The organism is Zobellia uliginosa (assembly GCF_018860745.1).
GTDB lineage: Bacteria > Bacteroidota > Bacteroidia > Flavobacteriales > Flavobacteriaceae > Zobellia > Zobellia uliginosa_B.
On the sequence record NZ_JAHKPY010000003.1, the window covers coordinates 1,035,762 to 1,093,432 of the forward strand.

General features: G+C 35.8%; 49 protein-coding genes and 1 tRNA gene (1 of these 50 only partly in view). 23 read left to right on the forward strand and 27 right to left on the reverse strand.

All coding sequences use genetic code 11. From position 1 onward, the window contains the following. Window positions 1-867, reverse strand: the 5' portion of a protein-coding gene (gene ychF, locus KO521_RS08275; RefSeq protein WP_215939587.1) for a redox-regulated ATPase YchF. The gene continues 228 nt to the left of window position 1, outside the view; only the first 867 of its 1,095 coding nucleotides appear in the window; its start codon is at window positions 865-867; its stop codon lies off the left edge, out of view. A 283-nt stretch (window positions 868-1,150) separates the two neighbouring features. Here ychF and KO521_RS08280 point away from each other — a divergent pair, with 283 nt between their 5' ends. The 3 genes from KO521_RS08280 to KO521_RS08290 are packed head-to-tail and all read left to right on the forward strand — an operon-like array spanning window position 1,151 to window position 5,921. Continuing rightward, window positions 1,151-1,729, forward strand: a complete 579-nt coding sequence (locus tag KO521_RS08280) for an RNA polymerase sigma factor (protein ID WP_215939421.1) — start codon at window positions 1,151-1,153, stop codon at window positions 1,727-1,729. Window positions 1,730-1,785: 56 nt separating this feature from the next. After that, window positions 1,786-2,784 carry a FecR family protein gene (locus KO521_RS08285; RefSeq protein WP_215939422.1) on the forward strand — a complete coding sequence of 333 codons (999 nt, stop codon included), beginning with the start codon at window positions 1,786-1,788 and terminating at the stop codon, window positions 2,782-2,784. 26 nt (window positions 2,785-2,810) lie between these two features. Further along, entirely contained in the window at window positions 2,811-5,921 is a 3,111-nt protein-coding gene (locus KO521_RS08290) for a TonB-dependent receptor (protein ID WP_252729942.1), read from the forward strand. A gap of 202 nt (window positions 5,922-6,123) precedes the next feature. Here the strand turns inward: KO521_RS08290 and KO521_RS08295 are convergent, their stop codons facing one another. After that, window positions 6,124-6,477 (reverse strand): 4Fe-4S dicluster domain-containing protein, encoded by a 354-nt coding sequence (locus KO521_RS08295; protein ID WP_215939423.1) that lies wholly within the window; start codon window positions 6,475-6,477, stop codon window positions 6,124-6,126. Between the two features lie 132 nt (window positions 6,478-6,609). Here KO521_RS08295 and KO521_RS08300 point away from each other — a divergent pair, with 132 nt between their 5' ends. The 6 genes from KO521_RS08300 (at window position 6,610) to KO521_RS08325 (ending at window position 11,627) form a co-directional block, all read left to right on the forward strand. Then, complete coding sequence (locus KO521_RS08300; RefSeq protein WP_215939424.1) at window positions 6,610-7,650, forward strand: acyl-CoA reductase; 1,041 nt, start codon at window positions 6,610-6,612, stop codon at window positions 7,648-7,650. A 76-nt stretch (window positions 7,651-7,726) separates the two neighbouring features. Further along, window positions 7,727-8,791 carry a 3-phosphoserine/phosphohydroxythreonine transaminase gene (gene serC / locus KO521_RS08305; protein ID WP_215939425.1) on the forward strand — a complete coding sequence of 355 codons (1,065 nt, stop codon included), beginning with the start codon at window positions 7,727-7,729 and terminating at the stop codon, window positions 8,789-8,791. Between the two features lie 98 nt (window positions 8,792-8,889). Further along, window positions 8,890-9,840 (forward strand): D-2-hydroxyacid dehydrogenase, encoded by a 951-nt coding sequence (locus KO521_RS08310; RefSeq protein WP_215939426.1) that lies wholly within the window; start codon window positions 8,890-8,892, stop codon window positions 9,838-9,840. A 270-nt stretch (window positions 9,841-10,110) separates the two neighbouring features. Next, a complete protein-coding gene (locus KO521_RS08315; RefSeq protein WP_215939427.1) occupies window positions 10,111-10,743 on the forward strand; it encodes a DUF937 domain-containing protein in 633 nt (210 codons plus the stop codon). Between the two features lie 95 nt (window positions 10,744-10,838). Further along, window positions 10,839-11,297, forward strand: a complete 459-nt coding sequence (locus KO521_RS08320; protein ID WP_215939428.1) for a DUF6146 family protein — start codon at window positions 10,839-10,841, stop codon at window positions 11,295-11,297. A 27-nt stretch (window positions 11,298-11,324) separates the two neighbouring features. Continuing rightward, window positions 11,325-11,627, forward strand: a complete 303-nt coding sequence (locus tag KO521_RS08325; protein ID WP_215939429.1) for a DUF6787 family protein — start codon at window positions 11,325-11,327, stop codon at window positions 11,625-11,627. A gap of 71 nt (window positions 11,628-11,698) precedes the next feature. Here the strand turns inward: KO521_RS08325 and KO521_RS08330 are convergent, their stop codons facing one another. From KO521_RS08330 to folE, 5 genes are all read right to left on the reverse strand, one after another. Next, the gene (locus KO521_RS08330; RefSeq protein WP_215939430.1) at window positions 11,699-12,595 is read right to left on the reverse strand and encodes a sterol desaturase family protein; all 897 of its coding nucleotides are present in this window, start codon (window positions 12,593-12,595) and stop codon (window positions 11,699-11,701) included. 40 nt (window positions 12,596-12,635) lie between these two features. Next, window positions 12,636-13,124 (reverse strand): monoheme cytochrome C, encoded by a 489-nt coding sequence (locus tag KO521_RS08335; protein ID WP_215939431.1) that lies wholly within the window; start codon window positions 13,122-13,124, stop codon window positions 12,636-12,638. Continuing rightward, on the reverse strand, window positions 13,125-14,345 hold the full coding sequence (locus KO521_RS08340) for a sulfite oxidase (protein WP_215939432.1): 1,221 nt from the start codon (window positions 14,343-14,345) through the stop codon (window positions 13,125-13,127). A gap of 292 nt (window positions 14,346-14,637) precedes the next feature. Beyond that, window positions 14,638-14,943 carry a hypothetical protein gene (locus KO521_RS08345; protein ID WP_215939433.1) on the reverse strand — a complete coding sequence of 102 codons (306 nt, stop codon included), beginning with the start codon at window positions 14,941-14,943 and terminating at the stop codon, window positions 14,638-14,640. Between the two features lie 97 nt (window positions 14,944-15,040). Then, window positions 15,041-15,640, reverse strand: a complete 600-nt coding sequence (gene folE / locus KO521_RS08350; protein WP_215939434.1) for a GTP cyclohydrolase I FolE — start codon at window positions 15,638-15,640, stop codon at window positions 15,041-15,043. A 210-nt stretch (window positions 15,641-15,850) separates the two neighbouring features. Here folE and KO521_RS08355 point away from each other — a divergent pair, with 210 nt between their 5' ends. Both KO521_RS08355 and KO521_RS08360 read left to right on the forward strand, forming a co-directional pair. Further along, window positions 15,851-16,543, forward strand: coding sequence for an ABC transporter ATP-binding protein (locus tag KO521_RS08355; RefSeq protein WP_215939435.1), 693 nt, complete (start codon window positions 15,851-15,853; stop codon window positions 16,541-16,543). Window positions 16,544-16,565: 22 nt separating this feature from the next. Next, on the forward strand, window positions 16,566-17,330 hold the full coding sequence (locus tag KO521_RS08360) for a TIGR02757 family protein (protein ID WP_215939436.1): 765 nt from the start codon (window positions 16,566-16,568) through the stop codon (window positions 17,328-17,330). A 31-nt stretch (window positions 17,331-17,361) separates the two neighbouring features. Here KO521_RS08360 and KO521_RS08365 read toward each other — a convergent pair whose 3' ends face one another. From KO521_RS08365 to KO521_RS08375, 3 genes are all read right to left on the reverse strand, one after another. Continuing rightward, complete coding sequence (locus tag KO521_RS08365; protein ID WP_215939437.1) at window positions 17,362-17,928, reverse strand: TlpA family protein disulfide reductase; 567 nt, start codon at window positions 17,926-17,928, stop codon at window positions 17,362-17,364. Between the two features lie 60 nt (window positions 17,929-17,988). After that, complete coding sequence (locus KO521_RS08370) at window positions 17,989-18,348, reverse strand: pyruvate kinase (protein WP_215939438.1); 360 nt, start codon at window positions 18,346-18,348, stop codon at window positions 17,989-17,991. 400 nt (window positions 18,349-18,748) lie between these two features. Continuing rightward, window positions 18,749-19,606, reverse strand: coding sequence for a sugar phosphate isomerase/epimerase family protein (locus KO521_RS08375; protein ID WP_215939439.1), 858 nt, complete (start codon window positions 19,604-19,606; stop codon window positions 18,749-18,751). A 169-nt stretch (window positions 19,607-19,775) separates the two neighbouring features. Between KO521_RS08375 and KO521_RS08380 the strand changes: the two genes are divergently transcribed. Further along, on the forward strand, window positions 19,776-20,171 hold the full coding sequence (locus KO521_RS08380) for a YchJ family protein (protein ID WP_215939440.1): 396 nt from the start codon (window positions 19,776-19,778) through the stop codon (window positions 20,169-20,171). A gap of 26 nt (window positions 20,172-20,197) precedes the next feature. Here the strand turns inward: KO521_RS08380 and KO521_RS08385 are convergent, their stop codons facing one another. The 3 genes from KO521_RS08385 to KO521_RS08395 form a co-directional block, all read right to left on the reverse strand. Continuing rightward, window positions 20,198-21,346: an efflux RND transporter periplasmic adaptor subunit gene (locus tag KO521_RS08385; protein ID WP_252729943.1), complete on the reverse strand. Its 1,149-nt coding sequence runs from the start codon at window positions 21,344-21,346 to the stop codon at window positions 20,198-20,200. A 10-nt stretch (window positions 21,347-21,356) separates the two neighbouring features. Continuing rightward, entirely contained in the window at window positions 21,357-25,691 is a 4,335-nt protein-coding gene (locus KO521_RS08390; RefSeq protein WP_215939441.1) for a CusA/CzcA family heavy metal efflux RND transporter, read from the reverse strand. Window positions 25,692-25,767: 76 nt separating this feature from the next. Further along, entirely contained in the window at window positions 25,768-26,166 is a 399-nt protein-coding gene (locus KO521_RS08395) for a hypothetical protein (protein ID WP_215939442.1), read from the reverse strand. A 524-nt stretch (window positions 26,167-26,690) separates the two neighbouring features. Between KO521_RS08395 and KO521_RS08400 the strand changes: the two genes are divergently transcribed. Beyond that, entirely contained in the window at window positions 26,691-26,918 is a 228-nt protein-coding gene (locus KO521_RS08400) for a hypothetical protein (protein ID WP_215939443.1), read from the forward strand. Window positions 26,919-27,269: 351 nt separating this feature from the next. Here the strand turns inward: KO521_RS08400 and KO521_RS08405 are convergent. Next, window positions 27,270-27,354: transfer RNA gene (locus KO521_RS08405), tRNA-Ser, on the reverse strand. Window positions 27,355-27,471: 117 nt separating this feature from the next. Further along, window positions 27,472-31,752 carry a PQQ-dependent sugar dehydrogenase gene (locus tag KO521_RS08410; RefSeq protein ID WP_215939444.1) on the reverse strand — a complete coding sequence of 1,427 codons (4,281 nt, stop codon included), beginning with the start codon at window positions 31,750-31,752 and terminating at the stop codon, window positions 27,472-27,474. 171 nt (window positions 31,753-31,923) lie between these two features. On the opposite strand from KO521_RS08410, the gene KO521_RS08415 reads away from it, so the two are divergent. The 6 genes from KO521_RS08415 to KO521_RS08440 all read left to right on the forward strand — a co-directional run bounded on the left by KO521_RS08415 (window position 31,924) and on the right by KO521_RS08440 (window position 37,621). Beyond that, a complete protein-coding gene (locus KO521_RS08415) occupies window positions 31,924-32,931 on the forward strand; it encodes a glycosyltransferase family 2 protein (protein WP_215939445.1) in 1,008 nt (335 codons plus the stop codon). Window positions 32,932-33,039: 108 nt separating this feature from the next. Further along, window positions 33,040-34,962 (forward strand): BatA domain-containing protein, encoded by a 1,923-nt coding sequence (locus KO521_RS08420; RefSeq protein ID WP_215939446.1) that lies wholly within the window; start codon window positions 33,040-33,042, stop codon window positions 34,960-34,962. Next, complete coding sequence (locus KO521_RS08425; protein ID WP_215939447.1) at window positions 34,959-36,218, forward strand: dihydroorotase; 1,260 nt, start codon at window positions 34,959-34,961, stop codon at window positions 36,216-36,218. The genes KO521_RS08420 and KO521_RS08425 overlap by 4 nt, the downstream gene beginning before the upstream one ends. A 23-nt stretch (window positions 36,219-36,241) precedes the next feature. Beyond that, on the forward strand, window positions 36,242-36,556 hold the full coding sequence (locus KO521_RS08430; protein WP_215939448.1) for a DUF4870 domain-containing protein: 315 nt from the start codon (window positions 36,242-36,244) through the stop codon (window positions 36,554-36,556). A gap of 85 nt (window positions 36,557-36,641) precedes the next feature. Next, window positions 36,642-36,962 (forward strand): hypothetical protein, encoded by a 321-nt coding sequence (locus tag KO521_RS08435; protein ID WP_215939449.1) that lies wholly within the window; start codon window positions 36,642-36,644, stop codon window positions 36,960-36,962. Continuing rightward, complete coding sequence (locus KO521_RS08440) at window positions 36,962-37,621, forward strand: alpha/beta hydrolase (RefSeq protein ID WP_215939450.1); 660 nt, start codon at window positions 36,962-36,964, stop codon at window positions 37,619-37,621. The genes KO521_RS08435 and KO521_RS08440 overlap by 1 nt, the downstream gene beginning before the upstream one ends. Here the strand turns inward: KO521_RS08440 and KO521_RS08445 are convergent, their stop codons facing one another. Together KO521_RS08445 and KO521_RS08450 are read right to left on the reverse strand one after the other, a co-directional pair. Then, window positions 37,622-38,116, reverse strand: coding sequence for a hydrolase (locus KO521_RS08445; RefSeq protein ID WP_215939451.1), 495 nt, complete (start codon window positions 38,114-38,116; stop codon window positions 37,622-37,624). It abuts the gene before it with no gap. Between the two features lie 20 nt (window positions 38,117-38,136). Then, window positions 38,137-38,913 carry an MBL fold metallo-hydrolase gene (locus KO521_RS08450; protein WP_215939452.1) on the reverse strand — a complete coding sequence of 259 codons (777 nt, stop codon included), beginning with the start codon at window positions 38,911-38,913 and terminating at the stop codon, window positions 38,137-38,139. A gap of 77 nt (window positions 38,914-38,990) precedes the next feature. Here KO521_RS08450 and KO521_RS08455 point away from each other — a divergent pair, with 77 nt between their 5' ends. Beyond that, window positions 38,991-40,454 carry a TonB-dependent receptor gene (locus KO521_RS08455; RefSeq protein WP_215939453.1) on the forward strand — a complete coding sequence of 488 codons (1,464 nt, stop codon included), beginning with the start codon at window positions 38,991-38,993 and terminating at the stop codon, window positions 40,452-40,454. Between the two features lie 65 nt (window positions 40,455-40,519). Here KO521_RS08455 and bcp read toward each other — a convergent pair whose 3' ends face one another. Beyond that, on the reverse strand, window positions 40,520-40,975 hold the full coding sequence (gene bcp, locus KO521_RS08460) for a thioredoxin-dependent thiol peroxidase (RefSeq protein WP_215939454.1): 456 nt from the start codon (window positions 40,973-40,975) through the stop codon (window positions 40,520-40,522). Between the two features lie 48 nt (window positions 40,976-41,023). On the opposite strand from bcp, the gene KO521_RS08465 reads away from it, so the two are divergent. Beyond that, on the forward strand, window positions 41,024-41,686 hold the full coding sequence (locus tag KO521_RS08465) for an endonuclease III domain-containing protein (protein WP_215939455.1): 663 nt from the start codon (window positions 41,024-41,026) through the stop codon (window positions 41,684-41,686). Window positions 41,687-41,917: 231 nt separating this feature from the next. Here the strand turns inward: KO521_RS08465 and KO521_RS08470 are convergent, their stop codons facing one another. Next, a complete protein-coding gene (locus tag KO521_RS08470) occupies window positions 41,918-42,499 on the reverse strand; it encodes an RNA polymerase sigma factor (RefSeq protein ID WP_215939456.1) in 582 nt (193 codons plus the stop codon). 632 nt (window positions 42,500-43,131) lie between these two features. Then, complete coding sequence (locus KO521_RS08475; protein ID WP_215939457.1) at window positions 43,132-43,713, reverse strand: sigma-70 family RNA polymerase sigma factor; 582 nt, start codon at window positions 43,711-43,713, stop codon at window positions 43,132-43,134. A gap of 245 nt (window positions 43,714-43,958) precedes the next feature. On the opposite strand from KO521_RS08475, the gene uvrA reads away from it, so the two are divergent. After that, on the forward strand, window positions 43,959-46,736 hold the full coding sequence (gene uvrA, locus KO521_RS08480) for an excinuclease ABC subunit UvrA (protein WP_215939458.1): 2,778 nt from the start codon (window positions 43,959-43,961) through the stop codon (window positions 46,734-46,736). A 245-nt stretch (window positions 46,737-46,981) separates the two neighbouring features. After that, window positions 46,982-48,172 (forward strand): hypothetical protein, encoded by a 1,191-nt coding sequence (locus KO521_RS08485; RefSeq protein ID WP_215939459.1) that lies wholly within the window; start codon window positions 46,982-46,984, stop codon window positions 48,170-48,172. A gap of 80 nt (window positions 48,173-48,252) precedes the next feature. On the opposite strand, the gene KO521_RS08490 is transcribed toward KO521_RS08485, so the two are convergent. The 7 genes from KO521_RS08490 to KO521_RS08520 all read right to left on the reverse strand — a co-directional run bounded on the left by KO521_RS08490 (window position 48,253) and on the right by KO521_RS08520 (window position 57,572). Further along, window positions 48,253-50,556 carry an FdhF/YdeP family oxidoreductase gene (locus tag KO521_RS08490; RefSeq protein ID WP_215939460.1) on the reverse strand — a complete coding sequence of 768 codons (2,304 nt, stop codon included), beginning with the start codon at window positions 50,554-50,556 and terminating at the stop codon, window positions 48,253-48,255. 16 nt (window positions 50,557-50,572) lie between these two features. Continuing rightward, complete coding sequence (locus KO521_RS08495) at window positions 50,573-50,941, reverse strand: DUF7009 family protein (RefSeq protein WP_215939461.1); 369 nt, start codon at window positions 50,939-50,941, stop codon at window positions 50,573-50,575. Between the two features lie 55 nt (window positions 50,942-50,996). After that, window positions 50,997-51,782 carry a hypothetical protein gene (locus KO521_RS08500; protein ID WP_215939462.1) on the reverse strand — a complete coding sequence of 262 codons (786 nt, stop codon included), beginning with the start codon at window positions 51,780-51,782 and terminating at the stop codon, window positions 50,997-50,999. A gap of 102 nt (window positions 51,783-51,884) precedes the next feature. After that, window positions 51,885-53,351 carry a lipopolysaccharide biosynthesis protein gene (locus tag KO521_RS08505; RefSeq protein WP_215939463.1) on the reverse strand — a complete coding sequence of 489 codons (1,467 nt, stop codon included), beginning with the start codon at window positions 53,349-53,351 and terminating at the stop codon, window positions 51,885-51,887. Beyond that, the gene (locus tag KO521_RS08510; protein ID WP_215939464.1) at window positions 53,352-54,623 is read right to left on the reverse strand and encodes a glycosyltransferase family 4 protein; all 1,272 of its coding nucleotides are present in this window, start codon (window positions 54,621-54,623) and stop codon (window positions 53,352-53,354) included. Between the two features lie 43 nt (window positions 54,624-54,666). Further along, complete coding sequence (locus tag KO521_RS08515) at window positions 54,667-57,117, reverse strand: YfhO family protein (RefSeq protein ID WP_215939465.1); 2,451 nt, start codon at window positions 57,115-57,117, stop codon at window positions 54,667-54,669. A gap of 185 nt (window positions 57,118-57,302) precedes the next feature. Beyond that, a complete protein-coding gene (locus KO521_RS08520; protein ID WP_215939466.1) occupies window positions 57,303-57,572 on the reverse strand; it encodes a DUF4834 family protein in 270 nt (89 codons plus the stop codon). Window positions 57,573-57,671 lie beyond the last annotated feature (99 nt).

Below are 57,671 nucleotides of genomic sequence, written 5' to 3' on the forward strand. Positions count from 1 at the left end.
CTTTACACCTGCGGTAAAATAAGTTTCTAAATCTAATAGCTTGTATGCACCACGTATTAATTTTGCAGAACCAGGTTCATCCAAACCAAGGTCTTCTAGAAACATTTGTCGCTCTTCATAAGTTTCAAGCTCGGTAATATCTGCTTCGGTACCAACGGCCAAAACAACTACCTCCGCATTTTCTTGGGCAACGGCAGCTTTAACCTTATCTACATAATCATTACCTGAAGTTGCCGCACTTTCATCTACATTACAAACATACATTACGGGTTTGTCCGTTATGAATTGTAAAGGCTTTACAAATTCCTCCCTATTGTCTTCTGATATATCTATAGCACGAACAGACGTTCCTGCCTCAAGACCTTCTTTTAATTTTAAAAGAACAGCTTCTTCTTTTTGAGCTTCCTTATTTCCTGTTTTAGCGGCACGTTTAACCTTATCCAATTTTTTATCTACTGTCTCGAGATCTTTTAACTGCAGCTCCATATCAATGGTTTCTTTATCGCGAATAGGATCAACAGAACCATCTACATGAACAATATTATCATCATTAAAACAGCGCAATACATGTAAAATAGCATCGGTTTCACGAATATTCCCTAAAAACTGATTTCCTAATCCCTCACCTTTACTTGCTCCTTTTACTAAACCGGCAATATCAACGATTTCTACAGTCGCAGGCAATACTCGCTCCGGATCTACCAAAGACTCTAATTTCTGTAATCGAGCATCAGGTACATTTACAACCCCAATATTAGGTTCTATGGTACAAAAAGGGAAATTGGCACTTTGTGCCTTAGCATTGGAAAGACAATTGAAAAGAGTTGATTTTCCTACATTTGGCAATCCTACGATACCTGCTTTCATCTTGAAAAAAGTAATTAAATGTTTGAATAAATTTAAAAGGTCTTCTAAAATAGTTTGCAAAGATAACTTTTTGAATCGGTATATGAATACAACACTTCCACGACTTATAATTCTAATCAAACATACTTCTTTCCGGCAAAAATAAAACTTGAACAATATTCAACAGAACAAGTGTATTTCAAACATATATTCAACGTTTTCCTTTGGAGTCTTAATTTTTCTCTTGATTTAACACAATTTTAGTACATAATACATATATTTGGTTTCTGATTATTTCGAGAACATGAACACTTCATCTGAAAAATCTTTATGGAATTTATTTGTGGAAGGGGATAAAAATGCCTTTTCGTCACTGTTTAAAACTTACTACTCTCCACTATACAGTTACGGATTGAAAATTTCCTCAGACCAATGCACCACTGAGGATTGTCTTCAAAATTTTTTTATTTACTTACATAAAAATAGAAGAAATCTAAGTGAAATTAATAATGTAAAATCTTACCTTTTTGTATCATTTAGAAGAGCAATTCTTAAAAATCTAAAACAAGAAAGAAGGTTCAGTTCATATGATGAAATTTTTGAGTCTAATCATTTATTTGCATTTTCACCTGAAGAATTAAAAATCGAACAAGAAATAAGTAACACCAAGAATACTGCCTTGGCTGTACTTTTAAACTCCCTCTCTACAAGGCAAAGGGAAGTTGTTTATCTAAAATATTACAGTGAACTCTCTATTAAAGATACCGCCGAGGTTATGAATATATCTTACCAAAGTGTATTGAACACCTTGCAAAAAGCTTTTTCCAAACTCCGGAATGAGATAGTTGAGCAAGAAATATCTGCTGTTTTACAAAAAAAATAGAAAAAGTAGGGTATAATAATAAAGTGATGGTCTCTTTACTATTGAAGACCATTCTTATGAGTAATAAAAATCTGTCCCTTTTAGAAATTCTTATTAATGACGCATCCTTTGTGAACTGGGCTAAAAACCAGAATCAAAATGATGTTGCCTTCTGGAAAAAATGGATTGCTGAACATCCTGATAAAATAGATACCGTGTACAATGCCAAGGCAATTGTATTAGGAATTCAGTTTAATCCAGTTCAAATTCCAGAAAACAAAATCAATAGGGAGCTTAATGATATTTTAGCTCAAATAGAACCTGGAGAAACCGCACCATTAAAGCCAAATAAAAAAACGAGTATCCTCACATATTTAGGCATAGCTGCGGCTGTGGTCCTTATAGTTACTTTTGTTAATAGATTTTCTGCCGAAGACAGTACTATAGTAACACATAAAACGGTTTACGGAGAAATAATAGACCTTAAACTTCCTGATGGAACTTCAGTTGTTTTAAATGGGAATTCCGAAATTTCATATGACAAATCCGCTCCCCGGAATATTAATTTAAAAGGAGAGGCTTATTTTAAAGTCAAGGCCATTCCTTCTACGCAAGCCAAATTTTGGGTTAACACAAAAGATTTAAAAGTAGAGGTCTACGGAACTCAATTCTCTGTAAATACAAGAAATGAAAAAACAGGTGTTCTCCTGGATGAAGGCTCAATACAACTTTTATTGGGCAATGGGTCTACTAGAAAAATGATACCAGGGGAAATGGTGTCTTATTCTGATGATGACAAAGAAGTTACCCATAAAAAGGTGACTCAAGACCTTTCTTATTCTTTATGGCGCGAAGGAACTTATGTTTTCAATAACACCTCTGTATATGAGGTCATGAGAAATGTAGAGCATGCATATGGCTTGAAAACCGAATTTATAGACGAAGAACTTAAAAATCAAAAACTATCTGGGGGTATCCCTAATCAAAATCTCAAAATTTGTTTGTCAGCAATAGAAAAATCGACGGGAACTAGAATTGTCGTAAAAGACAAAAGGCTATTAATATTCAAGAACTAACTAAAATCAATTTACAAATTAGAATTATGAGAAAAACTATTATGAAAACACTGTTAACTGCCATCCTGATTTTAGGTACAGTGCAGATTCAGGCTTCGGACAAAAGCTTGAATATGGAATTGGAAAAGAATGTTGCTCTATCCGATTTTCTTAATGATGTGAGCAAAAAGCATAAAGTATTTTTTACTTACAATGCAAGCCTTATATCAGGGGAGAATCTTGACCCTGAAGAATATAGATATAATAAACTGAATAAAATCATTACTAAACTTGAAAGTAAAACAAGTTTTGATTTTGAATATTTAGGCAACAACTATTATGTGGTTTATCACAAAAAAGCAGGAAAAGCTAAGGTTAATAAGCTTTCGCTAAATAACCTAGGGTATAGCACGGTAGATTTATCAGAACTACAACAATCGGTTACCGGTACTGTAAAAGACCAAGATGGTTTACCGTTGGCAGGAGTTAACGTTGTTGAAAAAGGTACCTCTAACGGGACAACAACAGATTTTGATGGTAATTACACCATTGATGTTTCTGATGGGGCCAGCTTAGAGTTTAGTTTTATCGGTTTTGCAAGTAAAATACAAAAAGTAGATGGTAAATCTGTTGTTAATGTATCACTTAGTGAAGGTGTACAATTAGAAGAGTTTATTGTTGTTGGTTCTAGAACTGCACCAAGAAGTAATACAGATACGCCTTTACCAGTTGATGTTGTTGGCGTAAAGGAATTGACTTCTACCGGTCAAGCAACTTTTGATAAAGCTTTGCAGTACAGAATTCCATCATTTAATACGGTTCAAACACCAGTAAACGATGCAACTTCTTTACTGGATCCTTATGAAATTAGAAACATGGGACCATCTAGAACATTAATTTTGATTAATGGTAAGCGTAAGAACTTAAGTGCCTTGTTATATACACAAACATCTCCGGGTCGTGGTGAAACAGGTGCGGATATTTCTGCTATCCCTACAGATGCAATCAAAAGAGTAGAGATTTTAAGAGATGGTGCTTCTGCTCAATATGGTTCTGATGCAATTGCAGGTGTAATGAATATTATTTTAAAAGATTCACCTAATGAAGGCTCTGCTACCTTGCGCGGGGGAATTACTTCTGAAGGTGATGGTGAAATGTTTGGTGTGGCCGTTAATAATGGATCTACTATTGGTGAAGATAAAGGCTTCATAAACTACACTATTGACCTATCCAAAGTAAACCAAGCAAATCGTCCTGGTACGGTAAATGCAGCCGGTGAAGCTGTTGATTTTGGAGCTGATATTGCAGATGTACAGGAGTTCTTGTCTAGAAGACCTGATGCCGGAAATATTAATGGCTCTCCAGAAACTGCTGCTGCTAAATTCTCACTTAACTTAGGTTATGACTTAAGTGAAAACACTTCATTATATGGTAATGCAGCTTATGTCTACAAAGCCGTAAATAGTTTTGCTAACTATAGGACACCGTATTGGAGGACTGTAGATGATTACCCATATTTGGCAGATTTTTTCCCTGGAAACAATCCAAACACAGCTGGTGGTTATGATGGTTATGTTCCTACTTTTGAGGGTTTATTAAGTGATTATAATGCTACAATAGGTTTCAAATCAACTATTAATGATTGGAATATTGATGCAAGTTTTACAACCGGAGGTAACTTACAGACCTATAAAGTAAATGACACTCATAATAGAAACATCGTATATTCTCCATCAGTATTTATAGATGCTAACGGTAATGGCTCCGTTGATGACGGAGAAATAACAGAAGGTTCTGAACTATACAGAGAAAACAGTCAACAATCTTTTGATCCAGGAGGAACAAGATTTTCTCATAATGTAGGCAACATTGATATTTCAAGGTTGCTTTCTGATAAAATCAGTATTGGTTTTGGTGCTGAGTTCAGAACGGAAACTTTTGAAATCATAGAAGGAGAATTAGCTTCTTACGATGGTGGTGGTGCAGATTCTTTTGCTGGAGCCTCTCCTCAAAACTCAGGAAAATTCAACCGCTACAATATTGGTGGCTACTTGAGTTTAGATTATGATGTAACCGATGCTTTCTTGCTAAGTGGTACTATTAGAACAGAAAACTATTCTGATTTTGGTAATGCTTTTGTATACAAGTTCAGTACCCGTTACAAAGTAGCCGACGCGTTTACTTTAAGAGGTTCTATTTCTTCTGGTTTTAGAGCTCCTACCCTACACCAAATATATACACAAAAAGCACAGTACAGTTTTGTTCCAGGACAAGGTATACAAGTAGGTGGTTTAATCAATAACGTATCTACACAAGCTAAACTTTTAGGTATACCACAACTAGATGCTGAAACGTCTACCAACTTTACCATTGGTGTTGGTGGAAAAATTGCGGATAAATTTAGTTATACTTTGGATTATTACAATATTGTTGTTGAAGATAGAATTGTTTTAGGAAATGAAATAGGACCTAGTGGAGATGCCACAAACCCTTTAGATATTCTTTTAGCGAGCAATAACTTAAGTGATGTTAGTTTTTTCTCTAATGCTATTGATACCAGAACATCTGGTGTAGATGTTGTTCTTGCATATAAAGGCATAAAGCTTGGAGCTGGTAATTTAGATTTGAATTTATCTGGAAACTATACTATACAAAACGAACTTGATGGTCCTGTTAAGGATATTGATTTAGTAGCCAATTCCGGGCAATCTGTAGTAAATGAAACTCAGGAAGCTTTGTTTTTCACTTCACGTCCGCAAACCAAATGGATTTTTGGAATAAACTACGATATCAACAAATTCGGTTTCTCTTTGAACAACACGTATTTCGGGAAAACTAAATTCCAACAACAAGGTTTGGATGATAACTTGTTTACTGAGTTTACACCAAATGTCGTAACTGACTTAGGAATCAATTTTAATGCAACTGAAAAATTCACGATTGCATTGAATGTAAACAACATATTTGATGTGTTGCCTGAGTGGAGTTTTCAATCCAAAAATTCTGCAGGAAATGCTATTTTGGCTGACCCAGCACAAGTCCAGAATCAATCTAACCTAATTACTTTCAACCAAAGATATTCTCAAATGACTTATGATGGTTACCATTTTAGTCAATTAGGAACGATGTTTAACTTGTCGCTAAACTATAAATTCTAAGACTTTGTTTTAAGTGTAATATTGTTTTAGCTTAAACTGCCCAATTTCTTGGGCAGTTTTTTTTATATACCATATTTAGGCTTTGCATATTACAGCTACCAATTGTAAACTTCCATTTAATCCTCTTAAGGTCAAGAAATAAAAAACCGGGCATTGCCCGGTTTTTGATCTTTAAATTCTCAACTAAATATTCTTTGTCCAACTATCCGTCAGGATGCATGAATTTTTGTTTTGCCAAAAGTGTTTCTTCAGACTCTACATGGTCTTCATCGGGCACACAACAATCTACTGGGCAAACCGCTGCACATTGTGGCTCTTCATGAAAGCCCATACATTCCGTACATTTGTCCGGAGAAATATAATAAATCTCATCACTTATAGGTTCCTGCACCTCCTCCGCATTTACAGCTTTTCCATCAGGAAGCACAACATCACCTTCAAGGGAAGTGCCATCTGTATAACGCCATTCATCCGCTCCTTCGTAAATTGCAGTATTCGGACATTCTGGCTCGCAAGCTCCGCAGTTAATGCATTCATCCGTTATTACTATTGCCATATTATTTTTATTAAGCTGAACAGCCTCTTAAACCGTTCGTTAAATTTTCGTTTTAACCGTTAAAGCAAAAAATCGATTGAGTATTCTTACTTTTGCACAAAGGTACTTCGGAATACAATTTTGAACAAATATATGAACGACCATCACAAAACTTTTATTGCATTTGTTAAACTCGGCCACTTTCTTAGGGAGTTTGTTACATTGAAAACACCAAATGACGAATGGTCGCAGAAATTAGACGATGCTGTTACTTTATCCAAGCATAAAAACGGTTGGTTCACAAGAGAAAATGTCATTAACTCACTTCAAAGTTGGGGAGAACTATTAACCGAGGATAAACTTTCTGAATGGGTCAACTCTTATGATTTAACTACGAACAAACCAAAGACGGTGGCACTGATTATGGCGGGAAATATTCCCCTAGTTGGTTTTCATGATTTTCTGTCTGTATTGATAACGGGAAATAAAGTCATGGCAAAGCTTTCATCCAATGATGATGTTCTTATGCTATTCATAAAAAACTATCTAACTTCTATTGAACCCAATTTAAAGGACTCCATAGAAATTTCAGATGGTAAAATGGAAGGTTTTGATGTTGTTATAGCAACGGGAAGCAACAATACCTCACGCTATTTTGAGCATTATTTTGGTAAAGTACCCAATATTATTCGAAAGAATAGAAATTCAATTGCGGTTTTAACGGGAAAGGAATCTAAGCAGCAGCTACATGCTTTAGGAGAAGATATCTTTAGATACTACGGATTGGGCTGCCGGAGTGTTAGTAAAGTATTCGTGCCTCAAGATTTTGAATTCTCTACCCTGTTTGAAGCGGTTTATGATTATCATCCTATTGTAGACCACGTTAAATACGCTAACAATTACGATTACAATAAAGCCGTTTATCTCATGTCTGAATTTAAAATACTGGATAACGGATTTTTAATTCTCAAAGAAGACAAAAGCTACTCCTCTCCTATTGCATCCTTATTTTATGAACGCTATAAAAGTTTGGAATTGCTAAAAGAACGATTAATATTAGATACTAACGAATTGCAATGCATTGTTGGCAATGGTATTGTTAAAAATGAAATTGACTTTGGTCAGACCCAAAAGCCCTCATTAACAGACTACGCGGATAATGTAGATACTGTTGACTTCCTGTTAAGAACCTAATAGAAATTTTTGTTAATAGTTAGATGCGTTTCCCTTAAATTCAAGACCTTTACCTCTTAATTTTTTTACATCCCTTATGAAAAAACATAATTTTAGTGCCGGACCATGTATACTGCCCCAAGAAGTGTTGTTGAAATCTTCTGAAGCTATTTTAGATTTTAACGGTTCCGGGCTTTCGCTCATAGAGGTTTCCCATAGAAGTAAAGACTTTGTAGAAGTCATAGAAAATGCTCGTAGCCTGGCGCTTGAGCTTTTAGGACTTCAGAATCAAGGTTACACTTCACTATTTTTACAAGGTGGTGCAAGTATGGAGTTTTTAATGGTGGCTTATAATTTTCTAGAGAAAAAAGCCGGATACCTTAATACAGGTACTTGGAGTGAAAAAGCTATCAAAGAAGCTAAATTATTTGGCGATGTGGTTGAAGTGGGCTCCTCTAAAGACGAAAATTTCAATTATATCCCTAAAGGATACGCGATACCTGAAGATCTAGATTACCTTCATATTACTTCTAACAACACTATTTTTGGAACGCAGGTAAAGAAATTTCCAAAGACCAATGTGCCTTTGATCTGTGATATGAGTTCTGATATTTTCTCTCGTCAAATGGATTTTTCTCAATTTGACCTGATTTATGCCGGTGCACAGAAAAACATGGGACCGGCAGGAACCACACTTGTTGTAGTAAAAGATGATATTCTTGGTAAAGTTTCTAGAAAAATTCCTAGCATGCTAGATTACCAAGTACACATATCAAAAGATAGTATGTTCAATACACCCTCGGTCTTTGCAGTGTATACTTCCATGCTTACCCTACAGTGGTTAAAGAATTTAGGTGGAATTGATGCCATAGAGGAAATCAATGAGAAAAAAGCACGATTGCTATATTCTGAAATTGATTTAAACCCTGTTTTTAAAGGGTATGCTAATAAGGAAGATCGTTCTATAATGAATGCCACCTTTAATTTAGCTGATGATAAATTAAAAGACACTTTTGATGCCCTTTGGAAAGAAGCTGGCATAAACGGGTTGAACGGTCACCGTTCTGTTGGTGGATACCGTGCTTCTATGTACAATGCACTTTCTTTAGAAAGTGTAGGTGTTCTTGTAGATGTAATGAGTGAAATGGAAAGAAAAGGGTAACTAATCCCATCAATTCGAATAAAAGAATGTGTCCGTTAGTATTTAACTAGCGGACTTCATTTTACTTGATAGTAATACTAATAAATTTTCCGAATAGAATGAAGATACTTGCAAACGATGGAATAGCCCAATCTGGTATTAACGTACTTGAGAATTCAGGTTTTGAAGTCCTTACCACTACGGTTGCCCAAGAGCAGTTACAGAATTTCATAAACGAGAATGACATAACTGGTTTATTGGTGAGAGGTGCCACACAGGTACGAAAGGATATTATTGATAATTGCCCTAGCCTAAGGCTTATAGGTAGAGGTGGCGTTGGAATGGATAATATTGATGTAGAATATGCCAAAGAAAAAGGTCTACACGTTATTAATACACCAGAAGCATCTTCATCATCGGTAGCGGAGCTTGTTTTTGCTCACCTTTTTGGTGGAGTAAGATATTTGCACGATGCCAATAGAAATATGCCCCTTGAAGGAGACAGCAATTTCAAACGCTTAAAAAAATCATACGGAAGTGGAATAGAATTAAGAGGCAAGACCTTAGGAATTATAGGATTTGGAAGAATAGGACAGGCAACTGCTAAAATTGCTTTAGGTGTGGGCATGAAGGTTATTTTTCATGATCCATTTATTGAAAAAGCTTTAGTTAAGATTCCTTTTTTTGATGGACAATCCGTTTCTTTTGAATTTGAGTCGCAAAGCAAGGAAACTTTAATTTCTACTTCGGATTTCATAACACTTCATGTTCCGGCACAAAACAACTATGTACTTGGCAAGGAAGAATTTGAAATGATGAAGCCCGGTGTTGGTATTATAAATGCTGCTCGTGGTGGAGTCTTGGACGAAGTGGCTTTGGTTGATGCCTTAGAAAATGGTAATGTCATTTTTGCCGGTCTTGACGTTTATGAATCCGAGCCTTCACCTGAAATTAGAATTCTCATGCACCCAAATATTTCATTAACACCGCACATAGGTGCAGCTACAGGAGAAGCACAAAACCGAATAGGAATGGAATTGGCAGAGCAAATCATTACCTTGCTAAAATAAGTACGGTACAATACCTTTAAGAAAACCTCGTTGAAACATGTACTGTTTTGCGAGGTTTTCTCATTTATAACTGTGAAACACTAAACCAAAGAATAAATAGTGCACACGGATTTACACAAACAAAACAAATTAAGCTCTTGGATATCAAAAAGATACATTTTTTGAATTATTCAAATTTAGTCGGTATTTTACGTGTACTATTTTGATTATCCCGTATTTATCAAGGAATCTTTTTCGTAAATTGTAAATAATATTAAAACACTAAACATTATGTCAGGATTATTAGATTTATTAAGCAGCCCAATGGGGCAACAACTTATAAGTGGTGTGGCCAGCCAGACCGGTAGTTCAACCGATCAAACCGGCAGTGTATTAAGTATGGCTTTACCCGTGTTAATGGGTGCTATGAAAAAAAATGCATCCTCACCAGAAGGTGCCCAAGGTTTAATGAGTGCGCTTTCAGGAAAGCACGACGGTGGCATTTTAGACAATCTAGGTGGACTTTTTAGCGGCGGTGTTGACCAATCTGTAATGGATGACGGTGCTGGTATTCTAGGACATGTCTTAGGCGGTAAACAAGCTACTGTAGAAAATGCGCTAAGCCAAAAATCAGGAATGGATACAGGTTCTGTTTCAACTATTTTAAAAGTTGCCGCCCCTATTCTTTTAGGTTTCTTGGGCAAGCAAACCAAAGAACAGAATGTAACCGATTCTAATGGTATTGGTAACCTTTTAGGCGGACTAATGGGTGGCGGAGAAACAGGTAACAAACAACAATCCTTGATAGAATCTTTTTTAGACTCCGATGGTGATGGTAGCATCCTTGATGATGTAGCTTCTATGGCTCTTGGAGGAAATAAAGGAGGAATAGGTGGTCTGTTAGGCGGTCTTTTCGGAAAGTAGGAAACACTTTTTATAATCTTAAAAAGCCACTTGTTGATACAAGTGGCTTTTTTTTGTAAATTGGAGGAGCTACCTCAGAAAAGCTGCAAATAAAAATGAAAAAAATATTTTTAGTTCTTGGTATATTCAGCCTGGCAATTTCATCAATTGTAAGCAGTTGCTCTAGCACTAAGGAAACCGTTACTGTTTCAGCTAAAGAGAAAACTGCTTTTCAGCAAAAGGAAGGAGATACCATAACCATTGCTAGTGATAAAACCGAATATGAGATTATCATCATTGAGCCGGGATTTAATTTTTGGCTACAGGGAATAGCAAGACCTCGGGATTATTATACTCAGTCGTTCATGGAAAATCGAAACCAGATTTTTGTCACAAACTATAACCAAAGGGTTATGCAACCTATGCGCTTTGACCCTAATTTATATGAGCAACAAATAAATTATGAACCTCATATTGATTATGGATATGAGGTGAATTATAAGCTATATAATTACTTTATATATTTTCAAAGAAAATACAATCAACGTCTAGGCCCCTTTGTACCAAGAATTTGATTGACTATATTTGTCCAGACACACGTTATGAAAAAACTAAAACAACGTTGGGGTGTTGACTCCAATATTCAGTTAGCAATTATTTTTATAGTCTTTGCTATTACAGGTTCCACAGCTGCTAAACTAGCTGCTCCGGTAACTGCTTTTATGGGATTAGATAGTGAGACAACCAATGCTTGGTTGTATTGGACTTGCCGTATCCTTTTAATATTTCCTATTTACCAAGTGCTTTTAGTGGCCTTTGGATGGCTCTTCGGACAGTTTAAATTCTTTTGGAATTTTGAAAAAAAGATGATCAATAGGCTCGGTTTAGGCTTTCTGCTTAAATAATGTGTTTTCTTGTAATAGCTGATAATTTGTTATTTGTTTTTCATAGTGCAGAATTACTGGAAATCTAAATTTTATTCGCTTGCGGCTCTGTTTTTAGATTTAAAATGAAAACCATGCACAAGTTGCCCTAAGAAACTTTTGGGCATTTCATCATCCCCTTCATAACCAAGTGGAACCAAGCCGCTATCCTCTGGAATATAGTTGGTCTTGAAAATATAATCCCATAAGCTTAAACTAATACCATAATTAACACCATTCTTCCTTCCTTCAGGTAGTTCATACGCATGATGGTACAAATGCATAACCGGATTATTAAAAATATATTTTAAAGGGCCCCATGTGAGCTTTATATTCGAGTGATTTAAGTGGCCGATGGCAATTGCGAAAAAATGAACTATATAAGCTTGTTCTGGCTCAAAGCCACCCAAAATCATTACGGCAAAAGTTTTAAGTGGTTTGTAGAATAAATTTTCCATCCAGTGATATCTCATATGAGCGGCAAAACCCATTTCTTTTACACTATGGTGAACTTTATGAAATTCCCATAAAAAAGCATACCTATGAAGCAACATATGAGTGAACCATTGTACAAAATCCAAAAGAATAAAAAAGACCACTAATTGTAAAAATGGCGACCAACCTCGTATATTAAACAAGGATAAAGTATCAACTGAAATACCTAAGTCTAAAAATAAGACTTCTAGCAACTTATAAAAACCACTTATAGCAATTGCAAAAAGAAAAAAATTAAAAAAAATATAAAATCCATCTAACCAAAAATCCTTTCTGAAAACAGCTTGATTTTTACGCCAAGGAAAGGCTATTTCAAGAATCCAAACCAAAACGGAAAGTAAAATAATACCCCAAAAATAATTGGTATACCAAGGCACATCAAACAGGATGGATTTCCATGTCCAATCTATCGTTCCCCTAAAGGAATTTATAAATGCATCAAAATACTTTTGCATGGTTAAGGGTATTTTCTATTTATGAGTCGAACAAAGTTTATTAATCTTTCAATTCATACCAATCAATATCAGCTAGGACCTCTCTTCTTCCCTTTTTCTTTGGAGGATAGTTGGTAACCAAATAATCTATAATAATATCTTCATTTTCTCCTAAATCCCAAAGGTTTTGAGTATCCTGCATCCATTTAATAGTAGATTTCCAACGTTCCTTGTTCATACGGTTCTGCATTACCAATTTTGCTGAGTGGCAATTGGTACAGTTTTGCACAGTCTCAATCATTCCTGGTGCTTCAATAAAACCGGTCCGTACGTGAATACCGTTTTCTACTTTATCAAAGTCATCTTCCTCCGTAGGTACCGCGACCGTTTCAGAATCTGAGTCTGTATTCTCATAAAATGAAAATTCCGGATTTGTCATTAAGTAGATAACACCTATGGAAAGTACAGCAATTGATGCAAAAGCGATAATAACCACTTTATAAACACCTCCAAAATCTTTTCTCAGCTTCTCGTGATTTGGATTTTTCATCTATGCTATTTTTACGGCTATTCTATGACAAGCATTGTTTAGATACCCCTTAGGATTCCACCCTGGCAATAACATGGGCTGACTTACACCATTTGCATCCGTAGCCTTTGCCCAAACCTCATAGTACCCTTCTTTCGGAAAATCTATAGCTGCAGAAAAATGCTGCCATGCTAAGCGGTTGGCAGGCTTATCTAGTTTGCAAACCTTCCATGTAGCACCAAAATCAATTGAGTATTCCATTTTAACAACTTCCAACTCCCCTGCCCAGGCATGCCCTCTAATATTTAGCTTTTTGCCTTTAGAAATTATAGCGCCGGACTTGGGGTAAGTAATTAGTGATTTTACAGGCATAGATTCAATAATACACATATCCTCATCCGCGACTTTTGCGCCGGGCGCTACTGGTTTACAAGGCACTCGATATGCAGTACCGGTCATTTTAGTACCGTCATGAACTATGTTTCTAATACTAATGCGCTGGAGCCATTTCCCGGAAACGGATGCGGGCCAACCACCTGCAATCACACGAAGTGGATAACCATGTGCCAAAGGAATATCTTCTCCGTTCATCTTAAACGCCAATAATGTTTCGTCTTGCATCGCTTTCGCCATTGGGGCCCCTCTAGATATAGGTTCTTTAGAAGGATCGCGACTCAAATGTAAATCTGCAGCATGATAGCCAAAATACACCGCATCATCTTTTATCCCAACATCCTCCAATACATCGCGTAGCCTAACTCCGGTCCAACTAGCACAATATACTGCTCCAATGGTCCACTGGTTTCCTTTTGCAGGCGGGTCAAACTCACTACGTCCATTACCACCACATTCCAAAGTTAATTGGTAAGTATAATGTTTAAACTTTGATTTAAGTTCCTCTAAGGTATAGGTTTTCTTTTGTTGTACGGATTCCCCGTCAAAATCAAGAGTCCAATTTTTTACGTCGATATCTTCAGGAATTAGTCCATTATTACGGACAAAAACGAACTTATTGGGCGTAATCTTATCATCCAACAAATGTGCCTGAGCTTCCATATTCCAAGGTTTGTCATTAAGCACAACCATTTCCTTGTCTTTATTAAATAATTTAAAAGGGTCTGGATCTTGTAATGCTAAGGGAATATAATTCTCCACCATTTTTGAGCCATATACAATGTCAGCTCCAATAATGCTGGCTAAAGATACAAGCGCAGCTTTACCTATAAACTTTCTTCTCTGCATAAAATTTAGGTCTGGGTTACACTCAAAGTTATAGTTATTTAGTGTTCCCTTCTATGCTATTTTATGAATTTAATTTTTTTTTAAGGTTTTGGTTGTGATACTCTTAGAAAAGGTTAAACAAAATAATAAAGATTGTGGTTAGCCTTTTAAATAAAGGAGGTTTGGAGACTTATACTACAAAAAAATATAATTAGTTGTAAATGAGATTTGTAGTTGAAAACCTATTAAATCTATAGATTTTTGGAAAATGGTATGAACTCTTAATATCCACTAATTTAACCTTGATAAAAAATTAAGTGTTAAATTCTATAGATTCTGCGTTCTTGGTTTTCTTAAAGACATAAGTATACAACCACATTATCGTGAACGTTGGTATAACATCTAAACCAGGAATGATTTCTTCTAAAAATGTTACTACACCTGCACCTTGGCCTATTTTACCTTTGTACATACGAGTCATTAACCAACCAGCTAAAGGTGCCCACACGATATCTGAAAACTCACCAATGAACGGTATTGCAAATGATAGCATACCAATACCATCAAAGAGCAATCCTAAAAGGAGCTTTTTGTATTTTTCATCTTTCTCTTTTGACATTATATAAAGTATTAATTCTTACTATTTAACGCAATAAGAATGCCAAAATTAAATCTTAAAAATTGTTGATAACAAGAATATCCTGTTTAAGAGGTCATTAAGACAAATCCGAACTGATAAGCTTCAAAAATTCATTGCGTGTTTCAATCTTCTCAAACTGCCCCCTAAATCCAGATGTTGTAGTTACGGAATTTTGCTTTTGAACACCACGCATCATCATACACATGTGCGAAGCTTCAATAACCACGGCAACACCTTTAGGTTTTAATGTACTATTAATACATTCCAAAATATCATGCGTAAGACGCTCTTGTACTTGAAGACGGCGCGCAAAAACATCCACTACGCGTGGTATTTTACTTAGCCCTACAATATGACCGTTTGGAATATAAGCTACATGTGCTTTTCCAAAGAAAGGCAGCATATGGTGCTCACAAAGAGAATATAATTCAATATCCTTTATAATGACCATATCATCATAATCCTCTTTAAACATGGCCCCTTGAAGTATTTCTACCGCATCCTGTTGATAGCCTTGTGTAAGAAAAAGCATTGCTTTTGCTGCTCTTTCCGGTGTTTTTACCAATCCTTCTCTAGTGACATCTTCACCTATTCCATCTATAATTTTTGAAAATCGGTCTTTTACTTCGGTCGTGATTTCCAAATTGTATTCTTCTAAATTTCTGTAGGGTGCCATAAAGCTGCTTTATCTTGTTTATTGTATGGGTAAAAATAGTAAACAAAAGTTCATATTTCTGCACAAAGTCGCCAATTTAATATTTTTTGTATCAAAAAAGGCATTTTAACCAATCCCTTAGTACACATCAAATTTCATTACTTTTACCAGCATAAGATGTTTTGGATTAGTTTTATCCATGAAATTCAAGCAGATCAAGAAGTATAATATATGATAAAAGCCAATAATATTAAAAAGTTTTACGGGGATTTAGCGGTACTTAAAGGAGTTGATCTTCATATAGAAAAGGGTGAAGTAATTTCTATAGTAGGTGCTTCCGGAGCTGGTAAAACTACATTATTACAGATTTTAGGCACTCTAGATGTTCAGTCCAATCCATCGGATAGTAAACTGTTGATAAATGGAACTGAGGTAACTGCACTGTCCGATAAAAATTTGGCGAAATTCCGAAATGAACATATTGGTTTCATTTTTCAATTTCATCAGCTGCTTCCAGAATTTACAGCACTTGAAAACGTTTGTATTCCTGCATTTATAAAAAACACCTCTAAAGCTCAAGCTGAGGCCAAAGCCAAGGAGCTATTGAATTTCCTAGGTTTATCCGCGCGATATAACCATAAACCCAATGAACTTTCTGGTGGTGAGCAGCAACGCGTAGCAGTTGCCCGTGCTTTGATAAATGACCCTTCTATTATTTTTGCCGATGAACCTAGCGGCAACTTGGATTCCGAAAGTGCGGATAACCTGCATAAGCTATTTTTTGAGCTTCGTGATGAATTTGGACAGACCTTTGTAATCGTAACACATAACGAGCAATTGGCAGATATGGCAGACCGCAAACTAACTATGGTAGATGGGTTAATCGTTAACAAAGAAGTAGTTCTAGACACTCCTGAACTGTGATATTTTTGAAACGCTTTACCGAATGAACCGTACCGAATTAAAGCAATTTTTAGATGCCAAGGTATTGGAATATGAACATCCAAAATTCTTGGAGACAGACCCCATTCAGATTCCGCATAAATTTTCACGTAAAGAAGATATTGAAATCAGTGCATTTTTAACCGCTACCATTGCTTGGGGCAATCGTAAAAGCATTATCAAAAACGCCAACAAACTAATGGAACTCATGGGGAATTCACCCTATGATTACGTGCTTGAATATGAAGTTGATAAGACCGATGAACTATCCAATTTTGTACATCGGACCTTCAATGGTGAAGATTTAAACTATTTTATAAAAAGTCTACAGAACATCTACGTAAATCACAATGGATTAGAATCGGTTTTTGCTAAGAAGTCCGAAGCCAACTCAATGCAAACGGCAATTTCGGAATTCAAGAAAACATTTTTTGAACTTCCACATCCTACTCGCACACAGAAGCATGTAAGCGACCCTTTAAAAGGTTCTGCCGCCAAGCGTATTAATATGTTTTTACGTTGGATGGTGCGAACCAACGCCACCTCCGTAGATTTTGGAATTTGGGACAGTATTTCTCCCAGCCAATTATCTTGCCCTTTAGACGTTCATTCAGGAAACGTTGGAAGAAAACTAAAATTACTCACCCGAAAGCAAAACGATGCAAAGGCATTGGCAGAACTAGATAAAAACCTGAGAAAACTAGACCCTTTAGATCCAGTGAAATATGACTTTGCCCTGTTTGGTTTAGGTGTTTTTGAAAAGTTTTAAAGCATTAAAGGGTAAAAATTAAAATTAAAGGCTAGGAGGCTATCAAACCATCTAGGATTGTTCTAAATTTTTCAGCGTTCCAATCTGTAGACCCCGTTTCTTTAACGATTATATTTCCAGATTTATCAATCAGAAAATTAGTTGGTATACTTTTTTCGTAAAGTGCCTCTGGAGTTTGCATTCTGGGAATATATACGGGAAGGTTAAATCCCTTTTTATCCAAAAACGCGCGAACAACCTCTGGTTCTTCATTTGTTAAAAGAATAAAATTGATTGAACCACCATAATCATCATATAACTTTTGAATACCAGGCATTTCTGCAATACAGGGTGGACACCACGTGGCCCAATAACTTACAAAAGTCACTTTATTGTTTCCTATTTTAATTTCCTTTAAAGCACCATTAAGAGTAGATACTTGATATGTAAATGGCGTAATTGAGACTTGATTAGCTTTATCTAAAGTTGATGGAGAGAAAAATTGAATTTTCAAACTATTTAACGCAACCTGTATGGGCTTACGTGTCTGTGGAATGATTAGCAATAGTAAAAAAACCAACAGGACACCATCACTAATACTAAGCTTTCTTTTTTTCATTATTATAAATAAGACCACAAATTGAAATACATCAATAGTACTTTAAGCAGATGAAGCTATCTACTGACTTTTTTCGCTCATTTGTTTGAACTGCCTATAAATCCACTGTTTTTCTTTTAACGAAAACTCTTTATTTTCAAACCAGTCGTGAGCCGCTATTTTTTCATTCTCAACTTGTGCATTGCGTATAGCCTCAATGGAAACCAAGTGCCAATGTACCCCTTTTTGACGGTTAACCGAATAGCCAATACTTTCCGTTATATAAGATATTTTAGGTCTGTTAATTAGTTTTGTGCCATTTTTTAAGACCGCGAGCGTTTTGGTTAGCTTTACAACCTCAGAAAAAGAATATCGTACAAAATCATTAAAACCTTCTTGTTTGGTATTGTATAGTTTATCCCCTACTTTAAGTTCTTCCATATGCTAAAAAGCATGTAAAATTAAGGGCTTCAGATGGTATACGACTTATGAGGATATGATAAATTATTAACAATTTAAAATAAAATATATAACATGCTGAAAGTTAGTTACATACTTTCTGTTATCTATACTTTACTTGAACCATTATATAGAGTACATATGATAGGTGTTTCTGATAAACAAACCGTAATATACAGTTATTTTTCATTTGCTTCTACATGATTACTAAACAACGCACTATGCGAACATCATCAGTTATCGCTTAATCTAAATGAGAATACATAAAACCGTTATTTTATAAACTAAAACCTGAATAAGTTTGAACGTTTACACTCATTTTCCTAAAAAAAATAAACCATTGTCTTTTGACAATGGTTTATAAAACTAATATATTTCTTACTTATTTAAAACCGAACTTTTTTAGTCCTTTATGACTTACCTTAATAGCTTCTAGAGGTTCCATTTTAAAAGTTTTATCCTGCTCTACCATATAGTATTTCATACCAGATAATTTCTTTTGGGCATATATTGGGCCAAAATCAATACTACCGGTACCAACAGGTGCAAACCAACCGTCTTCATTCATATCTTTTACATGCCAAATCTTAAAACGTTTTGGATACTTCTTAAAGTAAGCCACCGGATCAGCACCTGCTTTTGTCACCCAAAACAAATCCATTTGAAAGTTGACCAACTTAGGGTCGCAATTCTCTAAAAGGTAATCAATGACCACTACTCCATCTTTGTCTTTTTTAAATTCAAAGTCATGATTGTGATAAAGTAATTTTAACCCTTGCCTCTTACATTTAGCTCCTAATTCATCAAGAATAGTGGCTAAATTCTCTGCGCCTCCGGTCATCCCCATTACCATGACCTCTTCCTGAAAGGTAAAAAGCCCCATTGGCGGAATCGGAATAACAAAATATTTGAATCCTGCAGATTTTACATCTGCGATCATCTTATCTGCATTTTCTAAGGTAACTGTTGATTGATGGCTGCTAATAGGCTTTAGTCCTAACTCCTTTAAAGTTTTTTTGAATTCTACCGGTGTCATCCCATAAAATTTACCATCATCATAACCTGCCGCTTCTATATATTTGTAACCTGAATCTGCCACAGCCTTTAAGGTAGTTTTAGCATCAGATGCCATATTATCCCTTAGGGTATACAAAGCTAAGCCTCCATAACTCTCTTGAGCATTAATAAATAAAGCCGATCCCATTAAAAGACAAACTAGCAGTACTTTGATTTTTTTCATTTTTATTTAAGTTTAGTGAAGATTGCTAAGATACTATATCTTTATAAAAATAATTTGACCATTGACCTTAAAATGCAGTCTTACCAAATTCCAATACTATTAAAACGTGAATCCATATTGTTAAAATGGTCGTGGATAAATGTAATTTTGAGCTCTAAATCGATTCCAAATGCAATGTCCTTGCAATCCTGAAAATTTATACGAATCATGTTGCCAAAAGGCACATAACAACATAAACACCGTCAATACTCCGGAAGAGCTAATGCGTTCCCGTTACAGTGCTTTTGTTTTGGCAAATATGGATTACTTACAAAAAAGCCACCATAGCTCTACCCGACCAAATAAACGCGAAAAGCGAGAAATAGAAGCCTGGACAAAAACTGTAAACTGGTTGAAACTAGAAGTTCTAAAAACAACTATGGGCAAAATTTCAGATACTGCGGGAACCGTAGAATTCAAAGCTTTTTATATAGAAAACGGAAAAATGGCCGTCATTCATGAAAATTCCAATTTTACTAGAGAAAACGGTCATTGGGTATATGTGAATGGCAAACACAAGGCCTAAAATTCTACCTATTTCTCGGAATACTTTTACTCACCTCCAATGAGATTAAAAGTTCCTTTGGTCAATATTCTATCTTTCATTGTTAACTCTCCCATTGAGGACAATGATACTTCACCACCGTAAGTATTACCTATTTTAACCAAAATCTGATCAAAGTAATAGCCGTCATCGGTTTCTTTATTCAATTTTAAAAGTGAATACGAATTTTCTACATCCACCACTGCAGTTTCTGCCAACGAATTTACCTCTTCTACTTCCGTCACAATTTCAGCTTCTACAAACATTCCCGTTAAGAAATTAGCATCTTTTTCATTTAATAGATGACCATGTATTTTAATTGTTCTATCTTCCTCAATAGCCGTTCCTATAAGATGAACTTCCGCATTATATAGATCATTGGAAGATTCTGGAACCTTGAAGTTGATTTTCTGGTCTTTTCTGATTTTCATGATGTCTTTTTCAAAAACCGATAATTCCAGATGGAGATGTTCATTGTTAATGATTTCCATGATTGATGTAGCTGGTGACACATAAGTACCACGTGTTACATTAACCTTGGTTATACTTCCGGATAACGGAGCGAAAATCGTTACTTCGGAACTTAGGCTTCCCCTTTCGACCCGAGAGGGAGAGATGTTCAAAAGCGTTAATTGCTTTTTAAGACCATTGTGCTTAGCTACAGCCATTTTATAATTACTCTCTGCCTGTAGGAAGCTTTTTTGAGATGTAATATTTTCATCCATCATAGTTTTTTGTCGCTCGTACTCGGACCTTAGAAAGCCTAATTTTTCGTTTACCTCCATATAGTCTTGTTGCAACGTTATAAAATCTGGATTCTCAATAGTTACAAGTGGCTGTCCCTTCTTTACCTTATCGCCTATCAACAAAGGAACAGTCTTAATATATCCTCCCATAGTTGCATTAACCACAGCTCTATTTTCTGGAGGGACATCAATCATTCCCGTAGTTTTTATAACTATAGGAAAGGTTTTGGTAATTATACTACCCAACTCCATTTTATTATGTTCAAACTGAGCTTTTGATACAAATATTTCAGTATCTACAGTTTCCGTTTTTTGACTTTTAGATTTACTGTTTTCAGAAGCTTTATCGCCACAAGCAAGTGCAAGAGTTATAAAGCTTAATATTATAATGTTATATATAATGCGTTGCATAATGCGTGTATTAAAGTGTTATATAATTCATGGCGATTACTATTTGATTGTATTGCGAAAGCTTATCTAAATAATCTAACTTTACTTCATAGGCACTTTCCAAACTTTGAATGTACTGGTAAAAGTCCACCTCTCCATTTTTAAAGCTGCCATTTGCGGTTTTTATAATTTCATCAGAGAGAATACGCCCTTCCTGTTCATAATAATCTAAGGCTCTATTTAAATGATTCATCTGTTTTTTTAAAGCCATATACTTAGCCTTTAGTAGAATAGCATATTCGTTATACTCCTCGGTAGCTATTTCTTTCGCAAAACTTGCCGCTTTAATTTTAGAAGCTTGTCCACCAAATAAAACCGGAATCCTTAACCCCAATTGATAACCGTATAAATTACCATTAAGGCCCGAATTTGTTCCTTGAAAATAATTTAAGTTAATATCCGGCAAGAGACGCTGTCTTTCAAAATCCTGTTGATATTTTAAAAGAGAAATCCTGTTCTGGTAATATTTTATTTCTGCACTTCCATTAATGTCCGTCGCGTCAAAATTTACTTTCAAAATTGTTTCACGAACAATCGTCAGTTTATCCTCTGACTGTACAACCTTATTTAAGTTACTATAAGCCAAGGCAACATTTTGTTGTGCTTCATGATATTTTAAATTGATCTGCTTCTGTTTTGAAACTGCGGTTATTTTTTCCAGATAATTGGTTTCTCCCAACTCAAAACGTCTTGCGGCTACACTAGAAAAACTAGAATACAGGCTGTCTAATGTGGCGAGCACTCGCTGCTTTTCTTGTGCAATTTGATAGGTGAAATATGCACTTGCTACACTTCTCTCTATACCTTTTTTCTGAATTTCATACGAATTAGTAGCTAAAGCTAGATGAGCCTTATTGACTTTCTTTTCGGAAAAATATAGAGTAGGAAACTTAAAGTCCTGTTGAATGCCATAGACCCGTAGTGGTTCATTGTTAGAGGCCAGATTATTTTCATCAAACTCATAATAGAGGTGAGTTTTATCAAAACTAAAAGCGCTATTTACTAAGGCATTTGATTGTTTTATTTCCAACCTATGAGCATTGAGCCCCGCATTATTTTCTATAGCCAACAGAATTAAGGCTTCGCAATCCATAGACGTTTCTTGTGCATTGCTATTCATTGAAACCATAAGCAAAATAACACCTAAACCAATTGATTTATTCTTATTAAAACCTGAGACTTTTTGCGTAGACTTTTCAAAATAAGAGTATAGTACTGGCAAAACTACCAAGGTTAGCAATGTAGCAGTAATTAATCCGCCAATAACCACTGTGGCCAATGGCCGTTGTACTTCTGCCCCCGCATTTGTTGATATCGCCATGGGTAAAAACCCAAAGGCAGCTGCCATTGCCGTTAATAAAACAGCACGTAACCTATCTTTTGCCCCCTGCTTAACCAGCTCATTAATATCATTGAATTGATTTCCCTTTTTCAGCTCTTTAAAATGTTCTATTAAAACAATTCCGTTAAGTACCGCAATACCAAAAAGTGCAATAAAACCAACCCCCGCAGATATACTAAAAGGTAAGTCCCGTAACCACAACAATAAAACCCCTCCTACAGCTGCAAGCGGAATAGCTGAATAAATCATCAATGCCTCCTTAACCGATTGAAAAGCAAAATAAAGAAGTACAAAAATTAGAATTAGGGCAATTGGCACGGCAACCAATAATCTAGATTTTGCACTCTGAAGGTTTTCGAACTGTCCGCCATAAGTAATTGTATATCCCACAGGCAGGTCTATATTTTCATCTATTAATTTTTGCATATCATCCACAACAGATTGAAGGTCCCTATTGCGGACATTGACTCCCACAACAATTCTTCGCCTAGTATCATCTCGGGATATCTTTGCAGCTCCTTTCTTATAAGTTATATCTGCCAATTCGTTTAAAGGTATTTTCCCTCCACTTGGAACATCTATATACAGGTTTTTAAGGTTTTCAATATCCTGTCGCAGTCGTTTATCTAGGCGCACAATTACATCAAAACGACGTTCACCTTCAAAAACTTGTCCTGCAGAACTACCGGCAAAACCCATAGAAACCATATCATTTACCTCTTGGATATTGAGACCGTATCGTGCAATCTTTGTTCTATTGAATTTTACATTCATTTCAGGAAGCCCAACTATCTTTTCTACCGATATATCTGCAGCACCCTTTACATTTGTAATTAAAGTTCCTATTTCGTTTCCTTTTTTTGCTAGAATATCTAAATCATCACCAAAAATTTTGATTGCGATATCCGCCCTAACCCCAGTAATCAATTCATTAAATCGCATTTCAATAGGCTGGGTAAACTCAACCTCCATTCCAGGAATAACAGAAAGAGCCTCTTTAAATAGATCCGCCAGTTGATCTTTAGATTTTGCAGAAACCCATTCACTTTTAGGTTTTAGCACAATAATAACATCGCTTTCTTCCATAGACATTGGATCTGTAGGCACTTCAGCTGCACCAATACGTGTAACCACCTGTTTTACCTCGGGGAATTTATCTAGCAGTATTTTTTCAATTTCCGTAGTGATTTCAACGGTATTGCTAAGGGAAGTTCCTGTCTTAAGAACAGGCTGGATCACAAAATCGCCTTCGTCTAAAGTTGGTACAAATTCGCCACCCATGACAGCGTACAAGTAAACCGCTACCGTCAATAACGTACAAGCTATTCCCAAAACCATACGTTTGCTATGTAAGGCCCAATGAATAACAGGCTCATACTTCTTATTTAACCATTTCATGAACCGAACCGATATATTTTTATCAGATGATATTGAGGGTTTTAAAAATACTGCGGCAGCTACAGGTACATAAGTGAAACAGAACAACATAGCTCCTAAAAGAGCAAAGCTAAAAGTTAGCGCCATTGGTTTAAACATTTTACCCTCTACTCCAGAAAGAGAAAGAATAGGAATAAAAACAATCAATATAATTAGTTGACCAAAAATAGCGGAATTCATCATTTTTGAAGCACCCTTAATGGTAATCTGATCCTTAATAAGTTGCTGTTCCGCGTTACTTACCCGAAGAATCTCATTCTTTTTCTGTGTGATTTGAAAGGCAATAAACTCCACAATTATTACTGCTCCATCTATGATGATTCCAAAATCTATTGCACCCAAACTCATTAGATTAGCATCCACACCAAAAATATACATGAGGGAGAGAGCAAACAGTAAACATAGGGGTATAACTGATGCCACTACCAGACCCGAACGAAAATTACCCAAAAGAAGAACGACCACGAATATTACGATCAAACATCCTAAAATTAGATTTTCGGATACGGTTAAAGTTGTTTTCGCAATAAGCTCACTTCGATCTAAAAAAGCATTAATAAATACCCCTTGCGGTAAGGATTGAGATATATTTTCTACGCGTTCTTTTACGGCATCTATGACTTTTTTGGAATTGGCATCCTTTAACATCATTACTTGCCCTAATACTTTTTCTCCTTCTCCGTTACCAGTTATGGCCCCAAAACGGGTTGCGCTTCCAAAACCTACTTCTGCTACATCCTTAATATAAATGGGAAGATTCCCTTCATTTTTAACTACAATCGCACCAATATCCTCAAGTGAGCCGATCAACCCTTCTCCACGAATAAAATAGGCTTGGTTTATTTTTTCTATATAACCACCTCCAGAAATGCTATTGTTCATTTTAACAGCCTTATATACGTCTTGGGCCGTAATGTTCATAGCATTTAACTTTTCAGAATTTATAGCTACTTCATATTGTTTTAGAAAACCTCCCCAAGTATTGACCTCTACAACTCCTGGAATACCCGAAAGTTGACGTCTTACCACCCAATCCTGTATAGTTCGCAAATCTTCAGCACTATACTGGTCCTTAAACTCTGGAGCTACATCCAGTATATATTGATAGATTTCTCCAAGACCTGTTGTAATGGGGCCCATTTCAGGCACGCCAAATCCTTCAGGAATTTTTTCAGAGGCTGATTTAATTTTTTCAGAAATAAGCTGGCGAGGTAGATAAGTCCCCATATCATCTTCAAAGACTATGGTTACAACAGACAGGCCAAATTTAGACACTGACCTGATTTCCTTCACCCCAGGTAAATTGGCCATTTCCAACTCCACCGGATACGTTATAAACTGCTCTATATCCTGTGTAGACAGATTTCTGGAAGTAGTAATTACCTGTACCTGATTATTTGTTACATCAGGCACTGCTCCAATAGGTATTTGTGTTATTGAATATAATCCAAAACCAATGATAAACGCGGTAAACAAAAGAACAATCAACTTGTTCTTTATGCTGAAATTAATGATATATGATAGCATTTTCTCATAAAATAAATAAACGTTAGACGTCCTAGTTTCACCATGATGAACGGACTTTTAAATGAATACGACTATTTTATGAATGCCGTGGTGGCTGTAGAATACCTTCTGAATGCAATGATGATGAAGGAGCTTGATAAAAGAAATTGTGTAACCTACTCTCAGAAACCTCAATTGTCCTTAAACCATCGGCCTGTTTATTTAGAACAATTGCTGCAACGGAAGAAAAATGCGAATGATGTTGAAAAGGCAACTGCTCATGGTCTTCTTTTTCTTCTTGATGGTCTTTTTCGTGACTTGCTTTTAGTTCTCCATAATGTTTAGATATAAACACTATGACGTTATCACCGTATTGCTCACTATGATACTGAGCGTGCTCAAAAAATTCGTCTATTTGAGATACATCACAAAGCCCTATTCCTAAACTTTGCAATAGAACGAAGAATGATAACGCTATGGTAATTATTTTATTCACTACATTAAAGATAGCGATAAACGCTTTTATTTACTCCCATGAGTCTATATTCTAACCTAATATAGAATTAGTCTACACACTAAATGGCGGATAGCTAAATTTTAAAAACTAGTTGTTGTAGCTTAAAAAAAAGAAGGATACCAAGACAAAACTGTATTTTATGTTTATAAAGCAGCATGGCAAATCTTATTTCGGAATATTTTTTCAAAAATTAAGTTTAATTTAATTTAAGCCAATTAAAAAAAAACGAAAGTATTGTATAACAGAAACTTACATATATTTTAGATAAAAAAATAGAAATAATATCACATCTATTTTCTGTTGTAATTATGAGTTTGAAAAGCAGCCAGAAAAAAAATTAACTGGGAAATAGCCCATTTTTAATAGTATTTTGTATTTTAAGATTAAATTTGCATCATTTTTGAAGCGAATTTAATTTGTTAAAGTAATTATAATCTATTTATGATTCTTGCGCATATTTTTTTGTTTAATTAATTTTACCAAAGTTCAAACGTAATATATTTATGGACATATTAGAAGAAGCAGAAATTTTTGAAACTACCAAGATGAGTCACATGAGTACCAGTGACAGGGTAACTGCTTCAAGAGAGGCAAAACGACTTATTCTAGAAATCAACGAAATTTACAAGAAAACAAAGGATGCTAACTTGATGGATGTCATGAAGCGTCTAACGGCGAAAAAGAAAAGAATCGATATTCGCTTAAAGGGAAGACCCGATTCAGGAATCTAGGCGCCCAGGTGTGTAATATGCAAACTTTCCGTAAATCGTTTTACAACGGACGCATAATTCCTCATAAGGAATAATTTTCAAGATTCTTTAAACTTTAAAACTATGTAGAAATGACCCATTTGGGTCTTTTCTGCGTTTGTTTTTTTTTGAATCAGAGGGTTGTTTAAAATCGTGTGATTGCGCAGCTATTTATTAAAATGTTGTGCTATAGTATTTTATGATTTATTCATAAGAAGAATAAAACTTATTATGAGGTTAGCCCTGAAGTAAGTTGCCTCCCTTAAATTGGCATCACGAATCTGAATTTAAAAGCAAAACCCCATAAACATACTGTTTACGGGGTTTTTTCTGCGGAGAAAGAGGGATTCGAACCCCCGGAGGTGTGACCCTCAACAGTTTTCAAGACTGCCGCATTCGACCACTCTGCCATTTCTCCTGAGTGCCTCATCAGGTATTCCCTGAATGCGGGTGCAAATATAGTAACCTTTTTCAATTACGCAAAGGGCTTTTTACTTTTTATTTTTCTCTTCATAATTATAATTACAAATGACTATTATCTTACAATAAATTTGCGGGTCTGTGACCATTTTTTCCCTTGTACTTTTAGAATGTAAACACCCGTTCCTAAATCATCCGTAGCTAGTTGTTCAAAAGATTGTTGGCAATCCATCAACTTCGTCCAAGATCTAATAAAACGACCTTCTATAGTAAAAATGCTTAAGGTAAGATCTTCTTCATTTTCCTCACCATCCACTAACAATATATCAGCCGTTAGTGTTTTAGATCGATCTATGGGGTTTGGAAAGAGCATCACGTTATTTCCAGGATTTTTGAAATCTACTTTAATCTCATCAGAATAAACTGTTTTACCCTCTACGGTTATAGCTGCTATCCTGTAAACAGCACTTCCAATTATAGGGCTGTAATCATACCCATTATAATTATTATGTCCTATTGATCTTACTCCTGGTTGATCGGTCACAAATCTAAAATTATCACCGTTAACCGATTTTTCTATACTAAATGTTTCAATTCCTATATCGTTGTTAACCGTCCATTTGATATTCACTACGTGAGATTCATTTTCAGAAAATACCTTTTCAAAGAAAAAATCACTTAAAAGCTCATTTGATTTTAATGCTACAGTGTTTGAACTTTCTTCATATGTCTTGCCCATAACATCAACTTCCGAACCAAAAACCATATAATGCACTTCTTCATTAGTATGAGCGATTTCTACATCACCACATATCTCCTCTTCCACAAACACTCTCACATCCGTTCCTTTAAGTTCTTTATAGCGTAAAGATGCAGCATTACCCCCGTATTCAGACCCAAGACCACCTATGAACAAAGCATTATCGTCATAATTCTGTGAAAAATTTAGAGTATGCCAGTTATGATTTACCGTACGACCGGAATTTATCATCTCAAAAGATGAATCACCTTCTGTTAATGTTCCAGGCTCAACAGCAAGCCAACTTACTATTTCCGGTTTATGCCCGCCAATAGCATTGTCTCTTTCTTTTAACTTTAAACGGAGTTGATTTGTATTTGAGTAACGCTCGTCAAAAAATACGTTTACAGCTTCAGCCTCATTTTCTGTAACGCATTGGCCAAAAACTAATGGTTCTTCATTAAAAGAGCGATTGAACCTTTGTCTATACCACTGGTGATCACGACCCTCTATATTTCCTGCTTGTAATAATTTGCCATTTACAAGTTCGTGCACCCCTGCTTCTACTACTATATAAGGAATAGTTTCAAAAAGATGACTTTCATCCCAACACTCCCATTCATCAATGCGCACCCTAAAACTTGAGCTCGTTACATCCTTTACTCTTACTGTAGCCTGGTTAGAACCTTCATATGTAGGAGCGCCGGCAATAACAACTGGGTTTTTATAATTTCTATTTAATTTCACGGTTGCCCAGTTATGGTTAGCTTCAACTTTTCCGGTCTCACCAATAGCGCTTACTTCAGTTTCCTTACTAACTGGTTCAAGCTTCCATTTTTGATTTGCAGAGTTGCTTGATGTCCATGTTACCCCAGGTCTATCATTTTCCGTTGTGCCCTTTGAAATATGAAGAGCAAGACCGTTGTATGCGCTGACTATTCTTAAATTTTCTCCATCTATATCTTCAAAATACCATAATTGGTGTTGACTACCATCCCACATTTCCTGAACTACATTAGACCCTCGTTCGGCCTTCAAAGTACGAAGTGACAACACCATGTCAGAATGTAAAGCTTTAATACGATATTTACCACCACCCATTTCCTCAACATACCATTTTCTGTCATCACCAACATTAGATATACTGTTTATAGCTCTTGCATTAGTTAGAAGAGACGCATCTTCAATTGCTAAATACTTTTCAAGATTTCCCATTTTTAGGTTATACCAACCGTTTTCAACTGATATAGGCCCATTTACATCCAAGCCATCTATCCAACCTGTAAGGATTTCTAGATAATCTTCATCTAGCATATTACGTCCAATGGGTGGCATGCGATCATCTGAATTACTGGCATCCCTAACATATAAAGTTGAATTTATAACATCCTTTGGTTTTACAATCTTGTTACCTGGTATTGAGGCATGACTTTCAACATCTTGATTGATTAAATATTGGTCATAAAGGGCCGTCATAGCTCTACCATCAAATGCACCCTCTACCCCATTTGGACGATGGCAATATGCGCAATTGGCATCCATATATGAGCGCACCTTCATAACATCACTTGCTTTCTCTGAATTGATATGCGCAGATGCCGGCAGTTTTACATGGGATGGAATGTCATTAGTAAACATATTCAGGTGACTCCACGTCTCCAGTTGGTTGCCTGTTATACCTGTTGATGGATAGGTGAAATTTTTATTGAGTTGCCGTGTTTTTAGACCTAAAGAATAGCCTGCAACACTATTATGACATTGCATACATTGATTACGAGTTGGAAAATCCCAAGTTTGCTCTACAACCGACCCATCTTTTTTCTTGACCTGATATTTTTGTGAAATGGATTCGTCTAGCCCTACCAGAACGGCATCCGTTTGCTCATCGTTCCATTTGTAGGTAACGGCATACGCATTATTATTCTCATTAAAGACTAAAAAACGGGTTTCCAGCTTGATGATTTTAGTAGAATCGTTTTCATCTATAGGAAGATTAAATTGTTTTATAACCACCGTGCCAGGGGGAAATGACCAATTCTCTTCATTTTGAAAAACAATCTGCTCCGCAGCGGAATTATGTTCACCATCATTTGGTAACGCAATCCATCGTTGCTTTTCAGCTCCATCTGACCATAAAGGTGTATTTACATCATATGGAACTATACCTGCCACAGGGGTAAGACTTTCTAAATCTGAAAACACATTTAAACTAGAAAGTTTTATTGGGGGATCGGATACAGTACCCGATCGTACCACCTTATGGATGACACCTCCATCTTGAGCTGTACCAAATAAGTCCAGTATATACATATATCCGTCAGAATCTGTAAAAAACGAGGAAATACCATCTTTACTGCCTTCTCCATCTATAGGTACATTCATTAAATAACTAGCGGATCCTGTGTTTTGCCCTGTTTTTGTAAGTGTCCACACCTCTTGTGTCTCATGATCCCCAAATACATACTTGCCTTTTAATTCAGGGTAACGCTCGCCTCTATAAACCATACCGCCAATAACCGCTCTTCCAACAGATCTACCATAGCTATAAAGTGGGGGGCTGTCATTTCCAATAAGTGGGCTTGGCATTTCCGCTTTTCCGTCCTGGTCACCCTCACGATAAGGCCATTGCAAATTATCTCCTTTTCTAACTATGCTTACTTCTTCTTTTGAACCTTGACCTATATCGCCCACCCAAATATCACCTGTTACCGGGTCTAGGCTCATACGGTGTGGACTTCGCGTTCCTATGGCATAAAACTCTTCAAGATTGTCACCGCTTGAATCCACCCATGGATTATCGTTAGGTATATAGTAACCTTGTGTAAAGGAATCTGGCCACCCTGCCGGCGGCACTCCTGCATTAAGAGGCTGTTTTTTTATGGGATGACTGACTTCTCCACCCCTTTTATCTACATCAATACGCAATACCCCACCAAATAAATATTTATCTATTTGTTGAGTTACATTATAACTGTCATATGCGGCACCTTCATCACCAACTGCTAGGTATAAGAACTTGTCTTCAGGCCCAAAAAACATATCTCCACCATTATGCCAATCATGACGGTCAAAAATATTTATGAGAACTTCTTCACTAGAGGGGTTGATAGCGTTTGCTCCAATGGGCAGAGTAAATCTTGAAAGACGCATATATCCATCAACCGCAGGATTAACTCTATCCGTTCCCTGAATAGGCGTGTATCTATAAAAAACATAAATATATTCTGCATTAGGAGAATCGGTCTGACCATATTCTGGATGCAGGACTATACCCAACATGCCACCATCCGCATAATTAACGACATTATCAGAGATGTCTAGAAGTAACTGCTTAGAGCTGGTTTGGGCATTATTGGAAATTTTCCATATATGACCCTGTAATCCCAAAACTAAGAATTCATTCCCCCCGGGTAATTCTTCCATATCCACAGGATCAACAAAAGTCAGGTTAGGGAAAGCATTCGTTACGCTATAACTCGCATTAATATCTACGGTACCGGCAGGAGTTGAAGATGGAAAAACCCCGTTAAGATAAGCTCCTATCGGAACAGCATTTTTTAGTCCGGGCCCATAAAGAAAGGGTACAAAGGAAAAAGCTAGAAAGGTGGTGATAAAAAGGCATACCACACCTATCTTTTTTTGGTAGTTGGTTTTCATAGTGTTCGTGTTCGATGTGAAACTAATCTTAAAATTCGATGAAAGGACAGAAGTTGACGACTAAAGACAGAAAAAATCGATGAACGAATAATCTTTCCAATTTGTTAAAAAGGAGTTGTTTTGACCGAATCTTTTTTTAGAAGCGAATGCATTTTCACTAAATTGCCTAACATGAAGCAACCGTTGGTTAGCATTTTAATCCCTTTTAAAAACACAGAAGCCTTTCTGAACCAGTGCTTCGATTCTATTCTAGAGCAGACCTATGAGAACTGGCAAATAGTTGCTGTTAACGACCATAGCTCTGATGGAAGTAGGAGTTTAGTACATTCCTATGCCAAGAACGACCGGCGTATACACCTATATGATAATGAAGAAAAAGGTATCATAGGCGCCTTAAGAACAGCATATAAGTGTAGTAACGGAAAGTTTATAACGCGAATGGATTCTGATGATATCATGACAAATAACAAGTTAGAGGTAATGGTGAAATCCCTCTTAGAAATGGGAAAAGGACATTTGGCCGTTGGGCAGGTACGATATTTTTCTCACCGCGGAATAAGCAATGGCTACGAGCGGTATGAAAAGTGGTTAAATCATCTTACGGAAACAGGTGACAACTACTCGGAAATCTATAAGGAGTGCGTGATTCCCTCCCCTTGTTGGATGGTTTTCCGTGAAGATTTAGACAAATGCAATGGTTTTACCCCAAATATATATCCTGAAGATTACGATTTGGCATTCAGATTTTATGAAAACCACATTAAATGTATTCCTAGCTCTGAACTGCTTCACTTATGGCGCGACTACGACACCAGGACCTCTAGAACGAGCGAACATTATGCTGAAAATTATTTTTTAGACATAAAACTCCGTTATTTCCTTAAACTAAACCGTAATACAAACAGACCTTTGACAGTTTGGGGCGCGGGAGCCAAAGGAAAAGAAATTGCAAAAAGGCTACGGGAACTAGATATTGATTTTTATTGGGTTTGTGATAATCCCAAGAAAATAGGCAAACATATATATGGTATGGAAATGCTTCATTTTAACAAACTTAACTCACTAGCTAACCCCCAGAGTATAATAACCGTTGCCAATGCAGAAGCTCAAGTTCATATTAAAAAATTTTTATCGGGCTTAAATCAAAAATCAATGGAAGACTATTTCTTTTTTTGTTAAAAATGAAAATCAAATACAAATAACATTTTACTCTACTCGGGAAAATTACTTTTACCTACTGTAGCATTAAACAACGAAATGTCTATCTTTGAGAATTCAATTTAGGAAATGCAGTTTAAATATCCAGAACTCTTTTGGGCCCTTTTTCTTCTACTGATTCCTATTTTCATTCATTTATTTCAATTACGGCGTTTTAAGAAAACCCCTTTTACTAATGTTAAGTTCTTAAAGAAAGTCGTTTCAGAATCAAGGCAAAGCAATACTTTAAAAAAGTGGTTATTGCTTTTTACCAGAATGTTGCTACTTGCTGCTTTTATTTTTGCTTTTGCACAACCATTTTTTGCTAAAAAATCTGCCTTGAAGAAGAAAGAGACAGTTATCTATCTGGACGATTCCTTTAGCATGCAATTAAAAGAAGATGGAACTACGCTTTTAGCAAATGCCGTTCAGGAACTTTTAAAAAACTTACCTAAAACAGAACGTTTTTCGCTTTTTACCAATTCAAAAATTTACAGAAATACTTATCTACAAGATATTAAAAATGAGCTCCTTGCCATTAGAAGCAATAACAAACAGTTGAAGCTCAATGAAATTTATTTAAAAGCAAAAACATTGTTTTCTTCGGATAATGCTACGGAAAAAAACTTGATTGTTTTATCTGATTTTCAGAATCTCATGGCCAGTAATGAAATGGATAGTATTACGAATGTAAATTCTTACTGGGTACCTCTTAATATAGATGAGACCAATAATGTTTCGATTGATTCCGCCTTTGTTGAATCGGAAACACTAGAGAACATGAATCTTGTAGTAAGTCTATCCGTTACGGGTACTACAGAAAATATTCCTGTATCCTTATTTAATGGAGAAAAACTTGTGGCCAAAACATCGGCTTCCTTTGATAAGTCCAAAAAAGGAACTGCTAATTTCTCGATTGCCAAAGGCGATGCTTTTAACGGAAAAATTGAAATTTCCGATTCGGGATTAGCATACGACAACCTGCTTTATTTTACAATTGGTAAAAAGGAAAAGATAAAAGTACTCTCAATTGGTGAATCCCAAAATAATTTTCTTGGCCGCATCTTCACTAAAGATGAATTTATATATACATCTACTGAACTAAAAAGCCTGAATTATAGCAACATATCTTCTCAGCATTTGATAATTCTAAATAATCTGCAGCAGATTCCTACTTCGCTCGTTACTAGCTTAAAAGCATTTACTGATGAAGGAGGACATTTAACAGTTATTCCTGCGAGGAATATTGATTTGAACTCTTATGCCCTTCTGACTTCCAATTATGCTTCTACTACGCTGCAAGAAAAAATAGGAAGCGAAAGAGAAATCACAAATATTTCCTTTTCGCATCCATTATATCAAAATGTATTTGAAAAAAATGTAACTAATTTTCAATATCCAAAGGTTTCGGAATATTACAAAGTGAAAACCAATGCCGCCACCGCATTAGCTTATCCAACAAATGAACCCTTTTTAATAGGTAACACCTTTTTCTTTCTATTCACTGCATCTTTATCGGTTCAAAATTCAAATTTCATTAATTCACCTATTGTTGTTCCCACATTTTACAATATGGCGGTTGGAAGTTTGAAATTACCTCCTTTATATTCGGTCTTGGGTCAACCAATTTCAATTGATATTTCTACTTCGTTAGGTCAGGATGATATTCTTAAGTTGAAAAAAGATAATTACGAATTTATACCGCAACAACAATCCTTTAGTAACAAAGTATCCCTTTCTTTTGATGAAAGCATACAAGAAGATGGTAGTTATGGCATTCAACAGAATGAAAAAAATATAAAACATATCAGTTTCAATTATAATAGAAACGAAAGCAACCTAACCTATATTAATACTGAAGAACAAAAAATAGCCTCAATATCATCTTCAATACCATCTTTATTCGAAACTATTGAAAAAGACAATAGCATAACGGAGCTTTGGAAATGGTTTGTTATTTTAGCATTGGTGTTGCTGTTTCTTGAAGTCCTTATTCAAAAATATCTCAAATGAACATTCTCTTAAAATCGGCCACAATAATCGACAAGCAAAATGAATCGCTTCATTTAAAGACTCGAGATATTCACATTAAAAATGGCGTGATTACCAAGATTGCTGCCAAAATAGAGCCCGAGAGCAAGACTCAGGTTATTAAGCATAAGAATTTACATGTTTCCATAGGCTGGTTTGATAGTAGCGTCTCTTTTGGTGAACCTGGTTATGAAGAAAGGGAAACAATTGAAAACGGCCTTCGCACCGCAGCATTAAGTGGTTTTACAGATATTATCTTAAACCCCAATACACACCCATGTCCGGATAGCAGTTCAGACATTGTATACCTTAAAAGTGCAGCCGCCAAACAGCTGACCAATCTCTACCCATTGGGTACGCTAACGATGAAAGCGGACGGCAATGATCTAGCAGAATTATTTGACATGAGAAATGCCGGAGCTGTTGGTTTTTATGACTATAAACATCCTGTGACCAACGCCAATCTTCTTAAGGTTGCTTTACAATATGTTCAGAATTTTAACGGTTTGGTATATTCTTTTCCGTTGGACACAAAAATTGCGGGAAAAGGTATCGTTAACGAAGGCGAGGTATCTACAAAATTAGGCTTAAAAGGAATTCCTACTTTAGCTGAGGAACTTCAAGTCGTCAGGGATTTATTTATTTTGGAATATACAGGAGGAAAATTACACATCCCTACTATTTCAACCGCTAATTCGGTTAAACTAATTAGCGACGCAAAGAAAAAAGGGTTGAATGTTAGCTGTAGCGTAGCAATTCACAATCTAATTTATACGGATTCTATTCTTGAAGAGTTTGATGCCACATATAAGGTTATGCCACCATTACGTACTAAATCTGACGCAAAGGCACTTATAAAAGGTTTAAAGGACGGCACAATAGATTTTGTTACCAGTGACCATACTCCTATGAACATTGAAGAGAAAAGAGTTGAATTTGACAATGCTTCTTATGGTACAACCGGACTTGAAACCGCGTTTGGCGGTCTTGGGCAACTTTTGGACATAGAAACTACAATTAGCCTTCTTACTAAAGGACGAGAACAATACGGAATAACAACGCCCATATTTAAAGAAGGCGAGCCAGCTTGCATAACGCTCTTTAATCCAGAGGATACGAATACTTTTACCAAAGAGCGTATAGAATCAACCTCAAAAAACAGTATGTTTATTGGTGCTGAACTACAGGGTAAAGTGTATGGTTCCATTAACAATGGTCAATACCTTACAAACAATTAACAAACCACCACAAAAACAACCAAATGAATCAAAACACAATTGAAGATGGCAAAACAATGGCTCTTATTGGCTACATAACCCTATTAGGAACCCTGGTCGCATATTTTATGAATAGGAGCAAGAACAATGAATTTGCTACGTTTCATATTGGTCAGGCACTTAGAGCTTGGATTACCGGCATTATTGCTGGTTTCTTAGCTAAACTGCTGATTATGAGTACTGGCCTAGGGCTTTTTAGCGTTTTACAATATGTTGGGCTGGTATTGGCCATTATAGGAGCAATAAATGCCATGAACGGTAAAGTAGAGAAGATTCCATTTGTAGGTAATATTGGTTGAAACTTTTTTTAATTAAACTTAAAAAGAGAAAAGCAGTCGGTCTCTATTTTTGTACAAGACTCTAGCTTAAGTTAACTTTGTAATTATGGAAACAGTAAAAGAAGGGAAGACAACGGCCGTAACAGCTTATTTTACCATTGTAGGTTCACTTATTGCTTTAAGTATGAACTCGGAAAGTAGAAACGAATTTGCCAGATTTCATATTCGGCAAGCATTTGGATTGCATTTGTTTTTCTTAGGTTTTGCCCTTTTTCTAAGCCAATGGTTTAATGAATATGCTTGGTATGGTTTATATATTTCTTTTATTGTTTTGTGGGGATACGGTTTTATTGGCGCATTGCAAGAGAAAAAGCAATCCGTTCCCCTACTAGGGGATTTTTTTCAAAAATGGCTTAAATTCATGTAATGACAACAGCTCCTTTATCTTTAGAACATTTGATTAGACCTTCTACCTTAAAAGAAGGTAAAGCGCCCGTGCTTTTTATGTTTCACGGTTATGGAAGCAATGAAGAAGATTTGTTTTCTTTTGCTCCGGAATTACCGGAAGAACTGTGTATTATATCAGTTCGAGCTCCCTACCCTATGGAACCTTATGGAAATGCATGGTATGCTATAAATTTTGATGCCCAGCAAGGTAAATGGAGTGATGATGAACAAGCCATAACATCAAGAGACAAAATCATAACCTTTATTGATGAAGCATGCACTACGTATGCATTGGATGCGGACCGAGTGACCCTATTAGGTTTTAGTCAAGGAACAATTCTAAGCTATGCGGTAGCCCTTTCTTATCCCGAAAAGATTAAAAATGTTATTGCTTTAAGCGGATATGTAAATGAGGGTATTCTAAAGGAAGGTTACGAAAAAAAGAATCATTCTAACTTAAAGATATATTCCTCTCATGGCCAAGTAGATCAAGTAATTCCTCCGGAGTGGGCACAACGTGCCCCTCTATTTCTTGAAAAATTAAAAATTGAGCACGTGTACGAAGAATTCCCTGTAGGCCATGGAGTAGCACCACAGAACTTTTATTCATTCAAAAAATGGCTAGAAGATAAGTTCTGATTATTCACTTCGGGTGTAAAGCAAATGATCTCGCAATGTAAAATCCACACCCAAATCGTCTTTAAGATTGTATTGAATAAGTAGCTCCCCCCAAAATTTACCATCAGAAAAATCAGTTAAAATCCATTTATGGTTTAGGATTTTAATCTTATTTATTTTGAAGTCCCCTTCCATTCCTTCATATGGCACAAGTGGATTATCTCCCTTACTTTCATTAGTTTCAAGCAGCTTATCCGCAATATATCTAGACGGGTCATTTAAGTCTAAGTGATCGTAGTAGGCTAAAGCATCATCATTATTTTCTAATGAGAAATATTGCATTTCCAACACTTTTAACTGCGTATTCTGTACCGAATCCTTTAATTGTTCTACTTGTGTTTCCAATTTTAAAATTCTTTCATCTTTGACCGCAGCCATTTTTCCGTTACTAACAAAGAGGTACAGACAAATAAGTGATACGAAAATTAATGCGTAAAGAACTATTCTACTTTTCATAAATGAATATGGTTTGTACTTTAAACTGTTATGGTTAGATTATCGTATGCCACATGCACATTTTTTGGCAAGTTTTTTTCCACTTCCTCATGAAACCCCAACATGTGACTAATATGAGTTAGGTAGGCTGTTTCTGGCTTGACTTCATCAATAAAGGCCAAAGCTTCTTTTAAATTAAAATGAGAATGATGTGGCTCTAAGCGAAGTGCGTTTATAACAAGGACTTTTGATTTTTTTACTTTTTGAATTTCTTCTTCCGTAATTGTTTTAACATCGGTTAAATAAGTAAAATCCTTAATACGAAAACCGAGTACATTTATACGGTTGTGGCTTGCCTCAATCGGAATAATCTCTAAGCCTCCTATTGAAAAATTATGGTCTTTATCAATCAGGTTGACCGCTACAGCAGGAGCACCAGGATATCGATTTTCATCAGCAAAAATATAATCGAACCGTCTTCTTAACGAATCAGCAACACGTTTATGCGCGTATATGGGCACGTCCCCTTGCCTAAAGAAAAAAGGTCTAATATCATCCAAACCGGCGGTATGATCAGAATGTTCGTGAGTAAAAAGAATACCATCTAGCTTCATCACTCGGTTAGAGAGCATCTGTTGCCTAAAGTCCGGGCCACAATCAATAGCGTAATTATAATCTTTCCATGAAACCAAAGCAGAGGTCCTAAGCCTTTTATCCTTTGGGTCATTACTTGTGCAAACCGGGTGATTACTGCCTATTACGGGGATTCCCTGAGAAGTGCCCGTACCAAGAAAAGTTATTTTTAACGCATCGCTCATCTAGAATCAAATTTATAACTAAATAATTTAATAGATAACCTGAACTTGTTAACTTTGTTAAAAGCAAAATAGACCAAATGGCTTCAGTTTTAAAACGAGATACTGTATTTGAGAACATCCCTTCCATCAAAGCTAAAACTTTGAGGATTAATCTAAACCCTGACATTTACGGAACATTTTCGGAGATTGGAGCCGGCCAAGAGACAGCTCGCCATTTTTTCCGGTCTGGCGGTGCCTCAGGTACTATTGCCAAAGCGATGAGTGCTTATGACAAGGATTTTAGCGATGCTATTTACGGTATTGAAAATGATGGACGCTATGTAACACAATCGCGACTGAAAAAGATGCTTTCTCATGAGATGACTCTCATGGAGGAGCGTATTAGCCGGGAAACACACCCGGAAAGATTGTTCTTTTCATACGCTAATACTGTAGCTACCATAGATTTTTCTAAGCGCTATAAAGGGCACGGTTGGGTAGGAATCCGTTTTCAGCTGGATCCTAACCAGAAAGAGTTAGATGAAATTATACTTCATATTCGCTTTAAGCAAAACGAAGCTCGCTTGCAACAAGAAACATTAGGTATTCTTGGGGTTAACTTAATTTATGGTGCGTTTTACAAGTACCATAAGCCAAGAAAAATGTTGAAGTATCTTTATGATCATATCGATAAGGATACAGTAGAAATCGATATGGTAAACTTTTCAGGTCCTAACTTTAAGGATGTGGATAACAGGTTAATGAGCCTGCAGTTAATACGTAATGATATGACCGATGCGGTTATGTTTGGTCCTGACGGAAATAACTTTCTTCCTGCCTCTGCATTGTACAAAAAAAACATTTTAGCATTACGAGGAAGTTTTAGACCGGTTACCAAAGTGAATATGGACATGTTCCATAAATCTTACGATATATTCGTTCGTGATTCAGCGGTAGACCAAGAAAATACTATGGTTATTTTTGAGATAACGCTCTCAAACCTTAAAGCTTCAGGAGAAATAGATGAACAAGATTTCATGGACCGCGCAGAATTGCTTTGTGCACTAGGGCATACGGTTATGATTTCTAAATTTCAGGAATACTTTAAACTAGTAGAATACTTTAATAGATATACCAAGGCGAAAATTGGTCTTACCATGGGTGTAAATAACTTGGTGGACATCTTTGATGAAAAATACTATAGACACCTCTCGGGAGGTATCTTGGAGGCCTTTGGCAAGTTATTCTTCAAAGACTTACAAGTTTACCTCTACCCTATGAAAAATGCTGAAACCGGTCAGATAATGACTAGCAACAATATAAAGGTTCATCCAAGAATGAAGGAGCTTTACAAGTTCTTTAAGTACAACGGAAAGGTAATGGATATTATAGATTACGACCCAGAGATTATGCATATTTTCTCAAGAGATGTACTGAAGAAACTTATTAATAATGAAGATGGATGGGAAGAAATGCTTCCTGAAGGAATACCTGAAATAATCAATAATGAGAGCTTGTTTACCAGGAAGTTACTAAAATCAAAAGACGATAAAATAAAATAACAAATTAAAAGGGGCTTACGCCCCTTTTATTATTTAATCAACTTCATATTTTTCTATTTTCATATTTAATCTTCAAGTAATTGAGCTGCATGATCCTTGGTTTTTACCTTGTCTATTACTTTTGTAATCGTAGCGCTGCCATCAATTATAAAAGTCTTTCTGTGAATTCCATCATATTCACGACCCATGAATTTTTTAGGGCCCCAAACACCAAAAGTGTTGATTACCGTATGGTCTTCATCCGCTAATAACGGAAACGGAAAATTATATTTGTTCTTGAAATTCCCTTGTCGCTTTTCAGAATCTGCGCTCACTCCTAACAATTCATATCCCTGGGCTTGTAATTCCTCATAATTATCACGCAAATTACAGGCTTCTGCAGTGCAACCCGGCGTACTGGCTTTGGGATAAAAGAACACTACCAACTTCTTATCTTTATAGTCCGATAATTTAATTGTATTGCCATCTTGGTCTTTCGCTGAAAAATCGGGTACTTTGTCCCCTACTTGTAATGTATTCATAGCACTTTATTTTTGTGTTTCTATTTTCATTGCTAAAATTAGACAAAAATGACAAAAGCGGAAAAGGTTGATTTTACTATTAAAACCCTAAAGGAAATTTACCCTACCATTCCGGTTCCTTTAGACCATAAGGACCCCTATACATTATTGATTGCGGTACTTTTGTCCGCGCAAAGTACAGATGTGAGGGTAAATAAAATCACACCGCTTTTATTCGAAAGAGCAGATAATCCTTATGACATGGTAAAGTTATCTGTTGAGGAAATTAGAGAAATTATTAAGCCGGTTGGTCTTTCACCTATGAAATCCAAAGGGATTTATGGTTTGTCTAAAATGCTAATTGAAAAATATAATGGCGTAGTACCGAAGGAAATAGAACTATTAGAGGAATTTCCTGCTGTAGGTCATAAAACTGCAAGTGTGGTTGTATCTCAGGCCTTTGGAATTCCCGCATTTCCGGTAGACACGCATATTCATAGATTAATGTATCGATGGGGTTTTACTAACGGAAAAAATGTAGTGCAAACAGAAAAAGATGCCAAGCGTCTATTTCCAAAAGAAATTTGGAATGACCTGCATCTTCAGATAATCTGGTACGGCAGAGAATACTCGCCTGCCAGAGGATGGAATTTAGATAATGACATCATTACTAAAACCATTGGAAGAAAGGCGATAATAGATAATTATTACAAAACAAAAAAGACCCGTTAGATCGGGTCTTTTTTGTTTAGTTCAATGAATTTTCAAATTGAAAACCCTTGTATTCAACAATGTGAAATTGCTTTGAAAAGCTTAGCAAAAAGTTGATTGTGCCTTTTGTTGCCTGTATAGTTGCACCTCTTTCAAGGTTCTCAGAGTAAATTTTTTCCATAGTAGTAATATAGTTATACAATGGATAACGCAACTAGATTGGAAATATTGTTATGAAATATTAGCAGGTTATTAATTCGTTAGAACAATGTTATGCTTATCAATGATTTTTCTAAGGTTGATCAAAGCATAACGCATTCTACCTAAGGCAGTATTAATGCTCACTCCCGTATTTTCAGAAATCTCTTTAAAGCTCATATCTTTATAGATACGCATTACCAAAACTTCCTTTTGATCATCTGGCAATTCTTCAATTAAGTGCTTTAAGTCTGAAGTAATTTGATCTTTAATGATTTGCTTTTCAGCATTTAACTTGTCATCGCCAATAACAGAAAAGATGTTGAAGTCATCATTACCTTCAAACATTGGCATTCTTTTGTTCTTTCTGAAGTGATCAATAATAAGGTTATGTGCAATACGCATTACCCATGGTAAAAATTTACCTTCTTCGCTATAAGAACCTTTTTTCAAAGTTTTTATCACTTTAATAAAAGTATCTTGAAAAATATCTTCGGTTACATCTCTATCTAGAACCTTTGAGTAAATGAAACTAGATATTCTTTGATTGTGACGGTTGATTAAAACTTCAAGCGCTTTTTCATCTCCGCTGATATAATCTCTTACTAATACTGAATCTTCGATTTGTGAGCTCATGGTGTAGGGTTTTTAGTTTTTTGGATTTGAGACTTTCTAAGAAAGACTACTGTTATTTAGTTATTTTCGAGTTTTGTTTTTGTCCTTAGGTGGATGGCCTTATTATTAATTATGATATAAAACTAGAGAATAGAGGGCTCTAGAAAAAAACATTGTTGTAAAACCGCTAGTTTTTGATGTGAAATGCTGTTTTTCTATTTTTCTACAAAATAAAATGGAATGAAGTGCGTTAGCCACACAAAATCAGGCATTAGAAGAATATCGATGAAGTGTTGTTCATATCCGACGGTTTCATCGGAATAAGAGATAACATATAGTATGTACTATAAAGACAGTAGTAAGGTTTGGTTATTTCCTACAAAAAAGCCCCGATAATTTTCATTATCGAGGCTATATATAATTTGAAGAACTGGTTCTAATTTAAATTCGATTCGAATTGAAGGCCTTTAGCTTCCATAATATCCAATGACTTTGAATAATCTAATAAAAATTTAACCGTTGAGGGTTTTGCTTTAGCTAATCTACATTTGTCCGATTCTGTAGCGTAAATTTTTTCCATATCTATTTTAGTTTGTTACAGGACTATAACGTCACTAATATAAATATAATGAATACTGCCGACCTACCGCCTATTAATTCGTTAAAACTATATTATGCTGTTCTATTATTTTCCTAAGGTTAATAAGTGCGTAGCGCATCCGTCCCAAAGCGGTATTTATACTAACACCTGTATTTTCGGATATTTCCTTAAAACTCATATCCTTATATATACGCATAATTAAAACTTCTCTTTGGTCCGCAGGTAATTCTGCAACAAGCACCTCCAGATCACAGTCTATCTGGTCTTTTATCAATTGTCGCTCAGCATTAAGCTTATCATCTCCTATAAGAGAAAAAATGTCAAAACTATCCGCGCCTTCAAACATAGGCATACGACTTGTTTTTCTAAAATGATCTATAATAAGGTTATGGGCAATACGCATTACCCAGGGGAGAAATTTACCTTCTTCGTTATAAGCACCTCTTCTTAATGTTTTAATTACCTTAATAAAGGTGTCTTGAAATATGTCTTCTGTAATATTGCGGTTATTTACTTTTGAGTAAATGAAACTACTCAACCGCTGATTGTGCTTGTCAATCAAAATTTCCAATGCCTTTTCATCACCAGAAATGTATTTTTTAATAAGAAGGGAATCTTCCGTCAATATATCCATAACAATTACTTTAATAGTTAAAACTAGACACCTTCTCTATCGAAAGGTCTTGTAGTTAATGTCTTAATCTTTATAAAAGTAATTTTCTGCTATAGGCGTGTTAACATTTTATTTGGCCTCAAATATAGATAAAATTAACTTACTTTAGAAAAATTCTATCGCCATACACACATTTTTTAATGCTAACGATACAATTTTAGCTATTGAAATCTTCATATTGTATCTTTGCAAACTTATATGAGAACATGGCCCAAATAGTAGATGTAAACCCCAAACACAATATAATAATCAAGGGTGCAAAACTGCACAATTTAAAAAATATTGATGTTGTTATACCAAGAAACAAACTTGTTGTTATTACCGGTCTATCCGGTTCGGGCAAGTCCAGTTTAGCTTTTGACACCCTGTATGCAGAAGGACAAAGACGGTATGTAGAAAGTCTTTCTTCATATGCAAGGCAGTTTTTAGGAAAATTAGACAAACCAAAAGTAGACTATATAAAAGGTATAGCTCCCGCTATTGCCATAGAGCAAAAGGTAAACTCTACAAACCCGAGGTCTACGGTAGGTACCACAACAGAAATTTATGATTACCTAAAACTTCTATATGCACGCATTGGCCGTACCATATCCCCCATTTCTGGCCGTGAGGTTAAAAAGGATACGGTTACAGATGTTGTTGAATTTGTAAAGAAATTTGATGAAGGCACTAAACTTTTATTACTAGCGCCTATAGTTATTGATGAAAGCAGAGAAACTTTAAAATCACTTCAACTTCTGTCCAAGCAAGGATATGCACGAATAAAATACAAAGATGAAGTTCTCCGGATAGATAATGTGCCGGAAGATATAGGGAGAAATTTTGATTTGGTGGTTGATCGAATTGTAGTTAAAGATGACGAAGATTTTTATAACCGACTAGCAAATGCAATCGATACAGCTTTTTTTGAGGGCAAGGGAGAATGTGCCATTGAAGAACTAGCAACGAAAGAAAAGGCGCCTTTTAGCAATAAGTTTGAGCTGGACGGTATGTCCTTTTTAGAACCTAATGTTCATTTATTTAGCTTTAACAACCCATATGGAGCATGCCCTAAATGTGAAGGTTATGGAGATGTTATTGGTATAGATGAAGATCTTGTAGTTCCGAATACCGCACTATCCATCTACGAAAATGCTGTTTTTCCATGGCGTGGGGAAAGTATGGGTTGGTACAGAGACCAATTGGTAAATTCCGCTTACAAATATGATTTTCCGATTCATAAACCATGGTTTGAACTTTCCGAAGAACAAAAACAACTGGTTTGGGATGGTAACGCTCATTTTATAGGTCTCAATAAGTTTTTTGAACAATTAGAGGAAAAAAGCTATAAAATCCAGAACAGGGTTATGCTTTCTCGTTACCGCGGAAAAACAAAATGTAATGTTTGCAACGGAAAACGATTACGGAAGGAAACTGATTATATAACCGTAGGTGAGAAGAATATTTCTGATTTAGTGGAATTGCCAATTCGTAAGCTGATTCCGTTTTTTGAAGATTTGAAGTTAAATAAGTATGACGAGAAAATTGCATCACGCCTTTTAAAGGAAATCAATACAAGATTGGGTTTTCTATATAAGGTGGGTTTAAGTTATTTAACCATGAACCGTAAGTCCAACTCCCTTTCCGGTGGTGAAAGCCAGCGCATCAACCTTGCAACTTCATTAGGCAGTAGCTTAGTGGGAAGTATGTATATTCTTGATGAACCTAGTATAGGACTACACCCAAAAGACACCGAAAATCTTATTGAAGTTCTTTTATCATTACGCGATCTTGGGAACACCGTTATTGTTGTTGAGCATGATGAAGATATTATGAAAGCTGCAGACGAGGTTATTGACATTGGCCCAGAAGCCGGTACACATGGTGGTGAAGTAGTAGCTCATGGAACACTTCCGGAAATTCTTAAATCAACCTCATTAACTGCAAATTATTTAAATGGTACGGAAGAAATTGCAGTGCCTAGTAAAAGAAGAACTTCTACGGATTATATTACTATAAAAGGTGCTCGCGAAAATAATCTAAAAAATATAGATGTAACCTTCCCATTAAATATGCTTACCGTAATAACTGGTGTTTCCGGTAGTGGTAAAAGTACCTTGGTAAAAAAGCTGCTTTATCCTATAATTTTAAAAGAAGTTGGTGGTTATGGTGAAAAAGCTGGCCAGTTTACTTCTGTAACAGGAAAATATAAGTACATAAAACATGTGGAATTTGTTGATCAAAATCCAATTGGAAGGTCCTCCCGCTCCAATCCCGTTACTTATATCAAGGCTTATGATGATATAAGAAGTTTGTTCGCTGCGCAAAAATTGAGCAAAATAAGAGCCTACCAAGCCAAACATTTTTCTTTTAATGTTGACGGTGGCCGGTGTGAGAAATGTAAAGGTGAAGGTGAGATTACTGTAGAAATGCAGTTTATGGCAGATGTACATCTAAAATGTGATACTTGTGGGGGTAAACGTTTTAAAAAGGAAGTTTTAGAAGTAAAGTTTGAAGATGCAAATATTGATGATGTCCTTAATATGACGATTGATGATGCCATTTCATTTTTTAATCAGCACAAACAGACTAAAATCGTAAATAAGCTAAAACCCCTACAGGATGTTGGTTTAGGGTATGTTACTTTAGGACAATCTTCCTCTACCCTATCCGGTGGCGAAGCACAACGAATTAAACTAGCATCCTTCCTAGTAAAAGGAACGACCAAAGATAAAGCCTTATTCATTTTTGACGAACCTACAACAGGTTTGCATTTTCATGATATAAAGAAACTTTTGAAATCCTTTGATGCTTTAATTACAAAAGGGCATTCTGTGGTAGTAATTGAACATAATATTGAATTAATAAAATGTGCTGATTATATAATCGACCTCGGACCTGAAGGTGGTGAAAACGGTGGGCGGCTTTTGGCCGCAGGCACACCGGAAGAAATTATAAAGAGTAAAACGTCTTTTACCGCTACATATTTAAAAGAGAAATTATAACTGTATTCGGACTTTTAATCATTAGAACAAATACCACACTTTTCTAATTAAAAGTGTGGTATTCTTTTTTTTATAACCAATACTCTTTTAAAAAAAGCATACATCTCAATAGTGTAAGCTTATTATAATTATTGTAATATATTGATTTACATTTAGTTATGATACTATTGTGGGTTTTGGCACGCTGTTTGCTTATTACTACCCGAATGTCAATAATTACATTCAATAATTTAAAACCTTATATTATGAGAAACTTACTACTCTTTTTTTCAGCCCTTATTTTAGGCACCTCAGGTGTTATGGCTATGGGTACAGTAGAAGATAAGGTTGCGGAACGCAATGCTTATAGGTACAACGACTCCTTTATTTTTGTCGAGAATGGCATTACGTTTTCGGTATATCCAGATGGTGAATTTGATTTTTATATAGATAACCGTGTAACCGGACGTCGCAACGGCGTAACCTTTAATTCCGGTTATGATTACAGCCCGTATGCACAGTATGATGATTATGGTGCCGTGGTTCAAGTAGAAAACGTACCTATCTATTATGACTATTATGGTCGTGTTACTCAAGTTGGTGATGTAGATATAAGATACAATAACAATCGCGTACGTAGTGTTGGTGGAATGTCTGTTTTCTATAACCGTAGAGGTTTATATGATTACCATACAGGTTACATTAACGTTTACAATAGACATTATGTATACAGACCTTTTCATGCATTTTTTGCAAGACCGATTATTGGCTTTAATTTAGTATTCAACAAGCCATATAGAAGGTTTTACAGTCCTGTACGCTATACATATTATAACCCTTACAGATATAACTCAAGACGTGCATATGCCAAAATAGGAAATACGCACCGTTATAATAAAGTAAGAAGTAATAGGTCTAAAATTTATAGAAACGATAATAGAGTTACCGTTAGAAGCAGCGCGTCCAGAAATAACAGATCGGTTTCAAAAAGAAACAATAATGCGATAAGAACAAATAGAGCTGTTGCATCAAACAGGGGTAATATAACAAGAAGAACGGCGTCTAGAAGTAGTGCAACACGCAAAGGTAATTCTAACACAAAAGTTACCAACAGAAGTTCTTCTATTAGATCTAGGACAAGTAGCCCTTCTAATAATAGAGCAGTTACCTCAAGATCTATAGCAACAAGAAAACCAGCTAATACAACAGTAAATAAAAGAACGGTGATGAGATCGCCTCGTAACACTTCGGTAACAAGAAGAAGTAGTACAACTTATAAAAGTCCGCAGACTAGAACTAGAACAGCGAGCAGAAGTGTAAGACAAGCCCCTTCTCAAAGTAGAAGTAGTGTAAGCACAAGAAGTTCAAGAAGCACAGTGAGCAAAGCTCCATCTAGAAGTAGAAGCAATACGGCTTCAAGAACTTCATCAACGCGAAGTTCCTCTAGAAGATATTAAAAATAGTTTTTAGGTGAGTTGGTTGTTACCCCCGCATTAGATTAATCTAATGCGGGGGTTTTTATTTTACCGGCAAGTATTTAATTAACCTTTTCTACGGTAACTTTAATTGACTTACTAATCGGTGTCTTACTTTTATCCGCATACTGATCAAAAGGAACCAAAACATTAGTTTCTGGATAATATGCTGCCAAATCCCCAGAAGGAATGTTGTAGGGAACAACTAAAAATTTATTTGCTGTACGCACAACTCCATTATAAGTACTGGTGATATTTATGACGTCTTTCTTATTAAGACCTTTCTTTTTCATATCCTCGGGATTCATGAACAACACCCTTCTTTCGTTATATATACCCCTATACCTATCGTCCATTCCATAAATAGTGGTATTAAACTGATCATGAGACCTTATGGTCATTAACATAAACTCATCTGCTTTTAAATTATGTTCAGGAAGTGGGTTTATCGTTAATTGCGCTCTACCATTTGGTAGCATACTAAAATCCAAATCCCTTACATTATTAGGTAAGTAATAGCCAATACCTTTTGAACGTTCTTTGGTATTATCAAAACCTTTTACAACATGGTCTATACTTTCTCTAATCAGCTCATAATCTTCACCCATAGCTTTCCAATTCATGGAATGTTTACCTCCAAAAAAAGTATGTGCCAATTCCGCTATTAGCTCAGGTTCACTCTTTATATTGTCAGAAGTAGGTTTTAAAAGTCCACGCGATTGTCTCACACGCCCCATACTGTCTTCCATAGTCTGATAACGCAAAGTACCGTCCTTCATATCTTTTTCGGAACGTCCAAAAGTAGGCAGAATTACAGCTGTCTTTCCAGTAACCAAATGAGATCTATTCAATTTTGTACTTATTTGAACCGTTAATTCGCAGTTTTGCATAGCCTTGGCAGTATACAGAGTATCAGAAGCGGCCATTAAAAAGTTACCGCCTAAACATATAAAGACTTTGCCTTTTTCATCATGCATGGCCTTAATGGCTCCAACAACATCTACCCCCTCCTTATCAGGAGCTTTAAAACCAAGATGTTTTTCAATTCGCTCGTTTAGTTCCTTATTTACAAAGTGCATTATCCCTACACTACGGTCTCCTTGCACATTACTGTGCCCACGTACAGGACATGTTCCTGCATTTGGTTTCCCCAAAGAACCCTTTAACATCAAGAGATTAAGGTATTCACAAATTGTTGCAACCCCATTCTTATGTTGAGTAAGTCCCATGGCCCAGCAAACTACAATATTGCTGCTTGTAGCCAAAAGAGCAACGGTTTCGTTAATTTTTTCTTCGCTTACTCCGCTCAACTTTAAAAGTGTTTCCTCATCATATGCTTTGAAAGAGTTTGTAAGACTTTCATAACCATCTACGTATTTGACCATGAAATCATGATCGAATACTTTCTGTCCCTTTTCATCTAATGCCGCTAATTTTTTCAGAATAAGTTTCATTAAGGCTATATCCTGATTAATACGAACTTGTAAATGTATATCTGTCAAATCCTCACCAGGACCGATCAGACCATTTAAATGTTGTGGATTTTTAAAGTTGATAAGTCCTGATTCTTCCAATGGATTAATGCTGATGACTTTTCCTCCATTCTTTTTACACTTTTCTAAAGCAGAAAGCATTCTTGGGTGGTTTGTTCCTGGATTTTGACCAGCAACTATAACCACATCCGCACCATATAAATCTTCTAGTTTCACAGACCCTTTGCCAATACCCAAAGTTTCGGAGAGGGCAACACCACTAGATTCATGGCACATATTGGAACAATCTGGCATATTGTTAGTGCCTAGAGCACGGGCAAACATACCATATAGATATGCCGCCTCATTACTTGATCTACCGGATGTATAAAAAATAGCGTCATCAGGTGAGTTCAATTTATGTAATTCTATAGAAATCAGCTCATAGCATTCTTCCCAAGAAATAGGCTCATAATTAATACTCCCCGATCTAAGAACCAAAGGCTCTGTTATTCTACCGAATTTATTAAGCTGATATTCCGTAAGTCTAGATAGTTCTTCTACCGTATATTTTTGGAAAAATTCACGCCCTATTTTATCGGTAGTCGCCTCGTCAGCTACTGCTTTAGCACCATTTTCACAATATTCTGCCACAGTAGAAGGATGTTCAGGATTTGGCCAAGCACAACTTGGACAATCAAAACCATCTTCTTGATTTAGCTCTAAAAAAGCACGCATGGAACGTACAATTCCCATTTCTTTAAAACCATGGCGTAACGCCTCTTTTACTCCTACTTTTCCCGCTGCATATTTAACCGGTTCCGTAACCTTTATATTGGAAAAATCTTCAGAGCCTATAACCGATACATTTCTTTGAAAATCTTTATTTGACATATGTAAATTTCAGTTTCTAGTGATGCAATTTAGGGTTTGGGTAATTATCCGTTTCATCTTCTCCCCTATCCTCCAAACAGGTAAAATCCTTCTCGACCAAAAGAGTCAAGGTTTTACCGTCTTCAAGGGGAATTGAATTGCTGAATCCTACTCTATTACTACTCTCCCAGTCCTTGATACTATCTTTAGGAAGGAGTAAAGTCATCATATTATCCTCATAAGTTGCAGTAAGAGCAGACAAACCTTCCTTACTGCTTAGCGCATAAGTAAATATATTATTAAGAAATTGAGTTTTTTCTTGAATATACCCAGTTTCACAAAACTGGGATACTTCCATTTTAGTAATTCTCATGCGAATGGAATTACCTCTTATACGTATTTTCATGAAGAGAAAAAATTGATGGTGACCAGTAGAAAATAGCCCTAAATTTTAATTAAGGTTAAATATACAAGTCAATATTGAAAAAACGTGGAATATTTCTTCTTTCTTGGGTCTTACCTACACTTCTATGCTCCTCATATAACAAAATACCATCTGAACTTGTTATTTTAAAATAAACTCCAGGACCGGGAAAGGAAGAAATTGGTGTTTCAATACTTATTAGTGGCGAAAGATAGGTCTGCTTAAAATCTATACTTTTATAATCTATTCTAAATTTACCGTTTCTGTTTGAAACAGCTCTACCTAAAAAATCATCTTTTATCCAATCTACATCAATAGCGGAAACAATTGCACCGGCCACCGGTGTTTGTTTGTCCACTGCAGACTTTATATTTCCCACAATTGTCCAAATATCAAATGATCTTCGTATTTGGTCCCAAAATTGAAAACTAAAGCTGTAATTCCAACTAAACTCTTTATTTTGGTTGACTTTACGCCATATTGGATTTAATCTTCTCGCCGTAAATTGAACTGGGTTTTGCTTTTCTCGAGTGATACTATTAATATCCGATACTACTAGGTCTATTTCAATCTCGCCTTCTTTATAAGCATCACAAATATCAATGGTATAATTTCCATCAGCATCTGTAAAACCAGTGCCAAGAAGATTTTCGGACTTTTGTTCTATCATCTCAGCGGTAAGTTTATACAATTGGTTTTTAAGGTCTTGTGCCCCCTTAAGCGCACTCATCACTCTATAAACCCTAACCTGCACATTATCCAAAGTTTCATAAAGGTCTATATGTAGATTGGCCCTTAGATTACCTTTGATGGTGTATCCCATTTCAATTATATTAGTAGATGATTAAATTAACGCCTGTTTAGTAAAAGGTCAGCGCAGGATTGAATGGGGGCATTCGTGATGAACTTGAGTGTTAAGATAAAGTTATTGTTCTTTCTTTCCAAATACTTTTGAAAGGACTTGAAAAACATCTTCGGAAATTTTAAACTTATATAAAACTATTATGTAAATAACAGCTATGCCTAAACTCTTAACACCAATATTAAATATAGGATGAAAAGGAAGTTCTATATAGTAGAACAAAAAGGTAGTAACTAGTAATAAAATTGAAATTTTGATAGTTTCCCTTGTAAAAGGATGCATATTGAATTTCATTTGTACGTAAATCAGCTTAACCGTATTATAAATAAAGAAAGCAGAAAAACTTGCTATTGCAGCACCGTCCAGACCATAGGCAGGAATAAGCCATATATTCAAGAAAACAGTGATAACCGCTAGGAACAAGCCCATGAAAAGAACTGCCTTGTAATAATCAGAATTATATAAAATAGAATTATTATTTCCCAGAAGCGCATCATACAATTTAGCTAAGCCCAACCAAATAAAAATTACATAACCATTTCGGTAGGCGTCTGGCAAAAGCTCATATAAATCATTTAGGTTCAGAAAAATAAGAATAAATAAAAGTCCTGATATGATATACAAGGTTAACGAACTTTTTTGATAAAGTCGTTTGAGCCCTACCATATCATCCTTAGTAAGAAGTTCTGCTGTAAGGGGATAAGTAATTTGATGCATTGAACGTGATGGAACTGCAATTACCAAAGCAATAAAACTCGCAACACCATAATAGGCAACATTTTCTATTTTTATAAACTGATTGATCATCACCTTATCTATCTCCAATAACACAATGGCTACAGAACCACCTAAGATGATCAAAGCACTATACGTAACTATTTTACGGGTATTTTGTGGAAAGTCAAATATTAATTTAGGCTGATGTAATTTGTAAGCATAGATTTGCATACCAAGTGTACGAAGCAAATAAGCAGCAACCAAATAATCCAGAAAGGATTGTACCGAAATAACCTTGAAATAAAGTAGAATCAATAATACCGTTTGAGCCACCCGTCCAAAAATTTCCTTCATGAAATTTCCGAAAACAGACTTCATTTGCACCCTTGCCCAGGCATAAAACAACTCAAAATATGCCATAGACATGGCTATTAGAAATATATGCCAAACATAATTTTTTACAATAGGGTTTTCTTTGGACAAAAAGCTGCCAATAGTATCATTGGCCAAAAAAGTTAACGCCCCAATAGGAAGGGTCAAAACCAATGGCAAAAGCAACATGAGCGTTAAAAACCCGTCTGTAGCCTTCGCATCTTTCTTAAAACCACTATAGAATTTTATTAAGGTATTGGGAACGCCAAATGCCAAAATGGGCATTAAAACAACAGATGCAGATAGAACCACCTGAAGAAGACCATAATATTTGGGCTCCATGAACTGTAGATAGAGAACTAATGTATTTATAGCACCAAGACCAAAACCTAAATAGGTAACTATTGAATTGTTCAGTGACTGTTTAAATACCAAGCCCATTTACAAAAGTTTAGATAATTCTTCTGTTAACGCCCTGCGACTGAACTTTTCGATAGCTACAGATTTAGAGATAATGCTTCCCTTTTTAAAAGTATTATAATACTCCAAAATAGTTTTCTTCAATTCAGCCTGAGCCTCATAATCAAAAACTTTTCCTGCATTCGTATTCTCAATGATTTCACCTGCCTCCCATCCTTTAGGGCCTACTGCCAGGATAGGCCTTTTGGCAATCATATATTCAAACAACTTACCAGGTATTATTCCTTTCGTCTCTTCACTATCTATCTCCACCATCAATAATAGTTGCGATCTCTGCTGTCTTCGTTGTGCTTCGGCATGGGAGCCATATCCTCTCATTTTAATATAAGGTCCTAGCTCGTTTCTATACATAGCATCCATAACGTCTTGGCTAACAACACCCATAAACTCTAATTGTAGATCGCCACGAAAAACAGCATCTTCTGCCGCAATTTGTGATAATACTTTCCAAAGATTCTTTGGATTTCTTCCTGTTAACAAAGAACCTATATGGGAAATAGTAAATCTATGGTCTAAATTGGCATCTCCTGCATAATCCGAATCATACCCATTTGTAATTACTGAAATAGGTGTATTGGTGATAGTCTTAAATTCTGCTTTTGTGGTATTACTGGTTGCTATGACTCTATCTGCCTCGTATAAAACAGCTTTTTCTAATTCTTTGTGTTTTCTTGCCGAACCCTTGCTCAGTTTTAGTTCCTTATGATACCCTATGGAAGTCCACGGATCTCTAAAGTCTGCCAGCCAATTAATGTCATTATCTTTCTTTAATTGTCTTCCAATAAGGTGCACGCTATGCGGTGGGCCTGTAGTTATGACAGTATCAATAGCTTCTTTTACCAATACATCAGTTAAATATTTTACAGAAGGTTTAATCCAATATTTTCGAGCATCCGGTATGAAAAAATTTCCTCTGACCCACAACATGGTCTTCTCAAAAAATGATTGGTTTTTAGTTTGAATAATGCCCGAACTGATTCTTTTCGTTTTTTTTGAAGAAAATACTTTGGCAAGGCCATAAGGCTCAAAAAGAGGTTGGGAATATATAGTAATATCTTTAGGTATCTCATTGACCAACGTGGCATCCTCTATAGGGTAATGCGGATTTTCGGGTATATAAACTACAGGTTCAATACCAAAATCTCGTAGATATTTAACAAATTTCAACCACCTCTGTACACCGGGACCACCAGCAGGAGGCCAATAATAGGTGATAATGAGGACTTTTTTCATAAGTGTAAATTACTAAGTAGAGGATCGAGAAATCTTTACCAACCTATTTTTTCAATTTGGTTGGGTCTTTCTTCTTTTTAGGACTAAAAAAGGTAAACCCGATGCCTCCTATAACAATTAGTACCATAACTATGGAACTGGCCAATGTAATTTGGCTTCCGATTCGTACCACTTCAGGTTCAAATTTAAATTCTATTGTATGTTCCCCACTAGGAACTTTAATCGCTCTTAAGGTGTAATTGGCTTTGAAATGATCGGTTAATTTGCCATCTATGTATGCATTCCATCCATTAGAATAATACATTTCAGAAAAAACAACTAAACCGTCATTCTGGTTTTTTGATTGGTACGTTAAATGATTGGGGGCATAATGGATAAGTACTATGTTAGCTGTAGAATCAACCACAAAATCAAAAGCATTGAGACCTTTAACCTTTGTTGAATTTATAACTGCTTCCGTTTTAGTATTTAATTTTTCTAGCGTCTGTATTTCTTCATCCGCAGATTTCACTTCAACTACATGATTCACGAACCAGGCGTTGCCATTGGCGTCTGGGTTAATAGCAGGATAGCTTTTACCTTCTTCGTCTTGTTGAATTACATATTTTACATTCAACATATTCAAAACGCCCATATTACCCTTATAAACATAAAAACTGAACAAGTCTTCTAAACCTGCTGGTTTGGCCGCATGGTATCCTCCAATAGACTTATGATAATAAGATGTTCTTGCTCCATTAATTCCCTCATTAGGGTCATAAACCCTATACACACTTTCGTCTTTTTTAATCTCTTGATCTAAGGCTGTTTCTGGAAAAGGCTGAGTCATTTTTCGCTTGGAAACAAAATTGTCAGAATCTACATAACGCAGACCTACACCAACCAAATCAAATAATACCAAAGCGCCAACCACAATTATGGTGAGATTTTCTTTGAGCTTACCCTTAATATAGAACCAAAGCGCTAAAGCAGATAAGAATACGAATATCATTGAACGAAGCAAATCTGAATTATACACTGCTTTACGGTCTGCTTGAATTAAAGAAAACAATTCCTCTCCATAATTTCTCTTCAAAAAGTCATCACTGGGCCCTTCAAAATCAAAACCAGCTTTGAAGATGAATAGCGATACACTTAAACCTAATACTATAAAGAAAGATATCCTAAGAGCATTCAGTTTATCTGAAACATCAACAGTGGATTTAAAAAGTTCACGTAATGCCAAAATAGCAAGGACAGGTGCACATAATTCTAAAATTACCTGAACGGACGATACTGCCCTGAATTTGTCATAAAGCGGAAAATAATCAATCATAAAATCCGTTAGTAAGCCAAAATTCTTTCCCCAAGAAAGGAATAAAGACATTAGCACCCCTCCAAAAAGCCACCATTTTGCTCTGCCTTTTACCAAGATAAGTCCAAGTATAAATAGGAAAAATATAATTGCGCCTATATAAGCGGGTCCTGATGTGCCTGGTTGATCTGCCCAATATAATGGCAATCCGCTAGAAAAACTTAATGCTTGACTCCGGGAAACACCTTGGTCAATAAGAAAATCAAAGCTTTTAGAATTTTCCCCCAAGTTTTCACTGTTTGATCCTCCAAACAATCTTGGTACGAACAAGTTTAGTGATTCTGTAATTCCGTAACTCCACTGTGTGATGTATGATTTTTCAAGACCACCTGTATTTTCCTTCGGTGATCCATCCGGATTAATGGTTAATTCAGATTTTCCACGAGTACTCCAATCTGCATACTCTTTTGTGGCCATTAAGCTCGTAGCGTTTGCCGCAATACCTAATATTACGGCTATGAGCAAAATACCTACAGAACTAAAATAATGTTTCAGTTTTTCTTTGCGAATGGCATCAACCAGATAAACAACACCCAGAATCAATACCAAAAGCATAAAATAATACGTCATCTGGTAGTGGTTTGCTCTAATTTCCAATGCCATAGAAATAGCGGTAAGAATAAAACCCCAAAGATATTTCTTTCTAAAAACCAATACTATCCCGCCCAAAAGCATAGGTAAATATCCCATGGCATGAGCTTTAGCGTTATGCCCTACACCAAGTATAATTATTAAATAGGTGGAAAAACCAAATGCCAATGCCCCAATAATAGCTAATCTATAATCTACTTTAAGACAACATAGCAAAATATAAAATCCTATAAAATATAGAAATAAGTAATCTGCCGGTCTAGGAAGAAATCTTATAATATTATCTAATTTCTTAACATAATCATGTGGATAATAAGCCCCTAATTGATAGGTAGGCATTCCTCCAAAGGCACTATTAGTCCAATAAGGCTCTTCACCCGTTTTCTTCCGGAAATCATTTTGTTCCTTGGCCATACCGGTAAATTGAACAATGTCTGATTGTTCTATTACCTTTCCTTGAAGCACAGGATAGAAATAAGCCAAAGCGGCAATCACAAAAAAAACGGTAACAAAAAAATGTACGAAGAAGGCCTTCAATCCTTTTTGCATAATGGGATATATCGGGTTGTTTCGGCTAAAATAATGAAGTTATCTCTACTATGGAATTTGTTTTGATCTTAACTTAAGAGATAATGATAAGTTTTAAAGTACCTAATACTATAGTTTCGGTAGAAAAGGACGTGAATAAAAAAATTCCCGTATTGTTCGCAAAGGCCGATTTTTAAGAAAAGGGTTTAATCTACCTCTTCAAAATCAATATAATCCCCTACTGTATTATTTGAAGATTTTTTTCTAGAAGGTTTCTTATCGATAATAACATCACCTACCCTTTCTTTCTGATTTTGACCATTAGCTTGCTGAGCAAAATCTCCAAATTTTTCATTAAAATGTTCTTGGGTTTTACGGGCGGCATACCCAAAAATTTTAGGGGCAAACATCTTTACCAAGATCTTAAAAAGGTAATAGACCAATAAAATTATTAAGATTGTCTTTAAAAATGCCATATTTTTTTAAAATGATTATATCAAAAATACGATTCTAACGTTGTAATACCTGTGTAGAAGTGCTAAAATATTATTAAAGTAGTCTTTGTCAACTGGTGA

Excerpts from the sequence above, each read along its gene's own strand:
- KO521_RS08280 (WP_215939421.1), top strand. The coding sequence starts at position 1,151 with ATGAACACTTCATCTGAAAAATCTTTATGGAATTTATTTGTGGAAGGG.
- KO521_RS08285 (WP_215939422.1), top strand. The coding sequence starts at position 1,786 with ATGAGTAATAAAAATCTGTCCCTTTTAGAAATTCTTATTAATGACGCA.
- KO521_RS08290 (WP_252729942.1), top strand. The coding sequence starts at position 2,811 with ATGAGAAAAACTATTATGAAAACACTGTTAACTGCCATCCTGATTTTA.
- KO521_RS08295 (WP_215939423.1), bottom strand. The coding sequence starts at position 6,477 with ATGGCAATAGTAATAACGGATGAATGCATTAACTGCGGAGCTTGCGAG.
- KO521_RS08300 (WP_215939424.1), top strand. The coding sequence starts at position 6,610 with ATGAACGACCATCACAAAACTTTTATTGCATTTGTTAAACTCGGCCAC.
- serC (WP_215939425.1), top strand. The coding sequence starts at position 7,727 with ATGAAAAAACATAATTTTAGTGCCGGACCATGTATACTGCCCCAAGAA.
- KO521_RS08310 (WP_215939426.1), top strand. The coding sequence starts at position 8,890 with ATGAAGATACTTGCAAACGATGGAATAGCCCAATCTGGTATTAACGTA.
- KO521_RS08315 (WP_215939427.1), top strand. The coding sequence starts at position 10,111 with ATGTCAGGATTATTAGATTTATTAAGCAGCCCAATGGGGCAACAACTT.
- KO521_RS08320 (WP_215939428.1), top strand. The coding sequence starts at position 10,839 with ATGAAAAAAATATTTTTAGTTCTTGGTATATTCAGCCTGGCAATTTCA.
- KO521_RS08325 (WP_215939429.1), top strand. The coding sequence starts at position 11,325 with ATGAAAAAACTAAAACAACGTTGGGGTGTTGACTCCAATATTCAGTTA.
- KO521_RS08330 (WP_215939430.1), bottom strand. The coding sequence starts at position 12,595 with ATGCAAAAGTATTTTGATGCATTTATAAATTCCTTTAGGGGAACGATA.
- KO521_RS08335 (WP_215939431.1), bottom strand. The coding sequence starts at position 13,124 with ATGAAAAATCCAAATCACGAGAAGCTGAGAAAAGATTTTGGAGGTGTT.
- KO521_RS08340 (WP_215939432.1), bottom strand. The coding sequence starts at position 14,345 with ATGCAGAGAAGAAAGTTTATAGGTAAAGCTGCGCTTGTATCTTTAGCC.
- KO521_RS08345 (WP_215939433.1), bottom strand. The coding sequence starts at position 14,943 with ATGTCAAAAGAGAAAGATGAAAAATACAAAAAGCTCCTTTTAGGATTG.
- folE (WP_215939434.1), bottom strand. The coding sequence starts at position 15,640 with ATGGCACCCTACAGAAATTTAGAAGAATACAATTTGGAAATCACGACC.
- KO521_RS08355 (WP_215939435.1), top strand. The coding sequence starts at position 15,851 with ATGATAAAAGCCAATAATATTAAAAAGTTTTACGGGGATTTAGCGGTA.
- KO521_RS08360 (WP_215939436.1), top strand. The coding sequence starts at position 16,566 with ATGAACCGTACCGAATTAAAGCAATTTTTAGATGCCAAGGTATTGGAA.
- KO521_RS08365 (WP_215939437.1), bottom strand. The coding sequence starts at position 17,928 with ATGAAAAAAAGAAAGCTTAGTATTAGTGATGGTGTCCTGTTGGTTTTT.
- KO521_RS08370 (WP_215939438.1), bottom strand. The coding sequence starts at position 18,348 with ATGGAAGAACTTAAAGTAGGGGATAAACTATACAATACCAAACAAGAA.
- KO521_RS08375 (WP_215939439.1), bottom strand. The coding sequence starts at position 19,606 with ATGAAAAAAATCAAAGTACTGCTAGTTTGTCTTTTAATGGGATCGGCT.
- KO521_RS08380 (WP_215939440.1), top strand. The coding sequence starts at position 19,776 with ATGCAATGTCCTTGCAATCCTGAAAATTTATACGAATCATGTTGCCAA.
- KO521_RS08385 (WP_252729943.1), bottom strand. The coding sequence starts at position 21,346 with ATGCAACGCATTATATATAACATTATAATATTAAGCTTTATAACTCTT.
- KO521_RS08390 (WP_215939441.1), bottom strand. The coding sequence starts at position 25,691 with ATGCTATCATATATCATTAATTTCAGCATAAAGAACAAGTTGATTGTT.
- KO521_RS08400 (WP_215939443.1), top strand. The coding sequence starts at position 26,691 with ATGGACATATTAGAAGAAGCAGAAATTTTTGAAACTACCAAGATGAGT.
- KO521_RS08410 (WP_215939444.1), bottom strand. The coding sequence starts at position 31,752 with ATGAAAACCAACTACCAAAAAAAGATAGGTGTGGTATGCCTTTTTATC.
- KO521_RS08415 (WP_215939445.1), top strand. The coding sequence starts at position 31,924 with ATGAAGCAACCGTTGGTTAGCATTTTAATCCCTTTTAAAAACACAGAA.
- KO521_RS08420 (WP_215939446.1), top strand. The coding sequence starts at position 33,040 with ATGCAGTTTAAATATCCAGAACTCTTTTGGGCCCTTTTTCTTCTACTG.
- KO521_RS08425 (WP_215939447.1), top strand. The coding sequence starts at position 34,959 with ATGAACATTCTCTTAAAATCGGCCACAATAATCGACAAGCAAAATGAA.
- KO521_RS08430 (WP_215939448.1), top strand. The coding sequence starts at position 36,242 with ATGAATCAAAACACAATTGAAGATGGCAAAACAATGGCTCTTATTGGC.
- KO521_RS08435 (WP_215939449.1), top strand. The coding sequence starts at position 36,642 with ATGGAAACAGTAAAAGAAGGGAAGACAACGGCCGTAACAGCTTATTTT.
- KO521_RS08440 (WP_215939450.1), top strand. The coding sequence starts at position 36,962 with ATGACAACAGCTCCTTTATCTTTAGAACATTTGATTAGACCTTCTACC.
- KO521_RS08445 (WP_215939451.1), bottom strand. The coding sequence starts at position 38,116 with ATGAAAAGTAGAATAGTTCTTTACGCATTAATTTTCGTATCACTTATT.
- KO521_RS08450 (WP_215939452.1), bottom strand. The coding sequence starts at position 38,913 with ATGAGCGATGCGTTAAAAATAACTTTTCTTGGTACGGGCACTTCTCAG.
- KO521_RS08455 (WP_215939453.1), top strand. The coding sequence starts at position 38,991 with ATGGCTTCAGTTTTAAAACGAGATACTGTATTTGAGAACATCCCTTCC.
- bcp (WP_215939454.1), bottom strand. The coding sequence starts at position 40,975 with ATGAATACATTACAAGTAGGGGACAAAGTACCCGATTTTTCAGCGAAA.
- KO521_RS08465 (WP_215939455.1), top strand. The coding sequence starts at position 41,024 with ATGACAAAAGCGGAAAAGGTTGATTTTACTATTAAAACCCTAAAGGAA.
- KO521_RS08470 (WP_215939456.1), bottom strand. The coding sequence starts at position 42,499 with ATGAGCTCACAAATCGAAGATTCAGTATTAGTAAGAGATTATATCAGC.
- KO521_RS08475 (WP_215939457.1), bottom strand. The coding sequence starts at position 43,713 with ATGGATATATTGACGGAAGATTCCCTTCTTATTAAAAAATACATTTCT.
- uvrA (WP_215939458.1), top strand. The coding sequence starts at position 43,959 with ATGGCCCAAATAGTAGATGTAAACCCCAAACACAATATAATAATCAAG.
- KO521_RS08485 (WP_215939459.1), top strand. The coding sequence starts at position 46,982 with ATGAGAAACTTACTACTCTTTTTTTCAGCCCTTATTTTAGGCACCTCA.
- KO521_RS08490 (WP_215939460.1), bottom strand. The coding sequence starts at position 50,556 with ATGTCAAATAAAGATTTTCAAAGAAATGTATCGGTTATAGGCTCTGAA.
- KO521_RS08495 (WP_215939461.1), bottom strand. The coding sequence starts at position 50,941 with ATGAAAATACGTATAAGAGGTAATTCCATTCGCATGAGAATTACTAAA.
- KO521_RS08500 (WP_215939462.1), bottom strand. The coding sequence starts at position 51,782 with ATGGGATACACCATCAAAGGTAATCTAAGGGCCAATCTACATATAGAC.
- KO521_RS08505 (WP_215939463.1), bottom strand. The coding sequence starts at position 53,351 with ATGGGCTTGGTATTTAAACAGTCACTGAACAATTCAATAGTTACCTAT.
- KO521_RS08510 (WP_215939464.1), bottom strand. The coding sequence starts at position 54,623 with ATGAAAAAAGTCCTCATTATCACCTATTATTGGCCTCCTGCTGGTGGT.
- KO521_RS08515 (WP_215939465.1), bottom strand. The coding sequence starts at position 57,117 with ATGCAAAAAGGATTGAAGGCCTTCTTCGTACATTTTTTTGTTACCGTT.
- KO521_RS08520 (WP_215939466.1), bottom strand. The coding sequence starts at position 57,572 with ATGGCATTTTTAAAGACAATCTTAATAATTTTATTGGTCTATTACCTT.